Origin of the sequence: Blautia coccoides (assembly GCF_034355335.1) — a bacterium.
Lineage (GTDB): Bacteria > Bacillota > Clostridia > Lachnospirales > Lachnospiraceae > Blautia > Blautia producta.
This window is the reverse complement of sequence record NZ_CP136422.1, coordinates 5,910,585-5,968,255: the sequence shown is the minus strand read 5'-3', so window position 1 is coordinate 5,968,255 and position 57,671 is coordinate 5,910,585. Positions and strand designations below refer to the sequence as shown.

The 57,671-nt window shown below is 46.9% G+C and carries 42 protein-coding genes (1 of these 42 only partly in view); 34 read left to right on the top strand and 8 right to left on the bottom strand.

Annotated elements, in window-relative coordinates; all coding sequences use genetic code 11:
- Window positions 1–94 precede the first annotated feature (94 nt).
- The 12 genes from recQ (at window position 95) to ftsH (ending at window position 15,988) form a co-directional block, all read left to right on the top strand.
- Complete coding sequence (gene recQ / locus BLCOC_RS26780; RefSeq protein WP_018594710.1) at window positions 95–1,957, top strand: DNA helicase RecQ; 1,863 nt, start codon at window positions 95–97, stop codon at window positions 1,955–1,957.
- A 127-nt stretch (window positions 1,958–2,084) separates the two neighbouring features.
- A complete protein-coding gene (locus BLCOC_RS26775; protein WP_115625424.1) occupies window positions 2,085–3,839 on the top strand; it encodes an IS1182 family transposase in 1,755 nt (584 codons plus the stop codon).
- Between the two features lie 503 nt (window positions 3,840–4,342).
- The gene (gene glnA / locus BLCOC_RS26770) at window positions 4,343–5,674 is read left to right on the top strand and encodes a type I glutamate--ammonia ligase (RefSeq protein WP_018595282.1); all 1,332 of its coding nucleotides are present in this window, start codon (window positions 4,343–4,345) and stop codon (window positions 5,672–5,674) included.
- Window positions 5,675–5,692: 18 nt separating this feature from the next.
- The gene (locus BLCOC_RS26765; protein ID WP_029471580.1) at window positions 5,693–6,244 is read left to right on the top strand and encodes an ANTAR domain-containing response regulator; all 552 of its coding nucleotides are present in this window, start codon (window positions 5,693–5,695) and stop codon (window positions 6,242–6,244) included.
- Between the two features lie 51 nt (window positions 6,245–6,295).
- Window positions 6,296–7,510, top strand: coding sequence for an LL-diaminopimelate aminotransferase (locus BLCOC_RS26760; RefSeq protein WP_018595284.1), 1,215 nt, complete (start codon window positions 6,296–6,298; stop codon window positions 7,508–7,510).
- Between the two features lie 84 nt (window positions 7,511–7,594).
- A complete protein-coding gene (gene aspS / locus BLCOC_RS26755; protein ID WP_115623916.1) occupies window positions 7,595–8,926 on the top strand; it encodes an aspartate--tRNA(Asn) ligase in 1,332 nt (443 codons plus the stop codon).
- A gap of 98 nt (window positions 8,927–9,024) precedes the next feature.
- Window positions 9,025–9,321 carry an Asp-tRNA(Asn)/Glu-tRNA(Gln) amidotransferase subunit GatC gene (gene gatC, locus BLCOC_RS26750; protein ID WP_029471579.1) on the top strand — a complete coding sequence of 99 codons (297 nt, stop codon included), beginning with the start codon at window positions 9,025–9,027 and terminating at the stop codon, window positions 9,319–9,321.
- Window positions 9,322–9,335: 14 nt separating this feature from the next.
- Window positions 9,336–10,805, top strand: coding sequence for an Asp-tRNA(Asn)/Glu-tRNA(Gln) amidotransferase subunit GatA (gene gatA, locus BLCOC_RS26745; protein WP_115623915.1), 1,470 nt, complete (start codon window positions 9,336–9,338; stop codon window positions 10,803–10,805).
- The gene (gatB, locus tag BLCOC_RS26740; protein ID WP_115623914.1) at window positions 10,805–12,256 is read left to right on the top strand and encodes an Asp-tRNA(Asn)/Glu-tRNA(Gln) amidotransferase subunit GatB; all 1,452 of its coding nucleotides are present in this window, start codon (window positions 10,805–10,807) and stop codon (window positions 12,254–12,256) included. The genes gatA and gatB overlap by 1 nt, the downstream gene beginning before the upstream one ends.
- A gap of 188 nt (window positions 12,257–12,444) precedes the next feature.
- The gene (locus tag BLCOC_RS26735) at window positions 12,445–13,263 is read left to right on the top strand and encodes an RNA polymerase sigma factor RpoD (RefSeq protein ID WP_115623913.1); all 819 of its coding nucleotides are present in this window, start codon (window positions 12,445–12,447) and stop codon (window positions 13,261–13,263) included.
- Between the two features lie 17 nt (window positions 13,264–13,280).
- A complete protein-coding gene (locus BLCOC_RS26730) occupies window positions 13,281–13,946 on the top strand; it encodes an MBL fold metallo-hydrolase (protein WP_115623912.1) in 666 nt (221 codons plus the stop codon).
- A 170-nt stretch (window positions 13,947–14,116) separates the two neighbouring features.
- Window positions 14,117–15,988 (top strand): ATP-dependent zinc metalloprotease FtsH, encoded by a 1,872-nt coding sequence (gene ftsH, locus BLCOC_RS26725; protein ID WP_115623911.1) that lies wholly within the window; start codon window positions 14,117–14,119, stop codon window positions 15,986–15,988.
- A gap of 146 nt (window positions 15,989–16,134) precedes the next feature.
- On the opposite strand, the gene BLCOC_RS26720 is transcribed toward ftsH, so the two are convergent.
- A complete protein-coding gene (locus BLCOC_RS26720; RefSeq protein ID WP_115623910.1) occupies window positions 16,135–17,466 on the bottom strand; it encodes a uracil-xanthine permease family protein in 1,332 nt (443 codons plus the stop codon).
- 286 nt (window positions 17,467–17,752) lie between these two features.
- On the opposite strand from BLCOC_RS26720, the gene BLCOC_RS26715 reads away from it, so the two are divergent.
- Window positions 17,753–18,709, top strand: a complete 957-nt coding sequence (locus BLCOC_RS26715; RefSeq protein WP_115623909.1) for a 3'-5' exonuclease — start codon at window positions 17,753–17,755, stop codon at window positions 18,707–18,709.
- Between the two features lie 92 nt (window positions 18,710–18,801).
- On the opposite strand, the gene BLCOC_RS26710 is transcribed toward BLCOC_RS26715, so the two are convergent.
- The 3 genes from BLCOC_RS26710 to BLCOC_RS26700 form a co-directional block, all read right to left on the bottom strand.
- Complete coding sequence (locus BLCOC_RS26710) at window positions 18,802–20,355, bottom strand: D-alanyl-D-alanine carboxypeptidase family protein (protein WP_115623908.1); 1,554 nt, start codon at window positions 20,353–20,355, stop codon at window positions 18,802–18,804.
- 147 nt (window positions 20,356–20,502) lie between these two features.
- On the bottom strand, window positions 20,503–22,041 hold the full coding sequence (locus tag BLCOC_RS26705; protein ID WP_115623907.1) for a response regulator: 1,539 nt from the start codon (window positions 22,039–22,041) through the stop codon (window positions 20,503–20,505).
- Window positions 22,042–22,056: 15 nt separating this feature from the next.
- Window positions 22,057–23,847 (bottom strand): sensor histidine kinase, encoded by a 1,791-nt coding sequence (locus BLCOC_RS26700; protein WP_115623906.1) that lies wholly within the window; start codon window positions 23,845–23,847, stop codon window positions 22,057–22,059.
- A 147-nt stretch (window positions 23,848–23,994) separates the two neighbouring features.
- Between BLCOC_RS26700 and BLCOC_RS26695 the strand changes: the two genes are divergently transcribed.
- The 11 genes from BLCOC_RS26695 to BLCOC_RS26645 all read left to right on the top strand — a co-directional run bounded on the left by BLCOC_RS26695 (window position 23,995) and on the right by BLCOC_RS26645 (window position 39,682).
- Window positions 23,995–25,356, top strand: a complete 1,362-nt coding sequence (locus BLCOC_RS26695; RefSeq protein ID WP_115623905.1) for an ABC transporter substrate-binding protein — start codon at window positions 23,995–23,997, stop codon at window positions 25,354–25,356.
- Between the two features lie 36 nt (window positions 25,357–25,392).
- Window positions 25,393–26,307, top strand: a complete 915-nt coding sequence (locus BLCOC_RS26690) for a carbohydrate ABC transporter permease (protein WP_226826236.1) — start codon at window positions 25,393–25,395, stop codon at window positions 26,305–26,307.
- On the top strand, window positions 26,294–27,163 hold the full coding sequence (locus BLCOC_RS26685; RefSeq protein WP_115623904.1) for a carbohydrate ABC transporter permease: 870 nt from the start codon (window positions 26,294–26,296) through the stop codon (window positions 27,161–27,163). The genes BLCOC_RS26690 and BLCOC_RS26685 overlap by 14 nt, the downstream gene beginning before the upstream one ends.
- Window positions 27,164–27,185: 22 nt before the next feature.
- On the top strand, window positions 27,186–29,771 hold the full coding sequence (locus BLCOC_RS26680) for a GH116 family glycosyl-hydrolase (RefSeq protein WP_115623903.1): 2,586 nt from the start codon (window positions 27,186–27,188) through the stop codon (window positions 29,769–29,771).
- A 15-nt stretch (window positions 29,772–29,786) separates the two neighbouring features.
- A complete protein-coding gene (locus BLCOC_RS26675; RefSeq protein WP_115623902.1) occupies window positions 29,787–30,869 on the top strand; it encodes a glycoside hydrolase family 172 protein in 1,083 nt (360 codons plus the stop codon).
- Window positions 30,870–31,053: 184 nt separating this feature from the next.
- Window positions 31,054–31,431: a GntR family transcriptional regulator gene (locus BLCOC_RS26670; protein WP_029471572.1), complete on the top strand. Its 378-nt coding sequence runs from the start codon at window positions 31,054–31,056 to the stop codon at window positions 31,429–31,431.
- Window positions 31,428–32,309: an ABC transporter ATP-binding protein gene (locus BLCOC_RS26665; RefSeq protein WP_029471571.1), complete on the top strand. Its 882-nt coding sequence runs from the start codon at window positions 31,428–31,430 to the stop codon at window positions 32,307–32,309. Before BLCOC_RS26670 ends, BLCOC_RS26665 begins: the two co-directional genes overlap by 4 nt.
- A gap of 2 nt (window positions 32,310–32,311) precedes the next feature.
- On the top strand, window positions 32,312–32,977 hold the full coding sequence (locus BLCOC_RS26660; RefSeq protein WP_029471570.1) for a hypothetical protein: 666 nt from the start codon (window positions 32,312–32,314) through the stop codon (window positions 32,975–32,977).
- 12 nt (window positions 32,978–32,989) lie between these two features.
- Window positions 32,990–33,700 carry a hypothetical protein gene (locus BLCOC_RS26655; RefSeq protein WP_115623901.1) on the top strand — a complete coding sequence of 237 codons (711 nt, stop codon included), beginning with the start codon at window positions 32,990–32,992 and terminating at the stop codon, window positions 33,698–33,700.
- A gap of 367 nt (window positions 33,701–34,067) precedes the next feature.
- Window positions 34,068–37,184 carry an isoleucine--tRNA ligase gene (gene ileS / locus BLCOC_RS26650; RefSeq protein ID WP_115623900.1) on the top strand — a complete coding sequence of 1,039 codons (3,117 nt, stop codon included), beginning with the start codon at window positions 34,068–34,070 and terminating at the stop codon, window positions 37,182–37,184.
- Window positions 37,185–37,222: 38 nt separating this feature from the next.
- A complete protein-coding gene (locus BLCOC_RS26645; protein ID WP_115623899.1) occupies window positions 37,223–39,682 on the top strand; it encodes a glycogen/starch/alpha-glucan phosphorylase in 2,460 nt (819 codons plus the stop codon).
- A gap of 86 nt (window positions 39,683–39,768) precedes the next feature.
- Here BLCOC_RS26645 and BLCOC_RS26640 read toward each other — a convergent pair whose 3' ends face one another.
- Complete coding sequence (locus BLCOC_RS26640) at window positions 39,769–40,635, bottom strand: LysR family transcriptional regulator (protein WP_115623898.1); 867 nt, start codon at window positions 40,633–40,635, stop codon at window positions 39,769–39,771.
- Between the two features lie 166 nt (window positions 40,636–40,801).
- Between BLCOC_RS26640 and BLCOC_RS26635 the strand changes: the two genes are divergently transcribed.
- The 5 genes from BLCOC_RS26635 to rsmA all read left to right on the top strand — a co-directional run bounded on the left by BLCOC_RS26635 (window position 40,802) and on the right by rsmA (window position 48,589).
- Entirely contained in the window at window positions 40,802–42,220 is a 1,419-nt protein-coding gene (locus BLCOC_RS26635; protein ID WP_115623897.1) for a YfcC family protein, read from the top strand.
- A gap of 14 nt (window positions 42,221–42,234) precedes the next feature.
- Window positions 42,235–43,686, top strand: a complete 1,452-nt coding sequence (pepD, locus tag BLCOC_RS26630; RefSeq protein WP_115623896.1) for a beta-Ala-His dipeptidase — start codon at window positions 42,235–42,237, stop codon at window positions 43,684–43,686.
- A gap of 78 nt (window positions 43,687–43,764) precedes the next feature.
- Window positions 43,765–44,673: an AEC family transporter gene (locus BLCOC_RS26625; protein ID WP_226826390.1), complete on the top strand. Its 909-nt coding sequence runs from the start codon at window positions 43,765–43,767 to the stop codon at window positions 44,671–44,673.
- A gap of 117 nt (window positions 44,674–44,790) precedes the next feature.
- Entirely contained in the window at window positions 44,791–47,637 is a 2,847-nt protein-coding gene (locus BLCOC_RS26620; protein WP_322255257.1) for a tetratricopeptide repeat protein, read from the top strand.
- A gap of 61 nt (window positions 47,638–47,698) precedes the next feature.
- Entirely contained in the window at window positions 47,699–48,589 is an 891-nt protein-coding gene (rsmA, locus tag BLCOC_RS26615) for a 16S rRNA (adenine(1518)-N(6)/adenine(1519)-N(6))-dimethyltransferase RsmA (protein ID WP_115623893.1), read from the top strand.
- A gap of 4 nt (window positions 48,590–48,593) precedes the next feature.
- Here the strand turns inward: rsmA and BLCOC_RS26610 are convergent, their stop codons facing one another.
- Together BLCOC_RS26610 and BLCOC_RS26605 are read right to left on the bottom strand one after the other, a co-directional pair.
- Window positions 48,594–49,259, bottom strand: a complete 666-nt coding sequence (locus tag BLCOC_RS26610) for an HDIG domain-containing metalloprotein (RefSeq protein ID WP_029471559.1) — start codon at window positions 49,257–49,259, stop codon at window positions 48,594–48,596.
- Window positions 49,252–50,640, bottom strand: a complete 1,389-nt coding sequence (locus BLCOC_RS26605) for a PhoH family protein (RefSeq protein ID WP_115623892.1) — start codon at window positions 50,638–50,640, stop codon at window positions 49,252–49,254. The genes BLCOC_RS26610 and BLCOC_RS26605 overlap by 8 nt, the downstream gene beginning before the upstream one ends.
- A gap of 290 nt (window positions 50,641–50,930) precedes the next feature.
- Between BLCOC_RS26605 and BLCOC_RS26600 the strand changes: the two genes are divergently transcribed.
- From BLCOC_RS26600 to phnX, 5 genes are all read left to right on the top strand, one after another.
- Complete coding sequence (locus BLCOC_RS26600) at window positions 50,931–51,701, top strand: ABC transporter ATP-binding protein (RefSeq protein WP_029471557.1); 771 nt, start codon at window positions 50,931–50,933, stop codon at window positions 51,699–51,701.
- Window positions 51,702–51,705: 4 nt separating this feature from the next.
- Window positions 51,706–53,385 carry an ABC transporter permease subunit gene (locus tag BLCOC_RS27865; RefSeq protein ID WP_018595330.1) on the top strand — a complete coding sequence of 560 codons (1,680 nt, stop codon included), beginning with the start codon at window positions 51,706–51,708 and terminating at the stop codon, window positions 53,383–53,385.
- On the top strand, window positions 53,382–54,359 hold the full coding sequence (locus BLCOC_RS27860) for an ABC transporter substrate-binding protein (RefSeq protein ID WP_018595331.1): 978 nt from the start codon (window positions 53,382–53,384) through the stop codon (window positions 54,357–54,359). The genes BLCOC_RS27865 and BLCOC_RS27860 overlap by 4 nt, the downstream gene beginning before the upstream one ends.
- A gap of 74 nt (window positions 54,360–54,433) precedes the next feature.
- Complete coding sequence (gene phnW / locus BLCOC_RS26590; RefSeq protein WP_029471556.1) at window positions 54,434–55,531, top strand: 2-aminoethylphosphonate--pyruvate transaminase; 1,098 nt, start codon at window positions 54,434–54,436, stop codon at window positions 55,529–55,531.
- A complete protein-coding gene (gene phnX, locus BLCOC_RS26585) occupies window positions 55,528–56,295 on the top strand; it encodes a phosphonoacetaldehyde hydrolase (protein WP_115623891.1) in 768 nt (255 codons plus the stop codon). Before phnW ends, phnX begins: the two co-directional genes overlap by 4 nt.
- A 507-nt stretch (window positions 56,296–56,802) precedes the next feature.
- Here phnX and BLCOC_RS26580 read toward each other — a convergent pair.
- Window positions 56,803–57,671 carry the 3' portion of a helix-turn-helix transcriptional regulator gene (locus tag BLCOC_RS26580; RefSeq protein WP_115623889.1) on the bottom strand. Its footprint extends 352 nt past the window's final position, so only the last 869 of its 1,221 coding nucleotides appear in the window; the start codon falls outside the window, past its right edge; it ends in the stop codon at window positions 56,803–56,805.

Here is a 57,671-nt window from a genome sequence, read left to right as displayed (position 1 = left end):
CTGCCCGGCAGATGATATGGACTGCGTGGGGAAGCTGCCGGGAGTATTTCTGTTTGAAATTATATATTTATGTCAGATGATTGGAGGATACAGTATGGATAAATATGAGATACTTAAAAAATATTTTGGTTATGATACGTTTCGCGAGGGTCAGGAGCTGCTCATTGACAGTATTCTGTCGGGGAGGGATGTTCTGGGGATAATGCCCACAGGTGCCGGAAAATCTCTATGTTATCAGGTGCCTGCCCTGCTCATGGATGGCATTACTCTGGTAATATCACCTCTTATCTCACTGATGAAGGATCAGGTTGGCTCCCTGAACCAGGCGGGAGTTCATGCCGCGTTTTTAAACAGTTCACTGACAGTGAACCAGTATTATAAAGCGCTTGATCTGGCAAGGCAGGGCAGATATCCCATAATCTATGTGGCACCGGAGCGGCTGGTGACCGAGGAATTTTTGGATTTTGCCCTTCACGCAAAGATTGCTATGGTGGCGGTGGATGAGGCACATTGTGTTTCCCAGTGGGGACAGGATTTCAGACCCAGCTATTTAAAAATAGTGGAATTCATCAAAAAACTGCCGAGAAGACCGGTGGTAAGTGCGTTTACCGCCACGGCTACCAAGGAGGTAAGGGATGATATTATGGACATCCTCCTGCTGGAAGATCCGGAGGTTTTGACAACGGGATTTGACAGGCCAAATTTGTACTTTGGGGTACAGTCTCCAAAGAATAAATATGCAGTGCTGAAGAATTATCTGGAGATGCATCCTGATGACTGCGGAATTGTGTACTGTCTGACCAGAAAGGGAGTGGAGGAGGTCTGTGAAAAGCTCCGCGGTGACGGATTTTCCGTGACCCGGTATCATGCGGGACTGGGGGACGCGGAGAGAAAAAGAAACCAGGATGATTTTATATATGATAAATATCAGATCATTGTGGCAACCAATGCCTTCGGTATGGGGATCGACAAGTCCAATGTGCGGTTTGTGGTGCATTATAACATGCCTAAGAACATGGAGAGCTATTATCAGGAGGCCGGGCGTGCCGGGCGTGACGGAGAGCCTGCGGAGTGTATCCTGCTCTATGGGGGACAGGATGTTGTGACGAACCAGTTGTTTATCGACAACAGCCAGGAGAATCAGGAACTAGACCCGGTGACCCGTGAGATGGTGACAGAACGGGACAGGGAAAGGCTTCGGAAAATGACCTATTACTGCTTTACCAATGAATGCCTTCGTGATTATATCCTGCGGTATTTTGGCGAATATGGAGAGAATTACTGCGGAAACTGTTCCAACTGCCTGAGTCAGTTTGAGACGGTGGATGTGACTGAGACGGCAAAAGCACTCATCGGATGCGTGAAGAGCAGCAGGCAGCGATATGGGGCCGCAGTGATCATTGATACGGTACATGGGGCGAATACGGCCAAAATAAGAAATTACAGAATGAATGAGAATCCCAGCTATGGGGTGCTTGCAAAAGTCCCTGCCTATAAGCTGAGGCAGGTTATAAACTATCTGTTATTAAACGAGTACCTTAAGGTAACCAACGATGAATATGCCATTGTGAAGCTCACGGAAAAGTCAGAGGAAGTGCTGGATGATGAGACACAGATCACTATGAAAATGGCAAAGGAACAGGAACGTGAGCCCAGGGAAAAGAAAGAGAAAAAGAACCGAAAAGGCGCCGCTGCCCATCTGGCCGGTGCAGAGTTTACAGAGGCAGAAGAGCAGCTTTTTGAGATACTGAGAGGGCTTCGCCTGGAGATCGCCAGAGAGGAGAAGGTGCCGCCTTATATAGTTTTCTCTGATAAGACATTGACTCATATGTGTATTTTGAAACCAAATACTAAGAGTGAAATGTTGTCTGTTACCGGGGTCGGGGAGTTTAAATATGAGAAGTACGGCGAACGATTTGTGTCGTGTATCAGGGAAAATGGGGCTGTCGGGAAATAGATAGCCTAAAACAGGGGAGGATTTGACCATCATCGGTCACATCCTCCCCTTGAACTATATCCTAAAACAGAAAAAAAGATGGCTAACGACAACCATCTTTTCCTCCGTTCCATGTTATAATAGAACTATGCTTAAACAAGATTATTATAACGAATTTTTTGATTTAGGGCAACAGAAAATTAACTTCAGTTTCTTCGAATTGCATTTACCCGATGACGATCCAGTCTATACCCTAAAAAAAGTGATGGAGGAATTAGATTTTTCAGGCCTGCTTGCCTGTTGTTCAGATAAGGGAAGAACCGGGTACAATCCAATCATGATGTATGCTGTCGTTACCTACGCAAACATGCGCGGAGTGCGTTCTGTTGACCGTATTGTTGAATCATGCGAAAGGGACCTTGCTTTTATCTGGCTGACCAAAGGGCAGAAACCGAAGCGGGATGCTTTCTATGAATTCAAGAATAAAAAACTGACGGGTGATCTTCTGGATGAGCTGAATTACCAATTCATGCGCCAATTGAAAAAAGAGGGCCTGATCACGCTCAAAGAACTCTTTATTGATGGTACGAAGCTGGAAGCCAATGCAAACCGCTATACTTTTGTCTGGAGAGGGAGCATCAATTACCATCTTGCAGGTCTTTTGGATAAGATAGATGCACTTTATGAAAAGTACAATACACTTCTGCATGAAAATGGGTATGCAGCGAAATACGACCTTGGGGATGCAAAGATGTTCATCATCGAAGGCATGGAAAAAGTCAGGCGTGTGATTGATGAAAACCGGAAACGAAAACTGACAAAGCATAAGAAGCTCTCAAACAATACAATCATCGAAATAGATAACTGCTCCCCTCTTGAGATTTTGAAGCTTCAGAAGAATCTGATGCAGATCACAGAAGGTGAGGGGATATCATTCGTCCACAGTAAGGGAAAAACGAAGTCCGAGCTTCAAAAACTGTATGAGGAACTGGAGGAATGCGGAAACCGCCTGATGGGATATAAAGAATGCTTTGAAATCATGGGGAAAGACCGCAACAGTTATTCCAAAACGGATCTGGAAGCAACGTTTATGCGGATGAAGGAAGACCACATGCTCAACGGTCAGTTAAAACCAGCTTACAACGTTCAGATCGCGGTGGAGAACTATTTCATCGTTCACGGATACGTGAGCAATGACCGTACAGATTATAACACCCTGATCCCGGTTTTGGAGAAGCATCAGAAAGCCTTTGGTAAAGTATTGGATGAAGTGACAGCAGACAGCGGATACTGCAGCGAGAAAAACCTCTTGTATCTGAAACACAATGGGATTGCCAGTTATATCAAACTCCAGGATCACGAAAAACGGAAAACCCGTGCCTATAAAGAAGATATCAGCAAATATTACAACATGACAACCCATATCTTTGAAGATGAGCGCTACTATATCTGTCATGACGGAAGAGAGCTTCGTCATATCCGGACAGAAAGTAAGGAGCAGGACGGGTATAGCCAGACATGGGAAGTCTATGGATGTGCAGATTGCAGCGGCTGTGAACATAAATCCCGTTGTCTGTATAAGTACAATGCGGAAAAAAACAGTGACCGAAATAAAGTCATGAAGATCAATGAGCAGTGGGAGGAACTGAAAGAAGCATCCAATGCCAACATCCAGAGTGAGAAGGGGATCCTGAAGCGCCAGATCCGTTCCATCCAGACCGAAGGGCACTTCGGGGACATCAAGGAAAACGAAAACTTCCGTCGGTTCAATTACCGCAATTCAGAAAAAGTGTATAAAGAATTCATGCTGTATGCAATTGGCCGGAATATAAATAAATATCATCGGTTTCTTTACCATGAGATCGAGAAATACGCAGGAAAATCTGATCAAAAGACAGCTTAGCTGCCAGAGCGGAGCTGCAAATATGTAAAAAGGGGATTTTGCGCCCTAAAATAGGAGAAGTAAAGAAAAACAAGCATATCCCGCAGAACGTCCTTTGCTGAAAAGCAAGGAAATCTGCGGGATATGCTTGTTTTGGTGTAGGGGCTTTAAAAATCAGTATTAACCGACAGCCCCACAGACTGCACAAACCGCAGTCTGGCGCGTGGCTGCCTCGGGATTGCCTTGCAAATGCAAGGCAACACCTCGCGGGACAGTGGAAGGCTGAACTGTTACCTAAAATACAATGTTTTTAAAATCCTTATATTGACAACCGCAGCATCCCTTGCTATAATACCAACCATAAATAAAAGAACAAGGGCGTTCTTATTCGGAGGGTACTCTGGATAAGCTCGCCCTTTTTTCGTACAAAAAATTACAAAAACGATAACCGGACAGACCGCCCGCCTCCTAAGTGCACGTCTCCGGTTCGATTCCTATCACCTATCAAGAGAGGAGATATCACAATGGAAAATTACACCAGGGAAGCAATCCTGCGCATGGCAGAGGAAGAGGATGTGGAATTCGTCCGCCTGCAGTTCACCGATATGTTCGGCACACTGAAAAATATTGCAATCCCATCCAGCAAGCTTGAAAAAGCTATGGATAACCGCTGTGTCATTGACGCGTCCTCCATCGGCGGTTTTATCAGAAATGAGGAGTCAGATATGTATCTGCACCCGGATCTGTCCACGTTTACAATCCTGCCGTGGCGCCCGCAGCAGGGAAAAGTTGCACGGTTTATCTGTGATATTTATCAGGAGGACGGCACACCCTATAAAGAAAGCCCCCGGTTCATTTTAAGCCGAGCTGCGGCAAAAGCCGCAGAGATGGGATATTCCCTTATGGTGAACCCGGAATGTGAGTTCTTCCTTTTCCACACAGACGACAATGGCATGCCCACCACCACAACACATGAAAAAGCGGGATACATGGATCTGAGCCCCGTGGATCTGGGTGAGAATGCCAGACGAGACATGGTGCTGACCCTTGAGGAGATGGGATATGAAATTGAATCCTCCCACCATGAGATAGCGCCCGGGCAGCATGAAATAGATTTTCAGTTCTCCGACGCGCCGGAGACAGCCGATAAAGTGATGACCTTCAAGGTGGCTGTGAGAACCATAGCAAAACGCCATGGCCTTCACGCCACCTTTATGCCTAAGCCGAAAGCAGGTGTCAACGGTTCCGGTATGCATGTGAATATGTTTTTGATGAAGGACGGAAAGAACGTTTTTTCAGATCCGTCCGATGATCTGGGACTGAGCCGTGAGGGGTATTCCTTCCTGGCAGGAATCTTTGCACACATAAAGGGTATGACAGCCCTGTGTAATCCTCTCGTCAATTCCTATAAAAGACTGGCACCGGGATTTGAAGCTCCCTCAGACATCACCTGGTCCTCCAGGCAGAGAACTGCACTGGTGCGTGTGCAGACACAGAGGGATGAAGGGGCAAGGCTGGAACTCAGAAGCCCGGACTCCTCATCCAATCCTTACCTGGTATTTGCCCTGTGTCTGGCGGCCGGCCTGGATGGAATGGAGAAGAATCTTCAGGCCCCAAAAGAGCTGAAAGAAAATATCCGAAAACTCTCCAAAGAGGAGAAGGAACTGGCAGGTATTGATACTCTTCCGGAAAATCTGAGCGAGGCCCTGGAAGAATTCAAGAAAGACCCGCTTATGGAAGAAGTGCTGGGCGAAACTTTTACGAAGTGCTATGTGAAAGCGAAGAAAAAAGAGTGGGAGAGCTACATGGAGCAGGTTTCTGAGTGGGAGATCGAACAGTATCTGTACCGTGTATAAAGGAACAGGAGGCAGTGCATGGGCATCATCATTATTGTTTTACCAAAACCGGAAGATGCAAAAAAAATACGGAAAATCCTCATACAGCATGGATTTGAAAATACCGTAGCATGTACAACTGCCGCCCAGGCTCTGATCGAAGTGAACAAACATCCCGCGGGACTTGTGATCAGCGGCTATAAGCTGCCGGATATGTACTACCGGGAACTGGCAGATTCCCTGCCAAAGTTTTTTGAAATGCTGCTCATCGGCTCTGCCAATGTGGTAAGCTCTGCCGGATCAGGAATTATGGCAGTCACCATGCCAATCCGCATTTATGAACTGGTAAACACGGTAGAAATGCAGCTTTGCCAGCTTGAGCGCAGACTGAAAAAAGAAAAGAAAAAACCAAAACCGAGAAGCGAACGGGACCAGAACTACATTACCAATGCAAAGCTCCTTCTCATGGACAGAAATCATCTCACTGAGGAAGAGGCATACCGCTATATACAGAAGTGCAGTATGGACAGCGGTACCAGTATGGTGGAGACAGCGCAGATGATCCTGACGCTTATCTATGATGAAGTATAAGGCTGAACTGTTATGATAATATAGCTAATAGTAATAAAGGAGAAATGTGATATGTTTACAATTAATGATAATTATCTGAAGCTGCAGGGCAGCTACCTGTTTTCCAATATAGCAAAAAAAGTAGCTGACTATCAGCAGGAAAATCCAAACGCTGACATTATCAGACTGGGAATCGGTGATGTCACACAGCCGTTGGCACCGGCTATTATCCAGGCTCTTCACAGTGCAGTGGATGATATGGCAAACGCGGATACATTCCATGGCTATGCGCCGGACAAAGGGTATGACTTTTTGAGGAACGCCATTGCGGATAATGATTACCGAAACCGTGGCTGTGATATAGAGGCAGACGAAATCTTCGTATCCGACGGGGCAAAATGCGATTCCGGAAATATCCAGGAGATTTTTGGGCTGGACAATAAGATCGCGGTCTGTGACCCTGTTTATCCAGTATACGTGGATACCAATGTCATGGCAGGCAGAACAGGCAATTATAATCCGGACGCACAGAATTATGACGGCATGATTTATATGCCCTGTGTAGAGGAGAATAATTTTGTTCCTGAACTTCCAAAGGAGACTCCCAATATTATTTATCTGTGTTTCCCCAATAATCCTACAGGTGCAGGGATCACAAGAGAAGAGCTGCAGGAATGGGTAGACTATGCCAACCGCGTCGGCGCGGTGATCATCTATGATGCAGCATATGAAGCATATATAACAGAAAAAGACGTACCTCACAGCGTGTATGAATGCAAAGGTGCGAGACATTGTGCCATCGAACTTCACAGTTTTTCAAAAAATGCCGGATTCACCGGTGTCCGACTGGGCTATACCGTAGTGCCGAAGGACTTAAAATGCGGCAGTGTTTCTTTGCACAGCCTCTGGTCCAGAAGACATGGCACCAAGTATAATGGTGCGCCGTATATTGTTCAGAGGGCCGGGGAAGCTGTCTATTCACCGGAAGGAAAGGAACAGCTCAAGGCCCAGGTGGACTATTATATGAAAAACGCAAAAGTGATCTACGAAGGTTTGAAAAACGCAGGATATTCTGTATCCGGCGGTATCAATGCCCCGTATGTGTGGCTGAAAACACCGGGCCGGTTAAGTTCCTGGGAATTCTTTGATGAACTCCTGCACAGAGCAAATGTGGTGGGAACACCGGGCAGCGGTTTCGGCGCTCACGGAGAAGGCTACTTCAGGTTATCGGCCTTCGGAACCTATGAAAATACAGTAAAAGCGATTGAACGGATCACAAAGATGTGATCAAGAATATCCTGTCCCGAGGTATCTGGATTTTTCTGGATATCCCGGGACTTTTTTAATTTATAGAAAAAGGAGAAATGTGATATGGAATTTGTGGAAGGTATCAGAGAAAAAGAGGTATTGGAGCTTCCGGAGCTGTTGGAAAGAACGGAGTCAGATGGTGAGATTTTTGTGAAGGGAGCTGTTCACAGCATCCGCAATATGGGCGAAATCGCCTTTGTCATACTGAGAAAAAGAGACGGACTTCTTCAGACAGTATGGGAGGAGGGAAAAACGGAGCTGTCTGTGGCGGATCTGAAGGAGGGGGATTGCATCCGGGCTGCGGGTATGATCCGTAACGAGGAACGCGCACCCCATGGAAAGGAACTTCGTCTCACTTCTGTAGAAATACTCTCTTCCCCGGCAGCGCCTCTCCCCCTTGCTGTAGACAAGTGGAAGCTTAACACATCTCTGGAGACAAAGTTAAATCTGCGCCCCATATCACTGCGGAATGTGAAAGAGCGTGCCCGTTTTAAGATACAGGAGGGCGTGTGCAGAGGTTTCCGTGAATTTTTATACAGCCGGGGATTTACCGAGGTGCACACACCGAAAATCGGCGCGAAAGGGGCGGAGGGCGGTTCCAACCTTTTTAAACTCAGCTATTTTCATAAACCGGCAGTTCTGGAGCAAAGCCCGCAGTTTTATAAACAGATGATGGTGGGAGTATTTGACAGGGTGTTCGAGACCGGACCGGTCTTTCGGGCTGAGAAGCATAATACAAGGCGGCATCTGAATGAATATACCAGCCTTGATTTTGAGATGGGATACATTGACAGTTTTCTGGATATCTGCGGTATGGAGACGGGATTTCTTCAGTATACAATGGATCTGCTTGAAAGGGAATATGCCAAAGAATTGAAGATCCTGGGGGTAAAGCTGCCTGAGACAAGGAAAATCCCCCATGTCCGTTTTTCCCGGGCAAAGGAACTGGCTGCCGAAAAGTATGGCAGGAAGATCAGGAATCCTTATGATCTGGAACCGGAAGAGGAGGAACTGATCGGACAGTATTTCAAGGAGGAGTGCGGTGCGGACTTTGTGTTTATCACCCATTATCCCTCGAAAAAAAGGCCGTTTTATGCCATGGATGACCCGGAAGATGAACGCTTCACCCTGAGCTTTGACCTTTTGTTCCGCGGACTGGAAGTGACCACAGGTGGACAGCGTATCCACGACTACAATATGCTGATGGGGAAACTGGAGAAAAGGGGAATGAGCCGGGAGGGAATGGAGCAGTATCTGGACACTTTTAAATACGGCATGCCGCCTCACGGAGGCTTGGGAATCGGACTGGAGCGGCTCACCATGCAGCTTTTAGGTGAGGATAATGTAAGGGAAGCCTGCCTGTTTCCGAGAGATATGAACAGACTGGAACCGTAAAGTGTACCTGAAGTATCTTAAAATTCATTCCGGCAGATTGTGACACACAGCCTGCCGGGAGCAGCTTTAAGAAACACCCTGGAAAAGGAGAGAAGATCATGGCAAAGCAGATCATAGATGATGCAGTTATGGAAAATGTGGAAATCCTGGCGAAGCTGGCCCTTACCCCAAAAGAGAGGGAAAAGGCCAGGGAAAAAATGCAGGAGATGCTGGATTATATGGATAAACTAAACGAACTGGACACAGAGGGAATAGAGCCGCTTGCCCATACATTCCCTGTGGAAAACGTATTTCGGGAGGATATTGTGACAAATGGCGATAACCGTGAGGCTATGCTTTTAAACGCCCCGAAAAGTAAAGACGGTCAGTATCAGGTCCCGAAAACAGTGCAGTGATGGAGGTTAGTGATATGGAAATCAGAGAAATGACAGCCCTGACCCTGGGCCATGCCATTAAAAGCCGGGAGGTGGGAGTCCGGGAAGCGGTGAAAGCATCTCTGGACCGGATTGGAAAAATGGACGGCACGCTCCATGCCTTTCTGGAAACAGATGAAAAAAAGGTATACGACAGGGTAAAAGAAGTGGAAAACGGCATCAGATCAGGCAGATATACAGGTCCTCTGGCAGGTGTGCCCGCAGCGGTAAAAGATAATATCTGTACAAAAGGAAGAAAGACGACCTGCGCGTCCAGAATCCTGGAAAATTTCGTGCCCCCTTATGACGCAGAGGCAGTACGAAGAATGGAAAATGCCGGAATGATCGTCATAGGCAAGACCAATATGGATGAGTTTGCCATGGGGAGCACTTCCGAGACTTCAGCGTATGGGATCACCAGAAATCCCTGGGACACGGAAAAGGTGCCGGGCGGTTCCTCCGGCGGTTCCTGCGCGGCAGTGGCATCTGATGAGGCATTTGCAGCACTGGGCAGCGATACCGGAGGGTCCATCCGCCAGCCGGCGTCTTACTGCGGAGTGGTGGGGATGAAACCCACATACGGAACTGTGTCCAGATACGGCCTTATAGCCTATGCTTCCTCCCTGGATCAGATAGGACCGGTGGGAAAGGATGTATCCGACTGCGCGGCTCTTTTGGAGGCAGTTGCCGGGTATGACGAAAAGGACAGTACCTCTGTGATGCGGAAGGACCTGCGGTTTACCCAATATTTAAAACAGGATTTGCACGGTGTAAAGATCGGTATTCCCAAAGAGTATCTGGCAGAGGGACTGGATATGGATGTTAAGAAAGCTCTGGTAGATGCGGTTCATTTAATGACAAGAAATGGCGCCATAGTGGAATTCTTTTCCCTGGGTCTGGTGGATTATGTGATCCCGGCTTATTATATTATCGCCTCTGCTGAGGCAAGCTCCAACCTGGCCCGTTTTGACGGGGTGAAATATGGGTACAGGACAGAGGCGTTTGAGGGGCTTCACGATATGTATAAAAAGACCAGGGCAGAAGGATTCGGGGAAGAGGTCAGGCGCAGGATACTGCTCGGCTCTTTTGTGCTTAGCTCCGGCTACTATGACGCGTATTATCTGAAGGCTTTGAAAGTAAAGGGTATGATAAAGAAGGCATTTGATGAAGCCTTTGTAAAATACGATATGCTGTTGGCACCTGCCGCTCCCACTACAGCACCGACTATAGGGAGCAGCCTTTCGGACCCGCTGAAAATGTATCTGAGCGATGTCTATACCGCGGGTGTGAATCTGGCGGGGCTTCCGGCCATAAGCGTTCCCTGCGGCAGAGACCAGAACGGTATGCCTGTGGGAATGCAGTTTATCGGGGACTGTTTTCAGGAAAAGAAGATCATACAGGCTGCCTATGCCTATGAGCAGATCAGGGGAGAATTCCCGAAAGCTTATGGAAAGGGGGAAAAATAATGGCAAAGCAATATGAAACAGTCATTGGCCTTGAGGTCCATGTAGAACTTGCCACAGCCACGAAAATATTCTGCGGATGCTCCACAAAATTCGGGGGAGCGCCAAATACACACACCTGTCCTGTATGTACCGGAATGCCCGGTTCCCTGCCTGTCCTCAATAAGCAGGTGGTGGACTATGCGCTGGCACTTGGACTGGCAGCCAACTGCCGGGTAAATCGTACCTGCAAGTTTGACAGAAAGAATTATTTCTATCCTGACAACCCGCAGAACTACCAGATTTCCCAGCTATACCTTCCCATATGCCATGATGGATACCTGGAGATCATGACCTCTTCCGGAAAAAAGAAAATCAGGATCCATGAAATGCATATGGAGGAAGACGCAGGAAAGCTGATCCATGATGAGTGGGAGGACTGTTCCCTTGTGGATTACAACAGAAGCGGGGTTCCTCTGGTAGAGATCGTGTCCGAACCGGATATGAGAAATTCAGAAGAGGTGATCGCATATCTGGAAAAGCTGCGCCTGATCTGTCAGTATCTGGGGGTATCAGATTGTAAGCTTCAAGAGGGTTCCATGCGCGCTGATGTCAATTTGTCCGTGAGAGAGGCGGGAAGCAGCGAACTGGGTACCAGGACAGAGATGAAGAACCTGAACTCATTCAAGGCCATTGCCAGAGCCATAGAAGGGGAGCGGGAACGGCAGATCGAGCTTCTGGAAGAGGGAAGAAGCGTACAGCAGGAGACAAGGCGGTGGGATGACAACAAAGAGTTTTCCTATGCCATGCGCTCCAAAGAGGATGCCAAAGATTACCGGTATTTTCCGGACCCGGATCTCCCTCCGGTTGTGATAAGCGAAGCCTGGACCAGGCAGATCAGGGAGCGGCAGCCGGAGCTTCAGGAGGAAAAGGCGCAGCGGTATGAGAGGGAATTCGCACTTTCTCCTTATGATGCCTCGCTTTTGACACAGTCAAGACATCTGGCAGACTTGTTTGAACAGACAGTCAGCCTTCTTGAGCAAAAACAGATTGCCGGAGCGCCGAAAAAGGCAGCGAACTGGTTTATCGGTGAGACACTGAGACTTCTAAAAGACAGGGGGATGGAGACAGAAGAACTGCATTTTACCCCGGAACACCTGGCAGATTTGATCGTGGTCTGTGAAAAGGGGGAAGTGAACAATCAGACAGCAAAGAAAGTATTCGGCAAGATTTTTGATGAGGATATAGAACCAATCTCCTATATTGAAGAAAACGGTCTGAAATCTGTCACGGATACCGGAATGTTGGAGCGGGTTGTGGAGAAAGTGCTGGCCCAAAATCCGAAAACCGCAGAGGAATATCAGAGCGGCAAGACAAAGGTTCTTGGTTTTCTGGTCGGGCAGGTTATGAAAGAGATGAGAGGAAAGGCAGACCCCCAGGCAGTGAATCGGCTGCTCACAGAAAAATTGCAGTAACCTTTGTTTTGGATGTGTCCAAAACTATAAAACTTTACAAGTTTTTTCTAATCGATTATACTGTTTCTAAGACAATCCCCGGCACTGAGTACGTCTGCCGGGGATTTTTAAATGGGCAGCACGGCCGCTGCAGGCATTACGGGTTTGTGTTCTGAACCTAAAATGCGGAAGGAAATAAGGAGGCAGATATGGAGATTAAAGAATTTCAGGAAAAGCTCAGTGAAACACTGGGGCTGGCAGTGAAAAATGGAAAGAAGATACATGCAGATACAGTGGAAGGAATTTTTGGAGGCAATGGGCTGTCAGAAGGACAGATGCAGAAGGTGTACGAATATCTGGCTATACAGGGAATTCAGGTAGACGGAAAAGCGACGGGCAGCAGGACAGGTAGCACATTGGACAGAGAAGAGCGCAGCGGGATAAACGTCAGAGCAGAAAACGGCAGTACAGATAGCATAGCAGAGAACAGCGAGGCGGACAGCAAATCAGAGAAAGCACTGACGCCGGAAGAAGCAGAGTATCTGGAAGAGTATGAAAATACCCTGAAGAATATCCCACCCGAAAAGCCCGGAGAAAGAGAAGTCCTTTTTCAAAAAGCACTGAAAAAAGACGAGGCGGCAAAAAAACGCCTTGCAGAATTATACATGGCAGAAGTAGTGAACACAGCCAGAGAGCTGCGTCACGAAGAAATTTTTATTGGTGATATGATCGCTGAGGGAAATATCGGCCTGCTCACTGCCATGGAAACGCTGCATGAGGCAGAAGATTTTCACGCCTTTCTTTGCGGAGAGATCAGAAATGCCATCCTTTTTATGGTAGAGCAGCAGACAGACCAGAAGCAGAGTGACAATATTCTGGTGGAAAAAGTCCGTGATCTGGAGACAAAAATAAAAGAACTTTTGGAGGATGACGATGCAAAATACAGTGTGGAGGAACTTGCCGCTTTTCTGGACATGGAAGTGGACGAGATCCAGGCTGTACTGCGCCTTACAGGAGAGGACAAATAGGAACGGAGGTATCTGTTATGGAGGTCACAAAGTATGGGGAAGGTTTTTATATTCTGGATGATGGGAGAGTGCGGGAATTCCTGATCACAGGCAGCAACGAAGCGCTGCTCATTGACACCGGTTTTGGGGATTCCGGGACAGCAGAGGAGGTCAGAAGACTGACAGATCTGCCGCTGAAAGTAATTTTGACTCATGGTGATATTGACCATGCCGGGGGATTGTCTGGCTTTGGCGAATGCTGGATACATCCAAAAGACGCGCACATGATTCCACGAAATATATCCGTTCACGATTTGCATGAGGGGGAGCACGTCACCGCCGGTGTATATGATTTTGAAGTCATTCATATACCGGGGCATACTTACGGGAGTATAGCTATGCTGGACAGAAAAAGGAAGATTCTCCTGCCGGGAGATACGGTTCAGAAGGACGGGCCGATCTTCATGTTCGGAGAGAATAGAAACCTGGATTTGTATATAGAAAGTCTGGGAAAGCTGCTGGATCTTGTATCAGGAATAGAAGTGATCCTTCCATCTCATCACGGATGTCCCATTTCACCGGATCATATTTCCTATTGTCTGGAGGATGCTGTGGAGCTTAAGAAGGGAAACTTGGAAGGGAAGGACCATCCCAGTCTGCCCTGTAAAAGCTTCAGAGGAAAATGGACTGAATTTTATTTCTGAGATCGACATAAGTTCGGCAGTCTATAGATGCTGTTTATAGAGTGTGCAGGAACAATTCATATATTTTTTATAGAATAAACAGACCTTGTTCATTGAATAATTTTATGAAAAGTGGCATACTTAAAACAGAGATTTCCTGATATGAGCAGGGGATCACGGAGGGAAAATATATGGAAATAAAAGACAAAAAACCAAAAAAACCAATATTGTTTTATTATGCCATTGTCATCGTTGTTTTGGTTCTTCTGAACACGCTGCTTGTGCCGTCTATTGCGGAGCGGAGCATCAAGGAGGTCAGATATGACCAGTTCCTTAGTGACTTGAAAGGCAGCAAGATAGATGAAGTAAATCTTGATGATGACACTATTTATTATACCATAAAAAGCGGCGATAAAACCCAGGTTTATAAGACAGGAAGGATCAATGATCTGCAGGAAGTGGAGCGGCTGGAGAAAGCAGATGTAAAGTTTGCAAAAGAGATTCCTACAAAACAATCTCCCATCCTGACATTTCTGTTGTCCTGGATCATCCCAATCGCCATTTTCTTGTTCATCGGTAACTGGCTGAGCAAAAAGATGATGAGCGGCATGGGAGGCGGAGCCGGAGCCATGAGCTTTGGCAAGAGCAATGCAAAGGTTTATGTAAAATCAACAAACGGAATTATGTTCTCCGATGTGGCCGGCGAGGATGAGGCAAAGGATCTGTTGACAGAGATCGTGGATTATCTCCACAACCCCGACAGATACCGGGAAATCGGTGCGTCCATGCCAAAGGGAGCACTTCTTGTAGGCCCTCCCGGAACCGGTAAGACACTCTTGGCAAAGGCTGTGGCAGGTGAGGCCAATGTACCGTTTTTCTCTATCTCCGGTTCGGAATTTGTAGAGATGTTCGTTGGTATGGGTGCTGCCAAGGTGCGTGATCTGTTCAAGCAGGCCAATGAAAAGGCACCGTGTATTGTATTTATAGATGAGATTGATACCATTGGAAAGAAGCGTGACGGCAATATCAGCGGCAATGACGAGCGTGAGCAGACATTGAACCAGCTCCTGACTGAAATGGACGGATTTGACGGCTCCAAAGGTGTTGTGATCCTGGCAGCCACCAACCGCCCGGATTCTTTGGACCCGGCGCTGCTTCGTCCGGGACGTTTTGACAGACGTATACCTGTAGAGCTTCCCGATCTGCAGGGACGCGAGGAGATTTTGAAGGTACATGCAAAGAAGATCAAGATTTCCGATAATGTGAATTTCCGGGATATTGCAAAAGCGGCTTCCGGCGCGTCCGGAGCAGAGCTTGCCAATATTGTGAATGAAGCGGCGCTTCGGGCTGTCCGTGACAGAAGAAAATTCGCAACCCAGGCAGATATGGAGGAGAGCATAGAGGTGGTCATTGCGGGATATCAGAAGAAGAACCGTGTGCTTTCCGAGAAAGAGAAGCTTATTGTCTCTTACCATGAGATAGGCCATGCGCTGGTCGCAGCCATGCAGACGGATTCCGCGCCGGTCCATAAGATCACCATTATCCCCAGAACATCCGGTGCGCTGGGCTACACTATGCAGGTGGAGGACGGCGAGCATTTCCTCATGTCCAAAGAGGAGCTGGAGAATAAAATTGCCACCTTCACAGGAGGACGGGCGGCGGAGGAGCTGATCTTCCATTCCGTCACAACAGGCGCCTCCAATGATATTGAGCAGGCTACCAAGCTGGCCCGCGGCATGATAACCAGATTCGGTATGAGTGATGAGTTCGACATGGTTGCCATGGAGAGCATGACCAATCAGTACCTGGGCGGGGATTCCTCTCTGTCATGCTCCTTTGAAACCCAGACCCTGATCGACAAAAAGGTTGTGGAACTGGTTAGGGTACAGCATGAAAAAGCCTATAAGATTCTGAAAGACAACATCGGCAAGCTTCACGAACTGGCAAAATACCTCTTTGAAAATGAGACTATAACAGGGGAAGAGTTCATGAATATTTTGAATACCCCGCTGCCTCAGATCCAGGAGAATCAGGAACCGCAGGCAATAGAAACAGAGGAATAGACAAAAATAAATCCGGCCTCTGCCGCTTATAACCGAAACAGCTAAATGTTTTGGGTTATAAAGGCAGGGGCCGGTTTTTGCCTGGCTGCTGAACGTTTTCTTATGGTCAGCGCAGGAAAGGCACAGACCTACTGAACAGTTCCCTTCTATTCTTCTTTCGGTAGAATAATATTCAGTAATATAGCTATGAGTGTCGCCAACACCACCGGGGACTTGCCGAAGATCATGGTTACCCAGCTTGGGAAAGTGGCCAGCGCTGCGGATGCCTGTGAGATGCCCATTCCGAGGGCAGCCGCCAGACCTACAATGGAAGTGTTCCTGTAGTTCATATCCTCAGAGGTGATCAGTTTCATGCCCGTCATGGCAATGGACGCGAAGACAGATACAGTGGCACCGCCCAGGACGCATTGAGGGATCGTGGTGAGCAGCGCTGAAAATTTGGGTATCAGTCCGGCTACGCCCAGGATAATGGCTGCCAGTCCCAGGACACAGCGGTTTACAACCTTTGTGGTTGCCACGATACCTACATTCTGGCTGTAGGTGGCTGTGGGAAGTCCGCCGAAGGCGGCGCCGATGATATTCATAATACCATAACCCACGATTCCGCCCTGCAGTTCCTTGTCACTTGGCTCTCTTCCTAGACCGCCCACTGTGGTTGCCGTGAAGTCACCGATTGCCTGCACGGAATTAATGGCAAAGAGAAGACCGATGGCCACACAGGAGGACACTTCAAAATTGATGCCGAAATGCATAACCTGCGGAAACTGGAATACGCTGGCTGAGGCCACACTGCTGAAACTCACCATGCCAAAAAAAGCAGAGACCACATATCCCGCAAGCATTCCGATCAGGATAGAAGCCAGCTTCACGATTCCTTTTCCGAAATGGTTCAATACAGTTACAATGACAAGCGTAAAGATAGCCACAGCCCAGTTCTCCCAGGAGCCGTAGGTCTCACTGCTGGTGCCGCCTGCCATATAGTTGATGGCTGTGGGATACAGGGAGAGACCGATGGTGAACACAACGGTTCCCGTGATCAGAGGCGGAAAGAATACCCTGATCTTCCTTACCAGCAGTCCAACTACAACAGCCACGCATCCACCTACGATCTGAGAGCCGAGTATGGTTGCAACGCCGTATCCCTCGGCAATGGCCTGCATACTGGGCACATAGGCAAAGCTGACGCCCATGATGACGGGCAGGGAGGAGCCGATGTGGAATCCGCTTTTGCTGCCCAGAGGAAAGAGCTGGAGCAGTGTAGAGATTGCGGACACAAAAAGAGCAGCCTGAATGAGGATGACCTTGTCTCCCTGAGACATACCTCCTCCGCTGACGGCTCCTGAAACAATAATGGCTGGTGTAACACAGCCGACGATCATGGCGACTACATGCTGCAGTGCCAGCGGCAGTACCTGACGAAACGCGGGAATGCCTTCCAGTTCAAAGATACTTCCTTTACCGATTTCCATTCCTTTCATTATGTAATTACCCCCATTTGATTTTCCGAAACATCATGGCCGCATGGTCAAACTGCTGTCCCCGGAAACATTTTATGAAACACGGTATGTTAGATTACTATAATATTAGCAAATCAGCGAGCTATAGTCAATGAAAATTACAAAAATTTTTAGATAATCTAAAATTTTTTGTACAACATGAATGAGAATGCCATGTTGCACCTTACAGAGAATAATGGTAAAATCAAAAAAGATGAAAACCACGGGCTGCCGGGAACAAATATAAAGAGAGCTGCAGGACTTAATTATGAACTATATTGTATTTGATTTGGAATGGAATCAGTGCCCCTATGGTAAGGACAGGGAGAATAAGAGGCTGCCTTTTGAGATTATCGAAATAGGAGCCGTGAAGCTGGATGAGAACAGGAATGTGACAGAACAGTTTCATGAAATCGTCAAACCTTCTGTGTACCACAGGCTGCACTACCGCACAAAAGAAATATTGCATATTGATAAACAGACACTGGAAAACGGAGTCCCTTTTTCCAAGGCCATCCGCAGATTCCTGAAATGGTGCGGGGAGGATGTGATGTTCTGTACCTGGGGACCCTCCGACCTGGTGGAGCTGCAGCGCAATATGAAATACTACAGGCTGACATACCTTCTGGAAGGACCGCTCCGCTATTATGATGTACAGAAGCTGTTCGGGATCGCCTGTGAGGGGGAAAAGAACAGTCGTTCCCTGGAATACGCCATTGACTATATGAAACTGGACAAAGGAGAAAATTTTCACCGGGCGCTGAACGACGCTGCCTACACTGCTGAGATATTCGCCCGGCTGCCTATGGATACGGTGAGAAAGTTTTTTTCAATCGACTGCTATCAGAACCCCAAGTCAAAGAGCGAGGAAATCCACACGGTATTTGATGATTATTCCAAATACATTTCCAGAGAATTCCCCACAAAAGAGGATGCCATGAAGGACCGTGAAGTGGTGAGTACCCGCTGCTTTTTCTGCGACAAAACCGCGAAGAAAAAGATACGCTGGTTTTCCCTTAACCCCAAGACTCACATGTGTCTGGCCTACTGTCCTGAACATGGGTATTTCCGGGGCAAAGCAAGGCTGAAAAGGACTGATGAGGGAAAATACTATGTGGTCAAAACAGTTAAGAAGATCACCGAGGAAGAAGCCGAGGAAGTAAGGCGTAAGAGAGATATGCTGAGAAAGAAAAGGCGTGCGAAGAGACACCAGGAATATTATTAAAGAGAAAAACCCCATCGGAAAGCTGCCGGTTTAGTCGGCGGTCTTCCGATGGGGTTTTGTATTCGATTTTAGAATATGTCAGTACAGACATATCAATTTTTTTTCTTTCTGCTCTTGTTTCTCTTCTTCCTGTGCCTCTTGATCTTTATTATGAGAAGTACGATATAGAAGATAACTGCTGACAGCAGAAAGAGAAGCGCGGGGTATTTCCACTTGGGCATGTTTTGGAAATTGTATTTAAGTTCCTGAAAGAAGTCACCAAGTGAACTGGAAGAGGTTTTGGGAGTCCTCTCTGCAGCAGCGCTGCCCGCTGTGTTGTTCTGAGCAGCCGCTCTGGCTGTATTGGCAGGGGAGTCCTTGGCAGCGGCCAGGAATTCGGACAGAGTAAGGGTTGGACAGACCTCTGCATGAGCGGTAGCCAGTAACTCTTCACCCAGATAATAATCTGTAGTCAGAACCTTTTTATCCAGAGTGGTCTTCCGGGTCAGATCCTCAGCCGGCAGGTTGGCGGGCAGATTTGCTGTTGCGGTATCGGTATAACGCGTCATCATTTTGGACTTAGTCAGGTTGTAGAGGTAATGTTCAATAGGCAGCGGCTTCAGGCACCGGATTTCCCCTTTCTGGGCAAGGACTGTCTTGTGAAAATTGGAGAATCCATAATCCAGCAGTGCTGCGGTATCCGGATACTGATAGACAGCATTGTCAGCCAGGACCACAGAGATAAGGTACATGCCGTTTCTCTGGGCATATGTCACAAGGGAGTTCCCTGCATCGCTGGTATATCCCGTTTTTCCTCCCAGACATCCGTCATAATGCAGATCACCGGATACGAGCATCTTATGATGATTGTTCAGCCAGCGCTCTTCGTCTGTAATGTTTGTCTTTGGTTCAATGTAATATTCTGTGGCTATGATCTTGCGGAAGGTCTCATTTTTAAAAGCTTCCCTGGCGATATTGGCAAGATCCCTGGCTGTAGTGTAGTGTTCCGGGTCATGAAGGCCGTTGGCGTTGACAAAATGGGTGTTTTTACATCCCAGTTCCTCTGCCCTGCTATTCATCATGTTCACAAAATCCGGGATACTGCCGCCTACAAATTCTGCCACACCGGAAGAAACCTCATTGGCGGAAGCCAGGAGAACCGCGTATAAGCTCTGTTCCATGGTGAGGATTTCCCCGGGCTTGATGCCAATATGGGTGCTGCCGGGTTCTATACCGTTTACAGCTTCGGCTGAAAAGGTGACCTCATCAGTCAGGGTGCTGTTCTCAATGGCGATCAGAGCTGTCATGATCTTCGTGGTGCTTGCCGGGTATCTCTTTTCGTCTATGCCTTTGGCGTAGAGTATCTGGCCCGTCTCCGCGTCCATAAGTATTGCGGTCTCCGCAGCCACCTGTGGGCCTGTGGGCCATCCGGGGACGGCGTCAGACTGAACCTCCCAGTTATAGCTGTCCGGCGGTGCATTGGGGTCTTTGGGAGCTTCAGCCGGCGCATTGGGATCAGCCGGTGCGTTGGGATCAGCAGCACCACCGGGATCAGCAGGGGCCTGTGCCGCGTCCTGTGCGGTTCCGTATACGGTGGTCTGTCCCATGCCTAGGAGAAGGCAGGATGACAGGATCAGGGCATTTATCCATAGTCTGGTTTTTTTCACAATAAAATCCTCGTTTCTTAAAGGCTTTTTTTATTATAAGAGATTTTTTTGCCGGATACAACCCCTTTTCGGGTATACATTTATGGGGCATCATTCAGGGTTACCGGATTTATGGCCAAGAGTGAACAGTGCCTTTTCAGGGTAAGCTTAAAGAGTTTTGACATATTCACTGGGAGAAAGACCCACGAATTTCTTAAACTTCCTGCTGAAGTAGCCGGCATTGTTAAAACCGGTGGCTTCAGCCACATAGCCTACATTGTCCACGCCGGAATCAAAAAGCTCTAGTGCCTTATTTAGCCGGATCTGGTTAATGTAATCATTTATGGTAATACCCTGGTCGCGTTTAAAACAATAACAGAGATAACTGTAATTCTGGAACAGATTCCGGGCGATATCCTCAATGGTCAGCTCGGGATCACTATAATTCTGCAGTATATAGTCCTGAACATTGCGGGTGACAGCGCATATTGATGCGGTAGGATTCTCCTGGCTGAGCTGCTCTGTAAACATATCGATCATCCAGCGCCTGATCTCATCACAAGAACGAAAGTTGTCCAGTGTGTCGGAGAGACTGCGGGAATCTCGGAAGAGAAAACAATTTATGGAGTTCTGTTCATTCAAAGCGGATAACAGAGAGGAGAGCAGTTCATAGGTGCAGAAAATGATATTGTCATAAGAAAGCTTTTTTTCACGGAAAGTATCGTATAAGTGACCAAGCGTCTCTGTGATATTTACCAGGTCCCGCCGGCGAATCAGCTTTTTCACATCAGCCAGCACGGTTTCCGGTATACGGTAAGCGGTCAGGTTCCATTCCTCGTAAAAGAGAAGGCTGTGCTCAAAGCTGCGTGCGTTTTTCAGACAGACAGAAGCCTCTTTATAAGCGATTATTATTTCCTGTGCGCCTCTGTGTAATGCACTCACACCCATATGAAACGCAGATACCCGGTGCTGAAGAAATTCCGTCAGTGTTTCCGTTTCTTTCTTTAGATGCTCAAGGCTTTCGGTCTCACATATGAGGCATATTTGGGAGTGATGGGTGACGAAAATTTCACTCTTTCCATCCTGGAACAGAGTGTTTTCCAGGTGTTTTCGTATATCCTCTATATTAGACGCGTGAATCTCGGGCATCTCCAGAATACAGACAACGTAACTGTCAAATGAAACTGAAATATGCAGTTCCTCCAAATAGGATGAAAGCTGCAGTTTGTTAAAGGATACGTGTCCGTCTATAATGTCCAGAAGGAAATGTTCCTTGATATACCTCATTCTGTGCTCTTCCAGAGCTTTGACATGGAATTGCTGTTCCTGTTCCTGTGAAATTTCCTGTTTCAGATTATTAAGGGATTCCGTGAGCAGAGAAAAATCAACCGGTTTCAATATATATTCCGAAACATTGAGCCGGATCGCCTGCTGGGCATATTTGAAGTCACTGTATCCTGTAAGCAGTATACACTTACAGGGTATCTGCTCTTTGCGTAGTTTTTCAATCAATTCAAGCCCGTTGATCAGGGGCATGTTAATGTCTATAACAGCAATGTCAGGCTGCTTATCACAGATCAGCCGGAATCCATCCCTGCCATTGTTAGCGTCTCCGGTAATCTGAAACCCCATTTCTTCCCAGGGGATTGCCCTTTTCAGAGAATTCCGGAAAAAGTATTCATCGTCGATCAGTACAACCTCCAGCATGGCTTGCCCTCCTCTTTATAGATCAACAGCGGGAAATGAAAGGATAAACAGGGAATACCTGCCTGGTTCACTATGGATTTCAATTTCCGCCTTATTATTGAAGTGTATATTCAGTCTCTTTATAATGTTGGTTATACCAAAATCTGTTGTCATCCGTTCTTCTTTCAGGGAGTTATAGATGGACGTTATAGTCTCACTGTCCATGCCGGCTCCGCTGTCGTAAATCTCAAAATAAATCCTTTCATTTTTTAGATAGCCGGATACTTTCAGCTCTCCTTTTTCACATTTTGCTTTTAATCCATGATAAATCGCGTTCTCTACCAAGGGCTGCAGGGTGAGCTTAGGGATCTGGCAGGACCTTATCTCATCAGATATATCTAAAGAAAATTCCATAAATTCTATGTAGCGAAGCTGCTGAAGACTTAAATAGTTTTCAGTCATACTTACTTCTTTGCCGATACTGATGATATCATGTCCGTCGCTCAATGAGGTTCTGTAAAAGTTAGCCAGATGCGCTATGGAATCAAGCGCGTGATCTTCCATGTGGTCACGTATGAAGCTGTTTACCATTTCAAGCACATTATACAAAAAATGAGGCTTTACCTGTGCCTGAATGAGTTGAAGCTGCAGCTTGCGCTTATTTTTCTGCTGTTCCCTGATATTATCCATCAGCTCTGAGATACGGTCCAGCAGAGAATTGAAAGTCTGTCCCAGCATTCCGATTTCATCATTTGGCATATTTTCCTGCCGCACATCCAGATTCCCGTTTTTTACTTTTTCCATGGTCTTGTTGAGTGAAAAAATAGGCCCTGTTATAATGCGGGAAATGGAATACGCAGACACAAGGGCAAAAACAATACAGGCTACGCAGGTAATAAAAATCTGAGACAGATGGGTAAGCACCAATTGGCTGATATTTGAAAACGGTGAAACGATTAGGTAAACCCACCCCATCCGCGGGTATTTCTGGGAAGTCACAGTGACCTTCTGTCCATTGGAGGATGTGATAATACTGCTGTTATTTACCAGATAATTATAGTTGATCTTACTCTTATAATAGAAGCTGGCTGTGTAAGGATTAAATTTGCTTGATGAATATGTCTTATCGGAGATGATATAACACTCCTGCAGCACAGCCTTTGTATTTGAACTCAGCTCAGCGTCATTGATGATATATACATTGTCTGAAAGATTCTTGGTGATCCTGTCCAGGCGGCTCCTGTCCATATAGAGTGTCAGGTATCCAAGAAGCGTATCATCTTTGAACACAGGCGTAACACAGGAGACTGCCCAGGAAAGCTCGCTGGTTTCGGCATCAATGAGCATATGCGGGGTTGTCCAGATAAAACGGCCTTTTTCACAGTCGGAGAGAAGAGACCGGTTAAAATGCCAGGATAACTGGTTTTTATTATATTTCTGTTCTCCCACAAAGGCAAAATCAGTATTTAAGAGACTGGCACCCAGAAGAAAATCGGCTGAATTCAGATAGGGCGCAGCCAATGTTCCGAAATCAAGGGAATAATAAGCATCAGGCTGTTCACGTGACAGACTGTAGGAAGCGGAAAGGTACTCCTGAACGGATTGATCTGAGGCAATGATGCTGCCCAGGCTTTCAACAGAGTCAAGAAGTGTGTCAGTGGATTCCTGTAGGCAGCCGATAGTCTGCAGATCGTTGATCCTTGTCTGTTCAAGCAGAGAATTAGCAGACATTTTGTTGGCAATATAAGTGATGGCAATGATGGGTATCGCCATGAAAATAAAAATATACAAGAAAATTTTAGAACGAAGGGAGAGGAATCGTCTCATAGCACAAAAATACTCCTGATCATATGATAAAAACCGACAATATTATCATTGAACCGACAATAATTCATTCATAGTATAGCAAGTCTTTGTTATAATTGCAAACATCAAAGGAAAGTAAACACCAAAAGAAAGAGAGGAAGTAAACGTATGAAGAGAAAATTTGTTGCAGCAGTTCTGGCCGGGATTATGATCTTCAGCCTTGCAGCGTGCGGAGATTCAAAAGGGAACACACAGGAGGGTGGAGAGGAAAGCTCCGGGAATAAGGCTGAGCCGGAAGGACAGGAGGCAGAGGAGAGCATAGTAAAAAGCGGGACAGAAGGCGGCGGTGACGTGACTCTGCGCCTTGCCTGGCTGGGAACCGGACAGGATAAGGAGACATTGGACAAGTGTCTGCAGAAGTATACGGATAAAACAGGTATTGGTGTGGAGACGGTGTATATACCGGGTTCCTGGACTGAATACTTTACTAAAATGCAGACAATGATCGCCGGGGGTGATTATATTGACTGTGCTTATGTGGCGATTGAAGGGTTTGAGATGTTCGTGGATACAGGCATGGCAGCGCCCATTGATGACTGGATAGCCGGCCATAAAGAGGAGTATCAGTCTACGGTGAACGATATTGACCAGAATATCATGGATAAAGTTACATTTGACGGAAAAGTATACGCGATCCCTGAGGAGTGGAACAATGTGGTGACTCACTTTAATACAAAGCTTTTGGAGGAAGCGGGGCTTTCGCTTCCGGCAGAGAATTGGACAAAAGATGAATTTTTAGATTACTGTGATAAGCTGACAAAGGAAAAAGACGGTGTAAAACAATACGGCGTGTATGTGCCTGACTACTATTTTGGTGTGGAGGCATGGCTGTATAACAACGGCGCGGGTTACATGAATGATGATTTTACAGAGAGTACCATCAATTCGCCTGAATCCGTGGAAGTCTTCCAGCTTATGCAGGATCTGATACATAAATACGGATATGCGCCAATTCCGGAAAAGAATGTGGATGCCATCCAGCAGTTGATCGACGGAAATGTTGCTATGGGATTTTGGGGAAGATGGCCGACCAATAATTATAATGCCAACGACTTTAAAGACGTGGCAGTGCAGTATATTCCCAGCTTTTCACAGAACCAGCCAATTTGGGGCGGCGGCGGAATCTTCACCATGAAGGAGTCCAGACATTCGGAGGAAGCGGCATCCCTGGCTAATTACATCGGTTCTGCGGATTTCATTGAAGAGTTTATGGCAGCAGGAGCTATCCCTGTTTTGAACTCCGTGGCAAAAGAGTTGGTGCCGGAGCTTGGGTATCCGGAAAATAACCAGATTTTTTATGAAAGTGCATCCACTGCAAAAGCAGTTCATTCTCCTGTACAGTATCCGGAATGTGAGGCACTGGTGTCACGTGTGATTTCGGATATCCTTGTAAATAAGGCGGATGTACAGACTACTTTGGACGCAGCGGCTGAAGAGATGAACAGCTATCTGATGGATAACCTGGAATAAGCAGGTGAAGAGTTTCATAAGAAAGAGAGGGATTCTATGAGCAGTAAACAGATGTCCGCATTTCAGAAGAAAAAGAGGCAGGATAATATAGCGGGCTACATATTCCTGATTCCGGCTATCATTACATTTCTGCTTTTTGTGGGCGGTCCTATGATCATATCCTTTGTCATGTCATTTTTTGACTATAACCTAATACAGCCGCCAAAGTTTATAGGGCTGAGAAATATCCGGAAGTTCATGATGGACCCGCAGGTACGGATTTCTTTTGCCAATACCTTTAAATTTCTTCTGATACTTGTTCCGGTCCACTGCTTTTTGGGTATGCTGCTGGCATTTGCTGTTTCCTGCGTACATCATAAAAAAATGCAGACCGTATACCGCAGTATCCTTTACTTTCCTACAGTTGTCACCACTGCGTCTGTTGCAATTGTATGGGGTTATATGTTTGGGACAGATACAGGGGTGATCAACTATTTTGTGCGTCAGATGGGAGGCAGCAATGTGCCGTGGCTGACAGATAAGGTCATGGTATATGTAACGATCGCTGTGTTCAGTTTCTGGAAATTCATAGGGACAACATTTCTCTATTATTTTATCGGTCTGCAGAATATACCGGATGGTTATTATGAAGCGGCAAAGATTGATGGAGCCAATACCTTTCAGATCTTCCGCAGGATCACGCTGCCGCTGTTGTCGCCCACTATGTTTTTTGTGATCGTCACAAATATAATAGGAGTTTTTCAAATTTTTGAGGAGCCGTTCATTATCACCAACGGCGGGCCGGGAACAGCGACTAAAACAGTGTCTTTTTACATATATGAGATTGCGTTCAAGCAGGTTCGGACAGGGTATGGGTGTCTGGTAGCTTTCAGCATTTTCCTTGTGATCCTGGCTGTGACCATCATTCAGTTTGCCGGGCAGAAAAGGTGGGTTACCTATGACTACGAATAGACAAAAAATGGAGGGGACATTTATGGACAAGGTTAAGAAGAGGGTCCGGGGAGGCTCACTGCATATTTTCCTGATACTCCTGTGTATATTGATGCTGCTGCCGTTTTGCTGGGTGATCTCCACATCGCTCAGACTGCCCGGAGAATCATTTAAACTGCCGCCCAGTTTTTTTCCTACGGATTTCTGTTATGAAAACTACTTGGATGTATTTAAGAAATTTCCATTTGCGAAGTTTCTGCTGAACAGTGTTATCGTGGCTGTGTCTTCCGTGGGATTAAATACATTGGTGACCACCATGGCGGGATATTCATTTGCCAGAATAGATTTTAAAGGAAAGAACACGGTATTCATGATTTTTCTGGCAGGCATGATGATTCCCGCGCAGGCTACAATGATACCTGTATATATCGTGATGTCTAAGCTGGGTCTTGTGGGAAGTCTCTGGGCACTGATCCTGCCCGCTATGATAAATCCCCTGTCTATCTTTTTTGTAAGGCAGTTCATGATGACAATACCGGACAGCTATGAGGAGGCAGCATATATAGACGGAGCCGGGAGAGTGCAGATTTACGCAAGAGTCATACTCCCTATGTCAAAATCAGTGATCGTGATGACATGTCTGCTGAATTTTTTGTCCTCCTGGAATAATTTTATGGGGCCTCTGATCTATCTGTCAGATTGGGCAAAAATGACGCTTCCCATTGGTCTTCGGGTTCTGCAGGGATACATGGGGACAGGAAGTGTGTCTGTGGTCCTGGCTGGTGTGGCGATTTCCATCATTATTCCCACTGTTTTATATTTGTGCGGGCAAAAGTATTTTCTGCAGGGTATGACCTTGTCAGGACTAAAGAGTTAAATTTTAAAAGGAGAAGACAGTTATGGACAGATTTGTATATAAAGAAGAAAAGACCAGGGAAATTTCTTTTCCATTGGGGGGAATCGGGACTGGATGCGTAGGGCTGGCGGGTAATGGGCAGCTCGTTGATATGGAAATATTTAACCGTCCAAATAAAGGTTCTCATGCAGGAATGAGTCATTTTGCGGTAAAGGCTGAGGCGGAGGGGAATCTGCTGGATGCCAGAGTCATAAATGGTGACAGTTTTAAGCCATATACAGGAAAATATAACCGGCCTCATTTTAACAGCTATGGATTTGGTTCTGACAGGGCATCTCTTTCAGGGATTCCCCATTTCAGAAGCTGTGACTTCAAAGGCGAGTTTCCTGTGGCAGAGCTGTCGTTCTCAGAGGAAAAGTTCCCTGGAACGCTTACTATGACAGCATTTAATCCATTCATTCCATGTAATGAGGATGATTCCAGCATACCGGGGGCCTTCTTTGAATTCGAGATAGAAAACACAGCCGATAAAGCACTGGACTATACGGTTGCGTTTACTATGAATAATCTCTATGCGGAGAACGGGGGCATCCACACTTCGTTTACAGACAAGGGAATTCATGTGATACATATGGAAAACCATGGAGACCAGGGAGATCTATGTATCGGTACGGACGCAGAACAGACCAGTATGCAGCAGTATTGGTACAGAGGAAACTGGTTTGACAATCTGATGACATACTGGAAAGAGTTTACATGTCCGGGAGTGCTGAAGAACCGTATCTATGAAGGAGAAAAAAGAGTATCCGATGTGAACTATGCTGCGGATGATCTGGCAGTTCTGGCTGCCCATATTAAGGTAAAACCGGGGGATACAGGGAAAATAAGATTCGTGCTTACATGGAACCGGCCGTATTACTATAATTACTGGAATCCGGAGACGGATGAGGAGTCAGAAAAGAAAAGAGCATGGAAGAATTATTATGCCAGACTGTTTAAAGACGCAAAATGCAGTTCATTCTATGCTCTGGAAAATTGGGACAGGCTGTACGGGCTGACAGATTTATTCAGAAAAACCCTGTTTCACTCCTCCATGCCCAAGGAGGCACTGGATGCTGTTTCAGCGAATATTTCGATCATCAAATCTCCCACATGTATCCGTCTGGAAGACGGTTCTCTATATGGGTTTGAGGGAAACCATATAGATGCGGGATGCTGCGAGGGGTCCTGTACACATGTCTGGAACTATACCTATGCGGTTCCTTTCTTATTTCCGAGATTGGAGCGCAGTATGCGGAATCTGGAATATACATACAGTATGCATGATGACGGGGGGATGGGTTTTCGGCTCATGCTTCCGGTGGGCAGAAAGGCATGGGATTTCAGACCCTGCGCAGACGGGCAGTTCGGAACAGTCATGCGCGTATACAGGGAATATAAAATAAGCGGTGACAGGGAATGGCTGGCATCTTTGTGGCCAAATGTTAAGAAAAGCATAGAGTTTGCCTGGTCACCCGAGAATGAAGACAGATGGGATCACGATAAGGATGGGGTGCTGGAGGGCAGGCAGCATCACACACTGGATATGGAGCTGTTTGGAAAAAACGCGTGGCTGACCGGTATGTACCTGGGAGCATTAAAGGCAGGAGCTGCCATGGCAGAGATCATGGGAGATACGAATACGGCAGAGGAGTATCTGAAAATTTTTGAACAGGGGAAACAGACGCTTAACAGCCAGCTCTTTAATGGTGAGTATTTTATTCAGGATATTGATCTGAAAGACAGAAAAATTCTTGATGTCTATGCGGATGGAGGAAAATCCATGCATAACCAGGACATCTACTCAGCTTACTGGAATCCGGAGCAGGAAGAGATCATGTACCAGATTGGGGAGGGATGCGGTATTGACCAGGTTCTTGCCCAGTGGCATTCCAATCTTATCGGATTGGGAGAGATATTTGAAGAAGACAAGGTGAAATCAGCTCTGCGCGCAGTCTACAAATATAATTTTATATGCGCAAGAGACCATTTTAACCCCTGTCGCCTCTACTGTATTGATGATGAGAAGGGACTGCTGATCTGCAGTTGGCCGGAAGGAAAGGAAAAACCATTTATCACGGCTCCTTATTCAGAGGAGACGATGCATGGTTTTGAATATCAGGCTGCTGTCCATATGATACAGGAAGGTATGGAGAAAGAGGGGATGGATTGCGTCAAAGCCTTGAGAGACAGATATGACGGGGAGAAGAGGAATCCCTGGAATGAGTTCGAGTGTGGGAGTAATTATGCCCGGTCCATGGCCAGCTACGCTCTGCTGCTTACATACAGCGGATTTCAGTTCGATATGGGAAGAAAACTGATCGGATTTCACCCAATCCATGAACAAGGGTTTACCTCCTTCTGGTCTCTTGACAGCGGCTGGGGAGAAGTTGTTTTTGCGGATGGAAAAAAGGATATTAAAATTTTGTACGGCAGTTTGAATGTGCGCTGTCTGGATCTTGGCAGTGCTGCCGGTGAAGCCAAACAGGTCAGAATAGACGGACAGGAGACAGCGTTTCAGGTGGAGCAGGGAATCATTTATCTGGATAAGGATTACTGTGCAGAGCATTTGGTATCTGTTATCTGCTGAGAAGGAGGCACATGGATGTTTGATGGATTACAGATGAATATGGGGAATCTTTCGCGTCTTTCAGATGCAAAAACACGCTCTGTCAGTCCGGAAAATTTTACAGGGGAAAAAGGAAAGGGGGGCATGTGCCCCCTGGAGGAAGGAACGGCAAAGGAGGCAGCCAGGGATCTGGGGACAGGATGGAAAGTAAATCCTTATATTGTCATACCGGGCGAATCTATTTTTACAATTGCTGACATAGAAGGGCCTGGTGCTATACAGCATATCTGGATGACTCCCGTGGGAAAGTGGAGGAACACCATCATCCGTATATATTGGGATGACAATCCCTATCCCTCCGTGGAATGTCCGGCCGGTGATTTTTTCTGCTGCGGATGGCAGGAATATTATCAGATTTCCGCACTTGCGGTCTGTGTAAATCCGGGCAGCGGGCTGAATTGTTATTGGAGCATGCCGTTTAGGAAAAAATGCAGGATAACACTGGAAAACAGAGATGAGAAGCCGGTGACAATATACTATCAGATAGACTATATTTTGTCAGAAGTACCTCAGGACTGTGCTTATTTTCATGCCCAGTTCAGAAGGGTAAATCCGCTCCCTTACAAAACGGACTATGTAATCCTCGATGGCGTTGAGGGGAAAGGACAGTATGTGGGAACATATCTGGCGTGGGGAGTAAATAATAACCTGTGGTGGGGAGAGGGAGAGATAAAGTTCTTTTTGGATGGGGATGAACAATATCCCACTATATGCGGAACGGGGACAGAAGATTATTTCTGTGGTTCTTATGATTTTGAAGATCCTGTATCACACAGCCGGTATCTACCTTTTTCTACACCATATACCGGTTTGCAGGTGGTTCATACAGATGAACTGTATCAGTCACAGAGAAGGTTTGGCATGTACCGTTTTCATATCCTGGATCCCATTCGGTTTGAGACAGACCTGAGGGTCACGATCCAGGCACTGGGATGGAGAGAAGGCAGACGTTACCTGCCGCTGCAGGACGATATCGCATCAGTAGCCTTTTGGTACCAAACAATGCCCGGGAAGGAGTTTCCGAAACTTCCCCATAAAGATTATCTGGAAATTATATAAAAAACGTGAGAGAACCCTCCGGGCGGGAATTCCCGGAGGGTTCTCTTTGGCGTGTGGCTGCTTTTCCTGAAATATGATAAAACATATTGACAAAACAGCATTTTGGTGTTATGGTTAATTACACAAGTAATTAACCATATAACTAAAGGAGCTATAGATATTTTGCAGAGAGGGAGTGAGATGTTTGCAGGAACTACTGAATCAGGAAAAGTCCATTTATTTACAGATCAAAGAAATGATAGAAAATGATATCATCCGGGATATTCTGCTGGAGGAAGAGCGGGTGCCGAGTACCAATGAACTGGCAAAGCTGTATGCCATCAACCCGGCAACAGCCGCAAAGGGTGTGAATCTGCTGGTAGACGAGGGTATCTTGTATAAGAAAAGGGGGATTGGAATGTTTGTGGCAGCGGGAGCAAGGCAAGTGATCGTGAGGAAGAGAAAAGAGAGATTTTTTGATGATTATATTAGGAGTCTGCTGACAGAAGCAGCCAGTCTTGGGATCACAAAAGAAGAATTGATAGACATGATAGCAACCGGAAAAGGGGAGGAAGTAAAATGAGTGAGATGGTATTAAAATGTGAGAATCTGGTAAAACAGTATAAGGATAAAAGGGCACTGGACAACGTAAGCCTTACACTGGAAAGAGGAAAGATATATGGCCTGATCGGAAGAAACGGCGCAGGCAAGACAACGCTTCTGTCCATTTTGACGGCACAGAACCCGGCTACACACGGAACCGTAACACTGGGCGGACAGCCGGTATGGGAAAATGAAGCGTCACTATCCCATCTCTGTTTTTCAAGGGAGATCAATGCAAATGTAAACGCAAGTGGAGTGGGAGGGCTGAAAATAAAGGATTATCTTAAAATGGCAGAGACTTATTTGCCTCATTGGGATAAAGAAATGGCAGACCATCTTCTTGATATTTTCCACCTGGACAGGAAAAAGAGGATTTCAAAACTGTCAAAGGGAATGACTTCCATGGTTACCATAATCGTAGCACTTGCCAGCAAAGCGGATTTTACACTGCTGGATGAACCGGTTGCAGGGCTTGACGTAGTGGCGAGAGAACAGTTCTACAGGATCCTGCTGGAGGAATATACGGAGACAGGGCGCACCTTTGTTATATCCACACATATTATTGAGGAGGCAGCAGACCTTTTTGAAGAAGTCATCATTCTGCATGACGGCAAAATGATGCTGAAGGAGAACACCCAGGAACTTCTGGAGAGCTGTGTACATGTGAGCGGCAGAGAGGAAGATGTTGACGCGGCAACAGAGGGATTGACAAAATATAGGGAAGAAACGATTGGAAGGAGCAAAAGTGTCACCGTAAAGCTGGAGCCGGGACAGAGAGTTGAGGGTTCAGACAACATCAGTGTTCAGCCCATGAATCTCCAGAAGATATTTGTGTCCATGTGCGGCGGGGAGGTATGAAGATGAAGAAATGGAGAATGTTCATAGAATGGGCATTACAGACCATAGGTATGTCTGTTATCATGGTTCTGGGTATCACGGTGATAACCGGAGGGCAGATTTGGATGGGATTCTCATCAGCCTCCGGAGCGCGTATGATTTCAGACCTTCCTTTCAAAATGATATTTATCACTACTTTTGTGGCATCCGTCACATCAGCCAGCGTCTATTCAAGTTATGTGCCGGCGGGTATGTGCCTGAACTGCAGGAGGAAAGATGCCTTAATGGGAATGCAGATCATGAAGCTGGTGGCTGCGGTACTGATGGCTGCGATCACCATGTTATTGTCGGTCGCGGGAGACTTGCAGTCCGCCAAAGGAAATATGGTTCAGATATTGGAGCTGGCGGGGATCGGCTTCTGTGCTTTGATCCTTGTGGTGTCAGTGGGGGAGATCGTTGGGCTTATCTATCTTCGGTTCCAAAAGATAGGTTTGCTGATCATGGTTATATTTTTTGCGGCGGGAGGCGGCGTATTGGGTGCCCTCATTGCCATGAATCTTAAGGGGGGCATTTCCCTTGATTTTAGATTTGCCAATGTGCTTTTATATACGGCTGCTGCGGCAGCAGTGGTATGGATTCTGGATATTATTATTTCAAGACGCCTGCTGGCAGGACTTGAGGCGCGTTAGAGGAGGAGAGCTATGTGGAGATCAATAAAGGATCAGGCCAAATTAGAGGTTTGCGACATGGGCATTTATCTGGCTGTTGAGGCGGGATTATGCGCTCTGGGCATTGTGGTCATGGTCTTTGTGCATATGTTCAGCAATGAGGCAAGTTATTTTCCTATCGGCAGTATGATCGCGGCTCTGGCGGTGCTGTGCCTGATATTGTTTGGAGGGATATTTAGTCTGGGCATGGGATTCGATGTGGCAGTCAGCATGGGCAGGACAAGAAAACTTTATCTGCCGTCTGCTTTTATCGTGTATTTTATAATGACGCTGGTGGTTATGACAGGGCTGTTTCTGCTCCTGCGCGTGGAGACGGCAATATATGGGGTGGTACTTCCGGGGAAAATAAAAGATAGTATCCCTATCATGACAGAATTCACAGTGCCGTGGATCTTTGGGGCGTCTGCTGCTATGACGGGATGTACCGCTTTGGGAGCCGCTGTTGTAAGACGGTTTAGGAGAGGAAAGATTGTTTTGTTAGCAGTATGGCTGCTTGCCTGCTGGACACTGCCGGGTGCTACAGACGGCAGGAACGAAAATATCCTGGACCGGATGGGTAATGCATGGGGACAATGGTTTGCCGGTTTCCAGACGTGGGCACAGATCAGTATGCTGGTGGGAGTTGGGGTTATCTTCTGTGTGACCGCGTATCTGCTTTTCAGGAAACAGGCAGTGCAGTGGTAGTGTAGAAGAGAAATGGGATCTTTTGGCCTAAAAGGCAGAAAATCTCTTATATCCCTTGACATTTTCTTCTCTATCTATTTATAATGAAGTTTGACAAAGACGATGATGGAGACAGTATTCTGCATGAGAAAACCACAGCGAGCCGGGGAAGGTGCAAGCCCGGTATGAGTATCAGCAGAAGAATATCACTCCGGAGCTGCTTCCTGAAATAAAAGTAAGGGATGCCGGATTTCCCCCGTTAAAGGGAACGCGTATGATAGTATGTGTAAGAGGTGGTTAAACGATAGCTGAGGCTTTCGTCCTGTTGCAGGGCGGAAGCCTTTTTATTATATATATCCCCCCAAGCACAGAGAAAGGAGAATAAGACATGTATCAGAAAGTCCCCACAAACATGAATTTTGTGGAAAGAGAAAAAAACATCGAGAAATTTTGGGAAGACAATGAAATTTTTAAAAAGAGCATGGAACACAGAAAAGAAGGTGAGACGTACACTTTCTATGACGGCCCGCCCACAGCCAATGGCAAGCCCCATATCGGCCATGTTCTGACACGTGTTATAAAAGATATGATCCCGAGATACCGCACCATGAAAGGCTGCATGGTACCGAGGAAAGCAGGATGGGATACCCATGGCCTCCCGGTAGAACTGGAAGTAGAGAAAATGCTGGGTCTGGACGGCAAGGAGCAGATTGAAGAGTACGGCTTGGAGCCATTCATCAACCACTGCAAAGAGTCTGTCTGGAAATACAAAGGAATGTGGGAGGACTTCTCAGGAACCGTAGGTTTCTGGGCAGATATGGATAATCCGTATGTGACCTACCACGATGATTTTATCGAGTCTGAATGGTGGGCTTTGAAGCAGATCTGGGACAAAGGCCTTTTATATAAAGGATACAAAATTGTTCCCTACTGCCCGCGCTGCGGAACCCCGCTCTCCAGTCATGAGGTGGCACAGGGATACAAAGACGTAAAAGAACGCTCTGCCATTGCCCGTTTCAAAGTAAAGGGTGAGGACGCCTATATTCTGGCATGGACCACAACACCCTGGACACTTCCGTCCAATGTGGCACTGTGTGTGAATCCCAACGAAACTTATGTAAAAGTGAAATCCGGTGAGTACACCTATTATATGGCAGAGGCACTGCTTGATAAGGTTCTGGGTGAGGGAAATTATGAGATCCTGGAGCACTATACAGGAAAAGAGCTGGAGTACAAAGAGTATGAGCCTCTCTTCCCATTCGTAGAGCTGAAAAAGAAAGCTTACTATGTAACATGCGATACGTATGTAACGCTGACAGACGGTACCGGTGTGGTTCATATTGCGCCTGCTTTCGGTGAAGACGACAGCAAGGTGGGAAGGGCATATGACCTGCCGTTTTTACAGTTAGTAGATGAAAAAGGTGAGATGACAAAAGAGACCCCATGGGCTGGCACCTTCTGCAAAAAAGCAGACAAGGAAGTGCTGGTCGATCTGGAAAAACGCGGTCTGCTTTTTGACGCGCCTGTATTTGAACACAGCTATCCGCACTGCTGGAGATGTGACACTCCGCTTATTTATTATGCAAGAGAGTCCTGGTTTATCAAGATGACAGCCGTGAAAGAGGACTTGATCCGCAACAACAACACCATCAACTGGATCCCGGAGAGCATCGGCAAGGGCCGTTTTGGTGACTGGCTGGAGAATGTACAGGACTGGGGTATCAGCCGTAACCGCTACTGGGGAACCCCGCTGAATGTATGGGAATGTGAATGCGGACATATGCACTCCATCGGAAGCAAGGAAGAGTTAAAGGAAATGTCCCATAACTGCCCGGATGACATTGAACTGCACAGACCGTATATTGACAATGTGACCATCCGCTGCCCGAAATGCGGTAAAGAGATGCACCGTGTGCCTGAGGTGATCGACTGCTGGTTTGACTCCGGTTCCATGCCGTTTGCACAGCATCACTATCCGTTTGAAAATAAAGACCTGTTTGAGCAGCAGTTCCCGGCAGATTTCATCTCCGAGGCTGTGGACCAGACAAGAGGATGGTTCTACTCTCTGTTAGCTATTTCTACCCTGATCTTTAACAAGGCCCCGTTTAAGAATGTAATTGTTCTGGGCCATGTGCAGGACGAGAACGGACAGAAGATGAGCAAATCAAAGGGCAATGCCGTAGACCCGTTTGAGGCTCTGGATACTTACGGAGCTGATGCGATCCGCTGGTATTTCTATGTAAACAGCGCACCCTGGCTGCCAAACCGTTTCCACGGAAAGGCTGTGCAGGAGGGACAGCGTAAATTTATGGGTACCCTTTGGAATACCTATGCATTTTTCGTGCTGTATGCAAATATAGATAACTTTGACGCTACAAAATACAAACTGGAATACGACAAGCTTCCTGTTATGGATAAATGGCTGTTGTCCAGGCTCAATACCCTGGTGAAAACCGTGGATGACAACCTGGCAAACTACCGCATCCCTGAGACCGCTCGTGCACTGCAGGATTTTGTGGATGATATGAGTAACTGGTATGTGAGAAGAAGCCGTGAGCGTTTCTGGGCAAAAGGTATGGAGCAGGATAAGATCAATGCTTATATGACCCTGTATACAGCCCTTGTGACTGTTGCAAAAGCGGCAGCGCCTATGATTCCGTTCATGACAGAGGACATCTATCAGAACCTTGTGAGGAGCATCGACAAGGATGCGCCGGAGAGTATCCATCTGTGTGACTTCCCGGAATCCAATGATGCTTGGATCGACACGGAACTGGAAGAGAACATGGAAGACCTGCTGAAAGTGGTGGTAATGGGCCGTGCGTGCAGAAATGCAGCAAATATCAAGAACCGTCAGCCGATTGGCAAGATGTTCGTGAAGGCGCCCTTCCAGCTCTCTGACTTTTATAAAGAGATCATCGAGGATGAGCTGAATGTGAAGAAAATGAGCTTCACGGACGATGTGAGGGATTTCACATCCTACAGCTTCAAGCCTCAGTTAAAGACCGTGGGACCAAAATACGGCAAACATCTGAACAGCATAAGGACTGCCCTGTCATCTATTGACGGCAATGCGGCCATGGATGAGCTGAAAGCCGGCGGTGAGCTGAAACTTGACATTGACGGCCAGGAAATAGTATTATTAGAAAGTGACTTACTTATTGACACTGCACAGATGGAAGGATATGTTTCCGAATCAGACAATGACATCACGGTTGTACTCGATACAAACCTGACTCCGGAATTAATTGAAGAGGGCTTTGTGAGAGAGATCATCAGCAAAGTCCAGACCATGCGTAAAGAGGCTGGTTTCGAGGTAATGGATAAGATCAGGATCTCCCTTATCGGAAACCAGGTGATCGAGGGCATCTTCCGCGCTCACGAGGCAGACATCAAGGCAGAAGTTCTGGCAGAAGACGTCAATTATAATGAAGTAAGCGGCTATACAAAGGATTGGAAGATCAATTCTGAAAGCGTGACATTAGGTGTGGAGAAGATTTCATAAGAAATCTTCCCGGCCGGTCAGTTCCGGAGGAGGAGAAAATGTTAGATAATCATTTCAAAAAAGAAGAATTTAAGAAAAGCGTCAAAGAAAATGTAAAGATGCTTTACAGAAAGACCATAGAGGAGGCAAGCCAGGAGCAGATTTTCCAGGCAGTGTCCCTTGCGGTAAAGGACGTTATCATTGACAACTGGTTATTGACACAAAAGCAGTATGAGAAGGATGACCCGAAGATCGTATATTATCTGTCCATGGAGTTTCTTATGGGCCGTGCACTGGGCAACAACCTGATCAATCTGTGCGCATACAATGAAGTGAAAGAGGCACTGGAGGAATTGGGCTTTGACTTAAATGTGATCGAAGACCAGGAGCCGGACCCGGCTCTCGGAAACGGCGGTCTGGGAAGACTGGCGGCTTGTTTCCTGGATTCCCTGGCAACTCTCGGCTACTGTGCTTACGGCTGCGGTATCCGTTACCACTATGGTCTGTTCAAACAGAAGATTGAGAACGGATTCCAGGTGGAAGTGCCGGATAACTGGCTGAAAGACGGTTATCCATTCGAGCTTCGCCGTCCGGAATATGCCAAAGAAGTAAAATTCGGAGGCTATGTAAAGGTAGAATATGACCCTGCCACAGGCAGAAACAATTTCGTACAGGAAGGTTACCAGTCTGTGCTGGCTATCCCATACGATATGCCTATCGTAGGTTACAACAACAAGATCGTCAACACCCTGAGAATCTGGGACGCACAGGCTATCAGCGAATTCCAGCTTGACCTGTTCGACAAAGGTGACTACAGAAAAGCGGTTGAGCAGGAAAACCTTGCAAAGAATATCTGCGATGTGCTCTATCCCAATGACAATCACTATGCAGGTAAGGAACTGCGTCTGAAACAGCAGTATTTCTTCATCTCCGCAAGTATCCAGGCTGCCATTGAGAAATTCAAAAAATCTCACAGCGACCTGCATGACCTGCCGAAGAAAGTGACCTTCCAGTTAAATGATACACATCCGACCATGACAGTTGCGGAGCTTATGCGTATCCTTCTGGACGAGGAAGGCATGACCTGGGAGGAGGCATGGGAGATCACAACCCATACCTGCGCTTACACAAACCATACCATTATGGCAGAAGCACTGGAAAAATGGCCGATTGAGCTGTTCTCCAAGCTGCTTCCCCGTATCTACCAGATCATTGAGGAGATCAACCGCAGATTCATCCAGGAGATCAACAATAAATATCCGGGCAACCAGGAGAAAGTCCGCAAAATGGCCATCATCTATGACGGCCAGGTTAAGATGGCTCATCTGGCCATTGCAGGCGGCTATTCTGTAAACGGTGTTGCAAGGCTGCATACGGAAATCCTGAAAAAACAGGAACTGAAGGATTTCTACGAGATGTATCCTGACAAATTCAACAACAAGACGAACGGTATCACACAGAGACGTTTCCTGCTTCACGGCAACCCTCTGCTGGCAGACTGGGTGACAGACCATATCGGAGACGGATGGGTGACAGACCTGGCACAGCTCTCCAAGCTGAAGGTTTATGCGGATGACAAGAAGGCACAGCAGGAGTTCATGAATATCAAATATCAGAACAAGGTGCGCCTTGCAAAATACATTCTGGAGCACAACGGCATTGAGGTAGACCCGCGTTCTATCTTCGATGTACAGGTTAAGCGTCTGCACGAGTACAAACGTCAGCTCATGAACATTCTGCATGTTATGTATCTGTATAACCAGATCAAAGAACATCCGGAAATGGACTTCTATCCGAGAACCTTTATTTTCGGTGCAAAAGCCGCAGCAGGATATGTGCGCGCGAAGCTGACCATTAAGCTCATCAACGCAGTTGCGGACGTGGTGAACAACGACAGATCCATCAACGGAAAGCTGAAAGTTGTATTTATTGAGAATTACCGTGTATCCAATGCAGAGATGATTTTTGCTGCCGCCGATGTTTCCGAGCAGATTTCCACCGCCAGCAAAGAGGCATCAGGAACCGGAAACATGAAGTTCATGCTGAACGGTGCAGTTACCATCGGCACCATGGACGGCGCCAATGTGGAGATCGTGGAAGAAGTGGGCCAGGAAAATGCGTTTATCTTCGGTCTGTCTTCCGACGAAGTTATCAATTATGAGAATAACGGCGGATATAACCCCATGCAGTATTTTAACAATGACCCGGATATCCGCAACGTACTCATGCAGCTCATCAACGGAACCTACTCCAACGGAGATTTTGAGCTGTTCCGTGATATCTATGATTCCCTGCTCAACACCAAGAGCAGCGACAGAGCAGATACTTACTTTATTCTGGCTGACTTTAAGGCTTATGCGGAAGCACAGAAGCGTGTGGAAGAGGCTTATAAGGATGAAGCGGGATGGGCTAAGAAGGCACTGCTGAACACAGCATGCTCTGGTAAGTTCACATCTGACAGGACCATTCAGCAGTATGTGGATGAGATTTGGCATCTGGATAAGGTTACAATTGAATAATAGACCTGCATAGATCTTTTTCTGTTAAACTGTGTAGGTGTCGCTGCGTCCCGGTAAATTTTCCGGGACGCAGTTTTTTTGTCCTTTTACTGCAGACTTATGAAATATTCAAGAAAAGCTTTAGCCGATTTGTTCAGGTGATGGTTGGGAAGCCAGAGGGCAACGGCATTGGTGGTGAGTACCGGTTCATGGATGGTCTTGTAGATGACTTTCTGGTTCGACATTTTAATAGCACTGGCAGGGAGAATAGAAACGCCAAGACCGATCTCAGAGAGGAGCAGGGCAGTAAAAGAGCGCTCACTGACACTGATGATTCTGGGTGATACCTTATGGACGGCAAATACGTCATTTAGGAGAGCCTCATATCTTCGGTAAACGATAAGATTCTTGGATTCCAGCTCTTCAATTGTACAGAAATCATCATCTGACCAGTTGTTTTCCTCATTCATGGCAGCAATCATAGGTTCCGGAGGCTTTTCCAATACGCAGTAACCGCTAGTGTCTATTGGAGAACGGACAATGCCGATATCCACCAGTTCCTTCTGTAAAATATCCATGACATACTGTGTGCTGCCCTCAAAAAATTTGTAGTTGATCTTGGGGTATTTTTTATGGAATTCCCCCAGTTTGTGATTCATTACCATTGGAATCGAAGTGGGGGTTATGCCAATCATGATGGTCCCCTGATATCCGGCAGCATAATCCTGTACTTCTTGTTGGATGGAGCTGCTCAGATCCACAATCTGTCTCGCCCTTTCCAGAAATATTTTACCTATCTCTGTGAGCTGTATCTGCCGTGAATTGCGGTTAAATAGGACAACTCCCAGTTCTGCCTCCAGTTTCTTTAGCTGCTGGCTCAGGGGAGGCTGGCAGATATGCAGCCGTTTGGCAGCGGCGGTTATATTTTTCTCCTCCGCTATCGCGATAAAATACTCTAACTGTTTTAAATCCATTATACGCCCACACCCTCCTATACATTTTGCATATGTATTTCATATGAACTAGATATTTTACATATAATATGCCTAATGCTATAATACATTTATATTGAAAAAATGTCAAAATATATTAAAAAAGGAAAAAGAAAAGAAGGTATTTCGTCAGAAAAGGAGGTTTCTAATGATGGAAGAAAAAAAAGAGGGCAGGATAACAAAATTTTTCTCAAATCTTCACCCATTAACCCTATTATTTGTGCTTGTGATCGTTGTGGCAGTTTTGACATTTTTTATACCGGCAGGTACTTATGACAGGGTTAATGATGAAGCGTCGGGCAAGACAATTGTGGTACCGGGAACTTTTCACAGGGTAGAACAGAACCCGGCAACGCCAATAACAATTTTACTCTCCTTTGACAAGGGGATACAGAAAGCAGCACCTATCATCTCTTTTTTGCTGCTTATAGGGGGCGCACTGGGGATCATCGCATCAACGGGGGCTATTGAGTCCGCATTAGGACAACTGGTAAAAAAGTTTAGGAGTGACAGGAGCCGGGGTATTATCATCGGAGGGGTTATGTTTTTCTTCCTGTTTTGTTCCTCCACATTTGGAATGGGACAGGAGATGATGGCTTTTGCACCCTTTATCATTGTACTTATGGTATCCCTTGGATTTGACACGATCACAGCCATAGGGTCCATGATCCTGGGATATGCCATTGGGTACGGTTCCGGTTTTTTGAATCCCTTTAACCTGGCGGTGGCTCAGGGAATCGCAGGACTTCCCTACCCGTCAGGAATGGGGTATCGTATTGTCCTCAGTCTGATCTTGTATGTTGCGGCACTTGTGTATCTGCTCCGCTACGCAAAGCGTGTACATAAATCACCGGAGTTAAGCTACAGCCCTGTAGTCCCGGAGGAGTTTAAGACAGAGGTGCAGACAGAAGTGAAAATGACAGGGGGACAGATAAGGGTTTGGGTGGTCTTTTTCCTTGGTATTATTTTTCTTATATGGGGAACCATTACTCAGGGATTTTACCTTTCAGAATGTGCGACTATCTTTCTTGTGATAGGGCTGCTGGCAGGGCTGGTAAACGGGTATGGACTTAACCGGATTTTCAAAGAGTTCAGCAAGGGCGCAAAAGATATGGCAGTACCGTGCCTCATCATCGGTTTTGCCCTGGCGATCAATCAGATTCTGGATACGTCTTCTGTACTGGACAGTATCGTATATTATCTGTCGGTTCCTTTAACCCATCTGCCGCCTATGGTGTCTGCGGGAGGAATGGTGATCGTTCAGACGCTGATCAACTTCTTCATTAACTCGGGTTCTACGCAGGCGGCTGTGACTATGCCCATTATGTCTCCGCTGGCACAGATACTGGGTGTGAATCAGCAGGTGGCAGTGTTGGCCTTCCAGTTAGGCGACGGACTTTCCAATATGGCATGGGTTACTTGCGGCACTCTGATGATCGGACTCGGAATAGCCAATATAAACTATCTGCAGTGGACGAAGTTTATCATTAAAATATTTGGAATTATGATTCTGATAGCTGTTGCAGCCGTTATGTTTGCGCAGTTTATAAATCTGGGACCATTTTAAGGAGAAGAGGACGTATGGATAAAACAGAAGAATTGATGCAGAATCGTACATTAAATTATTTCAGCAGACTGTGCCAAATCCCCAGGGAGAGCCATAACGAGAAGGCGGTCAGTGACTTTATAGCCGACTGGGCAGTTAGTCTGGGGCTTGAAGTAAAGCAGGATGAATTCTTAAATGTTTACATCAAAAAACCGGGTACAGCGGGCAGAGAGGGTGAAGAGCCTATTTTGTTCCAGGCTCATCTGGATATGGTATGTGAAAAGGAATCGGATTCTTCTCATGATTTCAAAACGGATCCGATCAAATGGAGGATTGACGGTGATTGGATCTTGTCAGCCGATCATACGAGCCTGGGGGCCGACTGTGGGATCGGTGTGGCACACATCATGGAGATATTGTCTTCAAGAGATATATCCCATCCGCCTATAGAAGTTCTGCTTACCACCAGGGAAGAGACGGATATGATGGGCGCAAAGGGATTTGATATCAGTTTCTTCTCGGCGAAAAGGATGATAAATCTTGACATCAGTCCGGATAACCGTATGCTGGCAGGCTCCTGCGGGGGGATTGCCATTGAGATGAGGATTCCGGTGTCATACGGATCCGGTGAGACCCAGGGATGGACTCCCTATCAGATGAAAGTAAAAGGGCTGACAGGAGGCCATTCCGGAGCAGATATCCATAAAGGAAGGGAGAATGCCATACAGATCATGGCAAGGCTTCTGGTGTCTTTATCGGAAAGTATGGAGATACGTCTTGCCTCTCTTTCAGGTGGAAATTCAAGGCTGGCGATCCCTTCAGAATCCGACGCGGTGATATACGTTTCGGAAAATTGTGAGATAGGGCAGAAAACACATGAGTTTTACATGAATATGCTGGAGGAATGCGCGCCGGAGGATTCGGAACTTGAGATTACGGCTTGTGAATGCCCTCAGTTTGACCAGCCGCCCTTTTCTGCTGAGACCAAAGCAAAAATTTTATCTGCGTGCCTGCTGATCCCAAACGGTATTCAGCAGATGAGCAGCACAAAGCCGGGTTGCGTGGAGAGTTCTTCCAATCTGGGGGTAGTACATCACGATGGTGAGGACATGCTCTTTATATCTGAGGCAAGAAGCACCTATGAATCTACCAGGGAACTGCTTGTGGAAAAGCAGAAGGTTCTTGCCGGGATACTGGGAGGAAAAGTTATCACCCACAGTGACTATCCGGCGTGGATATACAGAAAGGATTCGGCCCTTCGTGATATAGTATATCATATTTATGAATCCAGAGAGAATAAGGGTATGGAAGTGGTCACAGTCCACGCGGGCAATGAGCTGGGGATAATTGTATCCAAATTGGGTTTAACGGATGCTGTGGCATTAGGACCTACGAGAGAGTATTTTCATACGCCCAGGGAGTGCCTGAGTATATCTTCGGTTCTTAAATTTGAAAGCTTTCTGCATGAAATCCTGCAGAAATTGTGAGACTGAGAAAGGGAGTTCCCTAAAGCTGGGGACTCCCTTTTTATAAAAGAAAAAGGTAGGAGGAAATGAGTTTTGGAAATGGTTTTGATAATTTCAAGGCAGATTTTAGTTATGTTTATATATATGTTCATAGGATATATTCTCTTTCGCAGAAAGCTGATCACTCTGGAGGGGAGCAGGTCTTTGGCGAATCTTCTGCTGTATGTGATCCTGCCGTGCGCTATTTTAAAATCTTTTAATATGCCAAGGAGCCTTGAAAAAACAGAGGTGCTGTTGGTGTCCTTTGCACTGGGACTGATCGCCCTGGTTCTGGCTATGGCAGTGTCAGCCCTTATTTTTAGAAGGGAACCGTTGAACAATTTTGGGGCTGCATTTTCTAACGCAGGATTTATGGGGATTCCTCTGATTGAAGCGGCTATGGGAACAGAGGCGGTTTTTTACTGCGCCAGCATGATCGCATTGCTGAATGTTCTGCAGTGGACTTACGGACAGGCCGTTATATCAGGAAAGGGACAGGGGCATACATGCAGGAACATTGTAAAAAATCCTCTGCTCATTTCTCTTTTGGCGGGGTTTGCCATATACTTTTTACAGATTCCCGTCCCTTCTGTTGTCAGCAGCAGTATAAATTCCATATCCATGATGAATGCGCCGGCTGCCATGATCATCCTTGGAGTATATCTGGCACAGGTACGGTTTTCTGATATTTTTACAGATGTAAAGCTTTATCTCGTGTCAGGGGTGAGACTGCTGTTGATCCCCATACTGACAGTAATCCCTTTAAGCCTGTTTTATCACAGATACCATGACATATGTCTGGCGCTTGTGATCGCTGCAAGCGCGCCTGTGGGAGCGAATGTAGCCGTATATGCACAGAAACTGGAGAAAAATTATACATATGCGGTTAAGATGGTTTGTCTGAGCACTATCATCAGTATTGTGACACTGCCGGTTCTGGTTTTGGCGGCTGAACAGATATGGAAATGACAGGAGATTGACGGCAGCGGCAATCATTTACTTTGACATCCTTTTTCGTCTATGGTACACTGAAAATAATTATGGAGAAATATACCCTACCGTAATATGTCTGAAGACTACTCAAAATTGAAGAATATACTAACAGAGGTGAAAACAGTGGACAAGAACGAATACCGTGCCAAACTGGACGTGATCAACGATCTGGTTGACAGGCAGGACTATAAGGGGGCTCTGGAGATTGTCGATACCATTGACTGGCGCAGGGTGCGAAGTGCAAGGACACTCTGTATGGTCGGTGAGATTTATGAGGCAAATAAACGCTATGAAGACAGCCGCAAGCTGCTTATACTGGCACATCAGAGGGCACCTATAGGCAAGACAGTAATATACCGGCTGGTGGAACTGGCTATTAAAATGGGAAATTTTGACGAGGCAATAGATTACTTTAATCAATTTGTGGAAATCTCCCCTAATGATAATTCGCGCTACATATTAAAGTACAAGATTTACAGAGGAAGGCGTTCACCCATCCAGGAGCAGATTGCCATTCTGGAAGAATATAAAGGGCGTGAGTACACGGAGCGCTGGTCCTATGAACTGGCAAGGCTGTATGCCAAGGCGGGCATGAAGGATAAATGCGTAGAAGAGTGTGACGACCTGATCCTATGGTTCAGTGAAGGCAAATACGTGATAAAGGCCATGGAGCTGAAAATGAAGTATGCGCCTCTTTCTCCGAGCCAGGAGGAAAAATACAGAAACCGTTTGGTAGAATCTTCACCGGAAAAGGCGGCAGCAGTGGCAGCGGCCACAATAACTGCAGCTACACAGGCAGCGTCAAAGCTTGTCAGCCAGTCTGTGGGCACAGGTGTGCTGGAACAGAATACGGACGAAATGCCGCATATTGAATCTGTTCGTTCAAGGGCAACCGGAAAGGCACCGGAGGAAGTATCTGTATTTTCACCGATTCTGGAGACAACAGGGGTTTTACAGGATAAAATTGCAAAAGGGATACGGGATGTCTTCTCAGGAGGTCCAAGAGAAGAGGAACCGGAAACTGAAGAAACTGCGGATTCTGCAGCGGAGGATACAGAGGATTACAGTATTCAGGATGATACCAAAGATTACGTGGTAAAAGATTTGGAGCCGGACAATCCGGCATCTTTGGGCAGTGTCACACCGGCAGCTAAGGAATCACCGGTTTCCAGAACTGTTGAGGCGCCGAAACCCAAGGCAGTAAAAGCCCAGGAGCCTGTCCGGGAAGTGGATCTGGATGCTATCCTGGCTGAGACAGCAGGTGAGCTGGCACAGGCAGTTGCCAAAGTATCCGAAGGTGTTGCACCGGCGGGAGCGGCAGTGGCGGATACACACTCATTCACAGCACAAAATGCAGATGTGACGCCGGTAACTGAAGCTGAGAAAGCAGAAGAAGCGGCATCTCAGATAGAAGCGGCGGTGTCAGAGAAGGCGGAAGAACCCGTATATCAGACAGAAGCAGCGGCACCGGAGAAGGTGGAAGAACCGGCATATGGGGTAGAAGCGGCAGAGTCAGAGAAAGCGGAAGAACCCGTATATCAGACAGAAGCAGCAGAGCTAAAGAAGACAGAAGAACCGGCATATCAGACAGAAGTACAAGAGCCAGAGAAGACAGAAGAAACGGCATATCAGACAGAAGCAGCAGAGTCAGAAAAGACAGAAGAAACGGCATATCAGACAGAAGCAGCAGAGTCAGAGAAAGCGGAAGAAACGGCATATCAGACAGAAGCAGCAGAGTCAGAGAGAATAGAAGAACCGGCATATCGGGCAGAAGCGGATACTCAAGAGGAAACGGTCTTTGCAGAGGAGGAAATTCCGGGGCAGCCATCCATGGCGGATATCATGGCAGAGGCGGCTGTCACTTCAGAAGCGGACATCCCGGACGGCAGGACCATTGAGATCCCTGTGGAAGAAGTGAGAGCAGGACTGGGGGGAATGACCATAGACCTGCAGAAGGCTCTGGAGTCTGCAGTGATGGAGCCGGAAAGCCCTGCACAGACTGAGGATACGGTGCAGTCCGGAAACGTGGTCCAGTCTGATGCTATGATGCAGTCTGGAGCATCCGTACAGCCTGAGGATTCAGAGAATGAGTTTATCCATACGGTTGCCGAGGATAAGCGTATGCCGGCAGAGGCATCCATGTCTCCTGCGGGGATTGCCACAGAATCTATTCTGCGTCATCATCTTACTCCGGAGGAGCAGAAACGTCTCTTCACGTACTTTGCCCCTATACCGGGTCTCACCCAGCAGATTACGGAGGCTCTTGACATCGCCCAGGAATCTGCGTGCGCAAAAACCTCTAAATCCGGTAATATAGTCATCACAGGACGCGAGGGAGCAGGCAAGACCCGCCTGTCAGAGGGCCTGATAAAAGCTATCTGTAAGGAGCGCCATATGGAAGGCGCCAAGATTGCATATCTGGACGCGCAGAAGATGAATGAGAAAGACCCCGCCTATGTGGTGGACAAGCTTGCAGGGGGATTCCTGGTAGTGGAAAATGCATCGTCTCTGCAGTCAGATGTAATAGAAAAACTGTCAAAGGCAATGGAATTCAGGACAAACCGTCTGACAGTGATTCTGGAAGATTTAAAACCGGGCATTCAGAACCTGGAAAAAATGTATCCTGAATTTATGGAAAAATTTGATTCCCGCGTGGTCATTCCGGTATTCACCAATGACGAGCTGGTATCCTTCGCAAAGACATATTCCAAGGAGATGGGATATAAAATTGATGATATGGCAGTTCTGGCGCTGTATACCCTGATTGGTGATAATCAGGACGAAGATGATCCGGTATCTGTGGGACAGGTAAAAGAGATGATGGACAGCGCGATCAAACGCGCCTCCAGAGGCGGAAGGCGCCCCGGCAAAAAAGTGGCAAAACGCCATTTGGATGAGAGCGGACGTATCATGCTTTACGAAAAAGACTTTGATGTTTAAAATATCCCCGGAAGTGCGTATGCCTTCCGGGGAACATTAAATTATGACGGGAGATGAAAAGATGACAACCCCATACCTGGGAAATCCAAAAGGGACGATTGAAGTCCTGCAAAAATATGATTTTGTCTTTCAGAAGAAATACGGGCAGAACTTTTTGATCGACACCCATGTTCTCGACAAAATAATAGATGCCGCACATATAACGAAGGAGGACTTCGTGCTGGAGATCGGTCCCGGAATCGGAACTATGACGCAGTATCTGGCACAGGCTGCCGGAAAGGTATATGCGGTTGAGATCGACAGGACGCTGATCCCTATTCTTGAGGATACGCTTCAGGATTTTCCGAATGTGACCATATTAAATGAAGATATTCTGAAAGTCGATATCAAAAAACTGGCAGAGGAGCACAACGCAGGAAAGCCCATAAAAGTTGTGGCGAATCTGCCATATTATATTACAACACCGATCATCATGGGATTGTTTGAAAGTGATGTGCCTGTTGCGTCCATCACGGTTATGGTGCAGAAAGAAGTGGCAGACCGTATGCAGGTGGGACCGGGGACAAAAGACTATGGTGCCCTGTCCCTGGCAGTCCAGTATTATGCAGACCCGTATATTGTGGCAAATGTGCCGCCCAACTGTTTTATGCCGAGGCCGAAAGTGGGAAGTGCGGTTATCCGTCTCACACGTCACAAAGAGCCTCCGGTGGATGTTAAAGATGAAAGGCTGATGTTCCGTCTCATCCGCGCGTCCTTTAACCAGAGGCGGAAAACACTGGCCAACGGGCTGAACAACTCCCCTGAACTGTCATTTTCCAAGGAAGTAATACAGCGCGCCATAGAAGCCTGCGGTTTCCAGGCTGGAATCCGGGGCGAGACATTGACGCTGGCAGATTTTGCAAAGCTTGCCAATGTGCTTACAGATACCGGATCTCCCATGGAAGGTACATAAAGACTCAGCAGATTTTATTGCCGTTTGCCATCAGCTTGAATTTCATGCCCAGCATTTCAGATGCACGTTTGCACATGAGCATACGCTGCATAAAAATTTCAAAATAATCCATAATGGAACAGATTTCTTCATCCAGTTCGATATTGAGCTGGATGATTTTTTTATCCATATGGATAAAAAGGGTGGAGGAGATGGCGGCGTAATTGACTCTGTCGTGCTTATCAAAATTTTCCCTTATGGGATTCCGCACTCTGTTGCGGCGCACATCAGTCTTGTCAGCCAGGATGACAGCAGCGGATACTGGGTCAACAGCGCTGCCGGTACCCTCATCATGCTGCCCTATGGCACTTATAATGACAGCAATATCCTTGGGCGGAAGTTTATATTTTTGGAGGATATTCATAGCCATAAGTGCGCCGCTGTGGGCATGGTCGCTGCGGTTAATGCAGTTGCCGATATCGTGGAGCAGACCGGCCACTTTTGCAAGCTCCACCTCATGTTTGCCGTAACCAAGTTTTTTTAGTATTCTTCCCGCCGTCTCCGCAACTTTGACAGCGTGCTGGCAGGAATGTTCCGTAAAGCCCAGAACACCCAGGCTGTGATTGCCCTGTTCCATATAGGCTTTTACTTCCTCCGAGTTTTTCAGTTCCTTATAAATATTTTCATTCATACTTCTTATTCTGCAGCCTTCTGACGGCATCCATAGCCAGGTCAGAGCGTTCGCATTCTTCTGCCGTGAGGGTGATCTGGCAGCAGAGCGGGCTTCCTTTCATATATTCTGATGCGTAACTGAGACCATTGGTCCTCTCATCCAGAAAAGGACGGTCAATTTGGTTGGGGTCCCCCAGCAGGATGATCTTAGTTCCCCTGCCTGCCCGGGTAATAATGCCCTTTATCTGATTCGGCGTCATATTCTGGGCTTCATCTATGATCAGATAGGTGTTCACAAAGGAACGTCCCCTGATAAAATTTAATGCTTCTGCCTGTATTATACCCCTTGCAAAAATCTCTTCAATCTTACCTTGAAGCTCTGCCTCGTTTTTGTATCTCTCCTCCTCATTGGAGTCAATGAGCTGTTCCAGATTGTCGATCACGGGACGCATAAGCGGGGATATTTTCTCCTGCTCATCACCGGGCAGAAAACCGATATCAGAGTCAAACTGTGCGTTTGGCCGGCTGATCAGGACGCGGCGATATTCCCTGGGACTGCACTCCATAACCTTTTCCAGACCTACAGCCAGAGAATAGAAAGTCTTGGCAGTGCCTGCCATTCCTTTGGCAATGACCAGGGGAATCTTGTCAGGCGGCATCATAAGGGCTTCCTGGAGAAAGAACTGCCCTGCGTTTCGCGGCTCTACCCCGTAGGGGTGGCTCTTGCGCCAGGCCAGTGGGATGATCCTGCCCTGGAAGACTCTTCCAAGCTGTGTTTTCTTCACAGACTGGTCAGCTTTCAGCAGAACGAACTGATTCTCCCACAATTCAGGCGGAAAAGGGTTTCCCTGGGCATCTGTCTGGTATACGGTTTCAAGGGGGATTCCCTTCTTTTTAAAATTCTTAAAAACTTCCTCTGGCACAAAGCATTCACATCTTCCGGTATACTGGCTCTCCCTGGATGAGACCTGCTCCTGCAGAAAGTCTTCTGCCTGGATGCCGAGTATCTGTGCTTTCATTCTCAGTAGGATATCCTTAGTGACCAGAACTACCGGAAGGCTTTCCTTCATGAGATGACAGCAGACCTTTAATATCCGGTTATCCATTTTATCGTCAGGAAGACTCTCCGGCAGCTCTACATGGACACAGTTGGCCTCTACCCGGAGTGTTCCGCCGCTTTTCAGGGCAACGCCCTCCAGAAGATTTCCCTGCAGCCTGAGATTCTCCAGGCGCCTGATAGCCTCTCTTGCGTGGGCACCTTTTTCCCCTTCCGCCTTCTTTAATTTATCCAGCTCCTCTAAGACTGCCAGCGGCAGTACCAGCCGGTTATCCTCAAAACAGTCCAGAGCATCCGGTGATTGGATCAGAACATTGGTATCCAGGACAAATATTTTCTTCATATAATAATGTTCCTCCTGTTTTTATTGTTATATTTTACATCTGTATATTTTATATCTGTATGGGCATCGGTTCTATCTGTCCATTGTTAAATCCACAGGTGGGTTTTGTAAAACAGGGAAACCGGGGCATGCTTTACAGGCATTTAACGAAGAGCTTACGAAAACAGGATGGATGAAAATGCGAAAATGCAGTTTAATAGTAACAGTTCAGCCTTCCACTGTCCCGCGAGGTGCTGCCACGCGCCAGACTGCGGTTTTGCTGTACATGAAAGGAAAGGAGAATACATTTCATGTTAGAACTTCAGAATGTAAAAAAATCCTATGACGGAATTACCATTTTACAGAATATCAATCTTTGTATCGAGGAGGGAGAGATCGTCTCTATCCTTGGCCCGTCAGGATGCGGCAAGACAACACTTTTGAACCTTATACTTGGTATTACTGATTTAGATGAAGGAAAAATCATATTCAACGAAAAAGATATCACAAACGTACCCATGGAAGAACGGGGATTTAACATTGTATTTCAGGATTATGCCCTGTTTCCAAATTTAAATGTATATGAAAACATCACATACGGACTCAGAAACAAACCTGACATATCCAGTGAAAAAGAAGTACAGGAATTCATCCGCCTTCTGGGTCTGGAAGAACATCTGGATAAAAAGATAGAACAACTCTCAGGAGGACAGAAGCAGCGTGTGGCACTTGCGAGAACCATGGTGATGAAACCTAAGATCCTTCTGTTGGATGAACCTCTGAGTGCTCTTGACGGGGTTATCAAGGAATCCATCAAGGAGAAGATCAAGGAGATCGCCAGGGAGTTCCACCTGACCACCATCATTGTCACCCACGATCCGGAGGAGGCGCTGACCCTGTCTGACAAAGTGCTGATCGTGAACAAAGGAACCATTTCCCAGTACGGATGTCCGGAGGAGATCATCACGGCCCCGCAGAACCTCTTTGTAAAAGAGTTCATTCTGAATCAGTTGGAAATAAAGAAGAACAATATTTTCATGCTGTTCCGTCAGGATAAGCAGGTGAGCCTGCAGGTGGTGTAGATTTATGATAAGAAGAAATGAAAAGGAAATAAAGGTGATTTATGTACTGGTCATCCTCCTGTTTCTGGCGTTCCTCGCAGTTCCCATACTGAGACTGCTGGGCAAGTCTTTTGAGGGGACAGGAGGCCTGACAGCAGAGAATTACATAGCGGTGCTGACAGGGAAAGGTTTCGGAAGGGCACTCCTGAACAGTCTGTGGATCTCCGTCTGCAGCGCGCTTCTGGCTACTCTGCTGGCTTTTTTTCTGGCATATGCCATTCATTACACCAATTTGAAAAAGAGAACAAAAAAAGTCATCCGCACCCTGGCTGTACTTCCCATGCTGCTTCCCACCATCACTTATGGATTTGCAATCATCTATTCTTTTGGAAAACAGGGACTTCTGACAAGACTTTTTGGGCGTCAGATATTCGAGATTTACGGATTTAACGGACTGCTGCTCGGGTATGTGATCTATACCCTTCCCGTCTCCTTTCTGCTCATACTGAATACCATGAGCTACATAGACAAGAAATTTATGGTGGTTTCAAGAGTCATGGGAGACAAACCCTTTGCAACCTTTATGGGTACTGTTGTGCGCCCGCTTCTGGGAACCCTTGCGGCATCCATGGTGCAGTGCTTTTTCCTGTGCTTCACGGATTACGGAATTCCTGCATCGGTGGGAGGAAAATTCGATGTGGTGGCAACGGTTCTCTACAACGAAATGCTGGGCAGCGTACCCAACTTTCAAAATGGCGCGGTAGTGGCAATGATGATGCTGCTCCCCTCTGTGCTGAGCATATCCCTGCTTCATTACCTGGAGCGCTATAATGTCCGGTACAATAAAATATCCACCATAGAGATAACAAAGAACAAGAGAAGGGATTTTTTGTGCGGCCTGGCCAGCGCTGTGATCCTGCTTTCCATTCTCTCTGTGTTTGCGGTGATCTTCGTGGTTCCTTTTGTGGAGGAATGGCCATACAGGACCAATTTCACTCTGTCCCACGTGACGGAAGTATTCCGGGACAGCAGCCTATTGGGGGTATATAAAAATTCCCTGCTCATGGCAGTGCTGACAGCCCTTGCGGGACTTATCACCACCTACGGCGCAGCCCTTGCCACAGCCAGAAGCCAGTTGGGAAGAAAGTGGAAAAGTATCATCGAGAGCATTGCCCTGGTGACAAATACCATTCCCGGTATGGTCATCGGTATCGCTTTTCTTCTCATTTTCACCGGCACGCCGCTGCAGAATACCCTTGCACTTATCATCCTGTGCAACGTAGTGCATTTTTTCTCCACGCCGTACCTGATGATGAAAAATTCCCTGGAGAAGCTCAACAGCTCCTGGGAGACAACAGCCCTTCTTATGGGCGATTCCTGGGCAAAGACCATTTTCAGGATAGTGACCCCCAACATGCGTTCCACCATCCTGGAAGTATTCAGCTATTATTTTGTCAATGCCATGGTGACAGTCAGCGCCGTTATCTTCATTGCCGGAGCCAGAACCATGGTTATCACCACCAAGATCAAAGAATTACAGTATTATACAAGATTTAATGAGATATTCGTCCTGTCCCTTCTGATACTGGCAACAAATCTGGCGGTAAAAGGACTTGTGGGATATCTTTCCCAACGGGAATTCCATCCCGGAAAAATACGGGAAATATTTATATTAAGAAAGAGAAGAGGAGTACAAAAAGTATGAAAATGAAAAAAGTGACAGCCTTTATGATGACAGCAGCCCTGGCGGCATCCGTTCTTGCAGGATGCGGTTCAGGCAGCGGCAAACAGGTAGTTATCTATTCAAACGCAGATGACGAGGCTGTGGAAGCTATGAAAGAGACCCTGGATGCCAACGGCTATGAAGGAAAATACCTGTTCCAGACCTTCGGCACTTCCGAACTGGGAGGCAAACTGCTGGCGGAGGGAAAAGATATTGAGGCGGACATGGTAACCATGAGTTCCTTCTATCTGGACAGCGCACAGGAACAGAACAATATGTTCCTTGACCTGACCTTTGACTATAAGCCGCTCACAGAATTTCCGGCTTTCTACGCGCCCATTACCTCCCAGGAGGGAGCCATTCTCCTGAACACAGAGATGCTCAGTGAAAATGATCTGGACAGGCCGGAAAGTCTCAAAGACCTGACAAAACCGGAATACAAAGACCTGCTGTCCGTGACAGACATCAAAAGTTCTTCTACAGCGTGGCTGCTCATGCAGGCCCTTGTCAGTGAATATGGGGAGGACGGTGCCAAAGATGTGTTAAAAGGCATCTATGAAAACGCCGGTGCCCACATTGAGAGTTCAGGCTCCGCGCCCCTTAAAAAAATCCGTGCAGGTGAGGTGGCAGTTGGATTTGGCCTTCGCCATCAGGCAGTAGCTGATAAAAAAGACGGACTTCCCGTAGATTATGTGGACCCCAAGGAGGGCAATTTCTCCCTCACAGAATCTGTTGCGGTGATAGACAAAAAGAATGCAAATCCTCTGGCTATGGAGATGGCTCAGTGTATCGTGGAAAAAGGCAGGAGCGAGCTGATCAAGACCTATCCAAACCCAATCTACGAGGGTGAGGAGGCAGACCCTGACAATATGTCCGCTTATCCGAAAGTATTTCCTGAGAAGCTTACGGTTTCCCTTTTGGAACGCCACCAGGAGCTTTCAGAGGAATGTAAATAGACAGATTGGGAAGGTATGCAGCAGTGGAAAGAACCGATACAGTATATATATATTAAAACACAGGAGAATGAATCATGTTAAACTATAAATTATTAACCCCAGGCCCTTTAACCACAACAGACACCGTAAAAAAGGAGATGCTCTTTGACCATTGTACATGGGATGACGACTACAAAAAAATTACCCTTAAAATCCGCAGCCAGCTTCTGAAACTGGCCCACGCAGCCCAGCCGGAATACACAGTCGTCCTCATGCAGGGCAGCGGCACCTTCGGTGTGGAGTCTGTCATCACCAGTGTGATCGGGAAGAGCGACAAACTTCTCATAGCTGCAAACGGCGCTTACGGTGAGAGAATGGCTGATATTGCCGCTCACGCAGGTATCCCCTATGTGCTGTACCGGGAAGAATATGACAAGGTGCCATCAGCGAAGATCATTAAAAAAATCATGAAGGAAGACCCGGAGATCACCCATGTATCCATGGTACACAGCGAGACAACTTCCGGCATCCTTAACGATATAGAGTCTGTGGGAAAAGTGGTAAAAGACATGGGCAGAACCTTCATTGTAGATGCCATGTCCAGCTTTGGAGGTGTGGATATCCCGGTTGGAGAGTGGGGAATTGATTTCCTGGTCAGCAGCGCAAACAAATGCATCCAAGGTGTTCCCGGATTTTCCTTTATTATCTGCAGAACAGACAAACTCATAGACAGCAGCGGAAAAGCCAGAAGCCTGTCCCTGGACTTATATGACCAGTGGCTGACCATGAACAAAGACGGCAAATGGCGTTTTACATCACCCACCCACGTAGTTCTGGCCTTTGCAAAGGCACTGGAAGAACTGGAAGAAGAAGGGGGAATCCCTGCCCGAGCAAAACGCTACTCTGAGAACAATCAATACCTTATTGCAAAAATGTATGAACTGGGAATCCGCCCCTATATAGAAGGCAAATACCAGGGACCCATCATTACTACCTTCTACTATCCGGAGGGAAGCCACTTCTCCTTCCAGGAAATGTATGAGTACATCAAAGAGAGAGGTTACGCTATTTACCCGGGAAAGGTAACAGATGCAGACACCTTCCGCATTGGAAACATAGGGGAGATTTACCATGAGGACATGGAGAACCTTTATAACATCATCAAAGAATTTCTGGAGGCAAACAAGAGATGAACAGATTTGACGCCATCATATTTGACTGGGCAGGAACCACAGTAGATTACGGAAGCTTTGCACCCGTACAGGCATTCATAAAAGCATTTGAAAAATTCGGGATCACTCCTACGATCAAAGAAGTACGTGAACCCATGGGTATGCTGAAAATAGACCACATCCGCACCATGCTCTCCATGGACCGCATCAGAGACCTGTGGACTCAGATCCACGGCACCCCCTGGACCGAGGACGATGTAAAGGAGGTTTATGAGCACAGCGAGACAGCAATCCTCGAAATTCTCCCTGACTTTGCGTCACCCAAACCCTATGTCCCTGAGACCATAGAAAAACTTCGCAGCCTGGGCCTTCAGATAGGCTCCACCACAGGCTACACGGAGCAGATGATGAAAATCGTAGCACCCAAAGCCGCAGAGCAGGGATATGCCCCTGACTTCTGGTTCAGTCCTGATGATGTAGGCGGCATTGGCCGTCCCTATCCCTACATGATCTTCCGCAACATGGAATCCATGCATCTTATGGATGTCCGCCGCATCATAAAAGCAGGAGACACCGTAGCCGACATCAAAGAAGGCAAAAACGCAGGCATGATTTCCGTAGGTATCCTGGAAGGCAGCTCCGTCCTGGGTCTCACAGAATCCGAATACAACTCCCTGACCCCATCTGCCAAAGCCTCCATCCTTGACCAGGCCGCCCAGACCTACAAAAATGCAGGCGCAGACTACGTGATCAAAGACATCCGAGGAATCCTGGACCTCTTATAAACTTCTTACCGCTTCACCAAACCACACCCAACTAATCAAAAAAGATGGCCCCGTAACCCATCCCTTAAAATTCAAATCCCCCAGAACCACGCCCGACTCCAACACCTGGCCGTGGTTCTTTCTACCCCCTGAAACCTTTGATATCCCAATCTTCCAATCCTCCAATCCTTTCCCAGCTAAGACAAAAATCTGCCTCAATCCACATTCATCCTAATAATAAATTCCAAGTTTGCTGTTTTCCTTCAGCCTTAACAGAAATACATCAATTTGCCAATCACCTGCAAGTTGCCATGTTTTTTCCATCCGCAGCCAGGAAACAGGGAGAGGAGGGGACAAGGTTCAGATGAACGAAGGTTAAGTGGAGCGGCGCGAAGATCCACCTGCCCCAGTTGATTAATGAGGAGGCCAATGCCGACGAATTTAGCAACTGGGAGCAGGTTAGCTGAGGGACGCGAAACGTCGAAGAGAATCTGAACCTTGTCCCCTCCTCTCCCGTCCCCTTTGCCACTACTTCTGATGAATCATCTCCCGATACTCACTAGGCGTCCTCCCCATATTCCTCTTAAACAACCTAGTAAAATAATTCAAATCAGCCACCCCGGACGCCGCCGCGATACTCTGGATCTGCAGATCCGTAGAATTCAGCAAAAACACAGCATTCTCAATCCTCTTCTTATTCACAAAGTCTGTCAGCGTACTTCCGGTCTCTTTCTTAAACAGCGATGACAGGTAACTTGGGCTGATAGAAAATTCCTCAGCCAGCGCCTTTAAACTCAGATCATCCGTCAAATAAAGACAGATATGGTTGATCACATTCTGAATAATAGGCGAATACCCTTTCAGGGAATGAGACTTTACTAACAGACAATACTTCCGCATCATCTCCCGCTTTAACCTGCCGTCCTCATCCTCACTGGTAATGGCCTCAATCTCCCGTGCGAATTTAGAAGACAATTCGTCCAGATACAGGGGATGAACGCCTCCGAACTCCGCTGCCTTGCGAAGCAGTGTATTAAAGATGATCAGATAATTCTTGGAATCCCGAATCCGGTTGGAAAGCCTTTGCTCCAGTGAGACAGACATTTCTCCTGCAGCCAGCAGCTCCACTTTTTTATAGTTTCCGGTAGCCACTGCCTGCATCATTTCCTGCTCTGCCCGGTACCTCTCCTCGATCAGCTCCCTGTTCTCCAGATTTACCTGTGCCTGCCCATAATAGACGTTGGTGATCTCATCCATAAACATATCGCAGTATTCAACGGAAAACTTCTCCGCTCCCCCGAATATTTCCGCAGCCATCAGAAGAAGTATGGTCCGCGCATCATCTGCATGGTTGATAAATGGGATCAGTTCATAATATTGTTTTAAAAATCCGGAAT

What these genes read in the sequence shown, in the direction of transcription:
- phnX (WP_115623891.1), top strand. Translation starts at nt 55,528, where the DNA reads ATGAACAGATTTGACGCCATCATATTTGACTGGGCAGGAACCACAGTA.
- BLCOC_RS26765 (WP_029471580.1), top strand. Translation starts at nt 5,693, where the DNA reads ATGGGCATCATCATTATTGTTTTACCAAAACCGGAAGATGCAAAAAAA.
- BLCOC_RS26705 (WP_115623907.1), bottom strand. Translation starts at nt 22,041, where the DNA reads ATGCTGGAGGTTGTACTGATCGACGATGAATACTTTTTCCGGAATTCT.
- BLCOC_RS26645 (WP_115623899.1), top strand. Translation starts at nt 37,223, where the DNA reads ATGTTAGATAATCATTTCAAAAAAGAAGAATTTAAGAAAAGCGTCAAA.
- pepD (WP_115623896.1), top strand. Translation starts at nt 42,235, where the DNA reads ATGGATAAAACAGAAGAATTGATGCAGAATCGTACATTAAATTATTTC.
- BLCOC_RS26685 (WP_115623904.1), top strand. Translation starts at nt 26,294, where the DNA reads ATGACTACGAATAGACAAAAAATGGAGGGGACATTTATGGACAAGGTT.
- BLCOC_RS26720 (WP_115623910.1), bottom strand. Translation starts at nt 17,466, where the DNA reads ATGAAAGGAATGGAAATCGGTAAAGGAAGTATCTTTGAACTGGAAGGC.
- BLCOC_RS26665 (WP_029471571.1), top strand. Translation starts at nt 31,428, where the DNA reads ATGAGTGAGATGGTATTAAAATGTGAGAATCTGGTAAAACAGTATAAG.
- ftsH (WP_115623911.1), top strand. Translation starts at nt 14,117, where the DNA reads ATGGAAATAAAAGACAAAAAACCAAAAAAACCAATATTGTTTTATTAT.
- BLCOC_RS26660 (WP_029471570.1), top strand. Translation starts at nt 32,312, where the DNA reads ATGAAGAAATGGAGAATGTTCATAGAATGGGCATTACAGACCATAGGT.
- BLCOC_RS26760 (WP_018595284.1), top strand. Translation starts at nt 6,296, where the DNA reads ATGTTTACAATTAATGATAATTATCTGAAGCTGCAGGGCAGCTACCTG.
- BLCOC_RS26605 (WP_115623892.1), bottom strand. Translation starts at nt 50,640, where the DNA reads ATGAAGAAAATATTTGTCCTGGATACCAATGTTCTGATCCAATCACCG.
- BLCOC_RS27860 (WP_018595331.1), top strand. Translation starts at nt 53,382, where the DNA reads ATGAAAATGAAAAAAGTGACAGCCTTTATGATGACAGCAGCCCTGGCG.
- glnA (WP_018595282.1), top strand. Translation starts at nt 4,343, where the DNA reads ATGGAAAATTACACCAGGGAAGCAATCCTGCGCATGGCAGAGGAAGAG.
- BLCOC_RS26695 (WP_115623905.1), top strand. Translation starts at nt 23,995, where the DNA reads ATGAAGAGAAAATTTGTTGCAGCAGTTCTGGCCGGGATTATGATCTTC.
- BLCOC_RS26680 (WP_115623903.1), top strand. Translation starts at nt 27,186, where the DNA reads ATGGACAGATTTGTATATAAAGAAGAAAAGACCAGGGAAATTTCTTTT.
- BLCOC_RS26600 (WP_029471557.1), top strand. Translation starts at nt 50,931, where the DNA reads ATGTTAGAACTTCAGAATGTAAAAAAATCCTATGACGGAATTACCATT.
- aspS (WP_115623916.1), top strand. Translation starts at nt 7,595, where the DNA reads ATGGAATTTGTGGAAGGTATCAGAGAAAAAGAGGTATTGGAGCTTCCG.
- BLCOC_RS26635 (WP_115623897.1), top strand. Translation starts at nt 40,802, where the DNA reads ATGATGGAAGAAAAAAAAGAGGGCAGGATAACAAAATTTTTCTCAAAT.
- gatC (WP_029471579.1), top strand. Translation starts at nt 9,025, where the DNA reads ATGGCAAAGCAGATCATAGATGATGCAGTTATGGAAAATGTGGAAATC.
- BLCOC_RS26735 (WP_115623913.1), top strand. Translation starts at nt 12,445, where the DNA reads ATGGAGATTAAAGAATTTCAGGAAAAGCTCAGTGAAACACTGGGGCTG.
- BLCOC_RS26655 (WP_115623901.1), top strand. Translation starts at nt 32,990, where the DNA reads ATGTGGAGATCAATAAAGGATCAGGCCAAATTAGAGGTTTGCGACATG.
- BLCOC_RS27865 (WP_018595330.1), top strand. Translation starts at nt 51,706, where the DNA reads ATGATAAGAAGAAATGAAAAGGAAATAAAGGTGATTTATGTACTGGTC.
- BLCOC_RS26715 (WP_115623909.1), top strand. Translation starts at nt 17,753, where the DNA reads ATGAACTATATTGTATTTGATTTGGAATGGAATCAGTGCCCCTATGGT.
- rsmA (WP_115623893.1), top strand. Translation starts at nt 47,699, where the DNA reads ATGACAACCCCATACCTGGGAAATCCAAAAGGGACGATTGAAGTCCTG.
- BLCOC_RS26675 (WP_115623902.1), top strand. Translation starts at nt 29,787, where the DNA reads ATGTTTGATGGATTACAGATGAATATGGGGAATCTTTCGCGTCTTTCA.
- ileS (WP_115623900.1), top strand. Translation starts at nt 34,068, where the DNA reads ATGTATCAGAAAGTCCCCACAAACATGAATTTTGTGGAAAGAGAAAAA.
- BLCOC_RS26730 (WP_115623912.1), top strand. Translation starts at nt 13,281, where the DNA reads ATGGAGGTCACAAAGTATGGGGAAGGTTTTTATATTCTGGATGATGGG.
- BLCOC_RS26625 (WP_226826390.1), top strand. Translation starts at nt 43,765, where the DNA reads ATGGTTTTGATAATTTCAAGGCAGATTTTAGTTATGTTTATATATATG.
- gatB (WP_115623914.1), top strand. Translation starts at nt 10,805, where the DNA reads ATGGCAAAGCAATATGAAACAGTCATTGGCCTTGAGGTCCATGTAGAA.
- BLCOC_RS26690 (WP_226826236.1), top strand. Translation starts at nt 25,393, where the DNA reads ATGAGCAGTAAACAGATGTCCGCATTTCAGAAGAAAAAGAGGCAGGAT.
- BLCOC_RS26775 (WP_115625424.1), top strand. Translation starts at nt 2,085, where the DNA reads ATGCTTAAACAAGATTATTATAACGAATTTTTTGATTTAGGGCAACAG.
- BLCOC_RS26640 (WP_115623898.1), bottom strand. Translation starts at nt 40,635, where the DNA reads ATGGATTTAAAACAGTTAGAGTATTTTATCGCGATAGCGGAGGAGAAA.
- gatA (WP_115623915.1), top strand. Translation starts at nt 9,336, where the DNA reads ATGGAAATCAGAGAAATGACAGCCCTGACCCTGGGCCATGCCATTAAA.
- BLCOC_RS26700 (WP_115623906.1), bottom strand. Translation starts at nt 23,847, where the DNA reads ATGAGACGATTCCTCTCCCTTCGTTCTAAAATTTTCTTGTATATTTTT.
- BLCOC_RS26610 (WP_029471559.1), bottom strand. Translation starts at nt 49,259, where the DNA reads ATGAATGAAAATATTTATAAGGAACTGAAAAACTCGGAGGAAGTAAAA.
- phnW (WP_029471556.1), top strand. Translation starts at nt 54,434, where the DNA reads ATGTTAAACTATAAATTATTAACCCCAGGCCCTTTAACCACAACAGAC.
- recQ (WP_018594710.1), top strand. Translation starts at nt 95, where the DNA reads ATGGATAAATATGAGATACTTAAAAAATATTTTGGTTATGATACGTTT.